This is a genomic window from Anaerosporomusa subterranea, assembly GCF_001611555.1.
Lineage (GTDB): Bacteria > Bacillota > Negativicutes > Sporomusales > Acetonemataceae > Anaerosporomusa > Anaerosporomusa subterranea.
The window spans coordinates 403,700-460,906 of record NZ_LSGP01000013.1; the positions used below are offsets into that span (position 1 = coordinate 403,700).

The window sequence follows — 57,207 nt, forward strand, 5'->3', positions numbered from 1 at the left end:
GCCTATCTCCATTAGGGCAGATTCATCCAGGGAATTTAGCGCCTGAGTATGCCCTTTTTCACGCCCCATAAGCATGTCCACTAGAGAAAAAGCACTTTCGCGAGGGAGCAGAAACAAGATGCTGCCTGGTGCAGGACCAAAAACGCGAAAATATACACCAGCTACCATCGCATCCGGTCCACCGACAACGTCCGGGACATCTCCTAGTGGCATAATAGTTACTCTTGGAACAGTCATATCAATTTGACGGTTGATAATTTGTGAAAGAGCTGTTGCCGCATTACCAGCCCCCACATTTCCAACTTCCCGTAAGGCATCAATTTGCATTTCTGAAAGTTTAAGTATTTCCTCTGACATATAGTCCACCTCTTTTTATAACTAATCAGAGTGATGCCACTTTTTCTTCCTGGCCGCCGATAATAATGGTGTCAAGGTTAAGCAGAATAAGTAATCTGTTGTCCAATTTTCCGACTCCACTGATAAAGCTCGAGCCATTGACTCCGGCGACAGATTGCGAAGACTCAATTTGCTCAGTCCCCATTGCTGTTACTTCAGAGACTCCATCGACAATTAATCCTACTGCCATATCATGTAAATTCACGATAATAATTCGGGTATTGTCAGTATATTCGCCATTAGGAAGCCCAAGTCGTTTTTTTAGATCCAACACAGGTAAAACACTGCCTCGTAGATTTATTACTCCCTTAATATAATCTGGTGTATGAGGCACCCGAGTAATATCTGTCATACGCTTGATTTCTTGGACTTGAAGGATACTTATCCCATATTCCTCTTTATCTAACTTAAATACAACTAATTGTGATTCTTCTCCAGCATATGCTGCTTGTTCCATCGTCTTCACCTCCTATTGCATTAAAGCGCCAACATCGAGAATTAAAGCCACTTGGCCATCGCCAAGAATCGTGGCACCGGCAATCGATTTGATGCCAGCAAGCAATTTCCCCAAAGATTTAATGACAATTTCCTGTTGCCCAATAAGCGTGTCCACAATAATACCGGCACGATGATCACCCATATGTACAACGACCACAAATAGTTCTTGTTGCTCACTTTGAATACCAGGAACTGAAAGGATATTTGCCAGACGCACAATAGGAATAATCTGGCCTCTTAATAAAATTACTTCTTGATTTTGAACTGTTTTAATATCGCTCGGTTGGATATTAATCGTGCTGTCAATAGATCCTAGTGGAATTGCATACTTCTCTTCACCAACTGCCACCAGTAAGGCCTGTATAATCGCTAAGGTCAGAGGCAAACGAATTTTAAAACGGCTTCCTTGGTTTTGTTTAGTCTCAACCTCTACCGTACCGCCAAGAGACTCGATCTTTGTTTTAACTGCATCCATTCCAACGCCGCGCCCAGAGATGTCGGTTACGATGTCAGCAGTAGAAAATCCAGGCAAGAACACCATGCGGACAGCTTCTGCATTGTCCATTTTTTCGGCATCGGCCTGACTGATGAGTCCTTTCTCAACTGCTTTGCGCCGAATGACCTCTGGATTAATTCCACTTCCATCATCTTCAACTGCAATAACGACATGATTGCCCTCATGACGGGCAATCAATCGCACTTCGCCAATTGGATTTTTTCCACTTTGGCGGCGAAGCAATGGTTCCTCAATGCCGTGGTCAATGGCATTACGCAATAGATGAACAAGTGGATCACCTATTTCATCGATGACAGTCCTATCCAATTCAGTCTCTTCACCTTGAATCACCAAATTTATTTCTTTTGATAACTCATGCGATAAGTCACGAACCATTCGGGGAAAACGATTGAATACCTGTCCAACAGGAACCATTCGGACTTTCATGACAACTGCTTGCAGATCGGTTGTCACTCTATCCATCTGCTCAATGGTTTCAACTAAATCAGAGAGTTTATGCGTGATTCCAATCTGTTCCAACCGAGTTTTGTTTATAACCAATTCACCGACTAGATTGAGCAGGCTGTCGAGCTTATCAATATCAACGCGAACTGATTGGCCACCTTTGATTTTTTTATCTTGCTGTGTAGTGGTATTTGCCTGAGGCTTTTCTGAAGCAGTTACTGGCAAACTGTTTATTTGTTGAACATTGCCAGTCTCCGGATGTGCAATCATATCCAGACATGGTAGTAGTACGACTGTTTCAATTTCTGATATAGACTGAACTGTCTGGGAAATCTTCTCAGGGTCAGCGTCACTCAAAAGGATGACTTGAAATTCATATTCAAACTGTTCTTTTTCTAGATCCTCAGTGGATGGTACGCTTTTTATAACCTCACCCAACTCTTCCAAGGCTCGCATAACCATATAGGCGCGCGCCGATTTCAATAGGCAGGTCTTTTTTAATATGACCTGTACTTCAAAAGCCTGGTATCCTTTATGCTCTGCCGCTTTTATGACATAGAGTTCAGACTCGCTCAGGTGAGTACAAGCTACTGGTTCGGTTGGAGAGTCGGTTGTACTAGGTTCCGAGGACTTGACTGGTATGACATGCGAAGGTTTTTCACCTTTAGCCAAACTGCTTAGTTGACTAACTAATGCGTGAATATCTGGAGCTTGGCCTGTATTATTTGCTACGCTCTCTACTTGTTGTTCCAGCATGTCAATACAGTTAAACAGAGTGTCAATAATATCATGATCTGCCGTAAGTTGAGATTTCCGCAGCATGTCGAGAATATTCTCCATCTCGTGCGTGAGCTCAGCGATTGGAGCAAAGCCCATCGTTGCAGACATGCCTTTGATGGTGTGAGCACTGCGGAAGATTTCATCAAGTAGGCCTAAGTTCTGAGGATCATTTTCTAAATCCAACAAACAGCGATTCAAGGCCTGTAGATGCTCTTTGGATTCTTCAAGAAACATGCCCATATATTGATCCATATCGATACTCATATTAAACACCTCCCGTTTTGCTTTGCGTTTTTTTAACAATTTCTGCTGCTATATCGTGAAGGGGCATTACCACATCAACAACACCTAGTTCAATTGCTGATTTTGGCATACCGTTGACCACGGTCGTAGATGCATGTTCCGCTATGGTGATGCCATTTTGCCGTTTTATCTGCTGCATACCCTTGGCCCCGTCGTGTCCCATGCCAGTTAGCAGCACACCAATCGCCCCTGCGCCATAAATCTTGGCAACTGATTCCATCATTGGATCAACAGCAGGACGATGTCCGCCAATAGGGGGTTCTTTGCCAAGAACAATAATAGTTTGGGCACCACTACGAGCTAATGTCATATGAGAGTCTCCTGGTGCGATTAACACCAAACCTGGACGGATTATGTCATTTGTCTCAGCCTCTTTCACTTCCAATGCGGACAAACTATTCAATCTGTCAGCTAAGGACTTCGTGAAACCAGGTGGCATATGCTGAACAATCACAATGCCACAGCCGAGATTACCAGGAAGACGAGTTAGAATTTCTTGTAATGCCCTTGGCCCTCCGGTTGAAGTACCAATAGCTATGATGCGTTCTGGCAATGCTGGAGAAATAACTGGAGAAGGATAAACAGGATTAGGCGCACGAACCGATCCCTTGTGGCAAAGTCTGCTAACATCTACACGGGCCGCAGCTCTACACTTATCAACAATTTCTTGACGTATTCCAGCAATATTTGATATTGGCCCAGCTATCTTTGCGATAAAGTCTACAGCCCCTGCATCTAAAGCTTGCAGGGTCGCTTCTGCCCCTGCGTGTGTTAGACTGCTAATCATGACGACCGGCAGAGGACACTCACGCATAATGGTTTCCAGCGCTTTGATACCATCAAGTATTGGCATTTCCACATCTAATGTGACTATATCTGGCTTTAGCTTTTTAACCTTATCGATCGCATCCTTGCCATTACGCGCAGTATCCAGAACACGAAAATCTGATTCGGCAGCAAAAACATCGCTTAAGAGTTTACGCATAAACGCTGAATCATCGACGATAAGAATTTTAATCATTTTTCTCACCTCGCTTTAGCTGCTAAAAACCTCGACGGTGACGTTCCAGTTGCTTTTGAAACACATATTTGATGATCTTGTTTCGTTGCCGCTCTTGCAATCCAACGTACTTCACACCTATCCAATAGACAGTTCGATCGGTCTGTGGTTGTTCGGAGCGTACTACCTGGCCGATTGTTTCAATTATCTCCTGGCCTGGAATTTCAAAAGTTATCAAAAGGTTAACACCGACAGGATAGGGCTGCAGCGAAATTAAACGAACTCCGCCACCGCTAATATCATTTATAGTCAGCTTAGCAGGCGGCAACTCCTCTTCTTGGTCAATAAGCGTAACTGTTGCTTGAAGTTTTGCATCAATGCGGACATACTCACGTTGTTGGATCTTAGTAATTTCAGTAGGCGGCGAAATAATCCAAACAGGCAATGGTGTCATTTGCTTTTCTATATAGTGACTGACGAATAGATACGGCGCTGAGTCTGTAATAACTTTGCCATAGACTGGTGATCCAACTGAAGCGTATACGGGGAAGCCTTTATCAAAAGGCATTGCTAGCACTAGATGATGGGAGTGAACTTCTTCAATTCGGCTACGATAATGTTTGCCACGAAGATTATGCGTTAAATAAATGTCGACTAACTGGTTAATTTTTATAACATTAGACGATTCGATTGTCATTCAGCCTCCTTCCTCAAGTTACCACAGCCGTAAGATTTTATCGAAGAATCCCTTAATACCGCGAGGGTGGGAAATGTTGTTTTCACCATAGAGCAAACGATTAGCGATTTTTTTAACACATCGGGCTGAGATAGAGTCAGGATAAGCCAGCAAGAACGGAGTCTGATTTTTAACCGATTTAACCACGTTTTGATCTTCATATACAAAGCCTAACTCATTTATCGTTTGACCAAGAAAACGCGTAGCAACCTTATTTAACTTGTCTACGACGCTTTGACCTTCATCGCGAGTAAGGACACGGTTCACTACTAGGTTTAGCGGTGACGAGCCCTTGTTGCTGACGTAGGCTTTCATCATCGCATAGGCGTCGGTGATTGCTGTCGGCTCTGGAGTTGTTATGATAATCACTTCATCCGCAGCCATTACAAAGTTCAAGACATTTTGATTTATGCCTGCACCAGTGTCAATAAGAATAATATCGGCCCAATTATCAAATTGTGTTATTTGGGAGGTAATTCGCTGCAATTGCATAGTGTTTAAGTTAGCCAGATGATATATGCCAGATCCACCTGTCATAAACTTGATTCCACAAGGCCCTTCGGCAACCACATCACGCAGCGTGTATTGATCCTCTAGCAAATTTAGAATACTATATTTGGCTGAACATCCAAGTACGACATCCACGTTAGCCATGCCTAGATCGGCATCAATTAGCAGCACTCGTTGATCTAATTCCGCCAGAGCTAAGGCTAAATTAACGGTAAAATTAGTTTTGCCAACGCCACCTTTGCCGCTAGTAACGGTGATAACACGCGCATTTGAGCCACTGCTGTTCTTAATAATTCGACTTCTGGGTATTTCACGAGTGGTTTGCACAATTTGACGAAGTTTTTCTGCTTGATCGTGCATGGCTAATTCCTCGAAAGCAGATTTGCAAGTTTTTGTGGATCAGCAATTTCGATATCATCTGGTACGTTTTGTCCTGTCGTGATATAAGACAGGGACATTGGAAAACGATACAGCAGGTTAATGATAGTTCCGATATTTGCTGCCTCATCAACCTTAGTAAACAGAAATTTGGTCGGTGAACACTCGGAGAAACGGTTAACCACTTCGAGCGCTTCCCTATACTTGGTGGTCGTACTCATAACCAGATGAACCTGCATAGACGGTTCCACAGCGAGCAAAGTCTGCAGTTCCTGAAGTTGCTGCTGGTTTTTCGGACTACGGCCTGCCGTATCAACCAAGATGAGATCTTTATCACGATGACGGGCGATTGCTTCTCTTAACTCTTGGGGCGTATACACGATATCCAGTGGAACGCCAATTATGTCACCATATGTTTTCAATTGTTCCAGAGCGGCAATGCGATAAGTGTCAGCAGTAATTAATGCAACGCGTCGTCCCTCCTTAAGAGAGAAATTCGCTGCTAATTTCGCGATTGTAGTTGTTTTGCCGACACCAGTAGGACCAATAAACGCAGCGATTTGGCAAGAAGCATTGTGTGGACTGATAATTTCGACCCGTTTAAGGCGACCACTGATCCGGTCTCTAAGTAACTCTTTCATAATTACTAATCGCGATTCGTCCATGATTTCAGGCAATCCTTGGGTTAGTACTCGGGCCACATCAGGCTCAACGTCATTGCTAATCAATAGGTCGACTAAGGGAGAAGCTGTAGGTGCAGTTCCTGGCAGAGCAGTAACCACATGTTCCATCAATTTTTGCAGATTTGAGACATCTTGGCGTAAAGCAAGGATTCCATGATCTTCATGAGGCGAAAAAGATTTAGCAGGTGGTGGAGTATTTGGATAGTATGATGGATTTGGCTGTTGAACAGCTACTTTCGCTATATTGTCAATGGCAGCCATCACTTCAAACTGTTCTTTTGCAAAAAAGCCAAAGAGTCCTCCTTTTTTCAACCTGCGAGTTTGCAGTATAACGGCGTCCCGTCCTAAATCGGTTTTGACTTGATTAATCGCATCTTGCATGGTATTAGCACAAAACACTTTGACTTTCATTTATATTTTCACCATCCCTAATGCCTGCACCTCTATTTTGGGTTCAATTTCTCCATATGACAAAACGGTTAAGTTAGGTGCGACTCTCTCCGTTAGCTTCCGGAAATAAAGTCTTACGGCAGGACTCGTCAATACTAATGGTTGGTAGCCTAGATTAGTTAGTTTGGAAAGTTCACCTGAAAGACTGTTAATAAAGGCCTGCATCATTTTCGGCTCAAGTGCCACGTATGATCCCTGTTCACTACGCTGAACAGCGGCGGTGATGGTGCTTTCTAATTGTGGATCAACGGTAATGCAGGTAAGTACATTGTTAAGAATGTACTGCTTTGAAATTTGTCTGGCTAAAGCATGGCGTACATATTCTGTTAGTATCTCGTGATCTTTGGTCAAAGGTGCATAGTCGGCAAGTGTTTCTAAAATGGTCACCATGTCACGAATGGAAACCCGCTCACGCAAGAGATTTGCCAGCACTTTTTGAATATCTCCGATGCTAGCCGTGTTAGGGATCAATTCCTCCACAACAGCCGGGTAATTCTGTTTAACCGTATCAACGAGAGTTTGTACTTCCTGACGACCAAGTATCTCATGCGCGTATGATTTCACGACCTCTGTCAAGTGAGTAGTTAGGACAGATACAGGGTCGACAACTGTATAACCAGCCAACTCTGCACTTTCTCGGGCTGAGTCAGGCACCCATTTAGCAGGAAGACCAAATGCAGGTTCAACTGTTTCAATACCACTAATTTCTTCGTAAGCGCCTCCAGAGTTCATTGCCAAGTAATGATCAGGCATAAGTTCGCCTCTGGAAATTTCCACACCTTTAATTTTGATGACATAGACATTGGGTTTCAATTGAATATTGTCTCGAATGCGGATAGTTGGAACAATCAATCCAAGCTCAAGCGCACACTGCCGTCGGATCATGACGACGCGATCTAGCAAGTCGCCGCCCTGTCCAGCATCAACTAGTGGGATTAAGCTATAACCAATCTCAAGCTCCATTGGATCAACCTGCAACAAGTTTAAGACATTTTCCGGTTTGCGAACATCTTCGATCTCTCGCTCTTCCTGGCGGCTAATCTCTGTTTCCGCACTATCTTTCTGTGCGGTAAAGAGGATATAGGCAATCCCAAGCACAACAAACGCCAAAATTAAGAAGGGAATTGCAGGAAGTCCTGGAACCATAGCCAGAAAGACCAGCACGCTGCCTGTGATGGCAAAGACTCGATGATTTGTTAGTAGCTGGGTTGTAATATCATGCCCTAGGTTTGCGTCAGACGCCGCCCTGGTTACGACAATACCAGTGGCAGTCGAAATCAAAAGTGCTGGAATTTGGTTCACCAATCCCTCACCAACAGTGAGCAGTGTATAGTTCTGCAATGCCTGAGTAATAGACATGTTGCGGTCGATCATACCAATAGCAAAGCCGCCGACGATGTTGATAATAATAATAATAATGGCGGCGATGGCATCCCCTTTGACGAATTTACTAGCACCATCCATAGCACCATAAAAGTCGGCTTCTCGTTGTATCTTTCTGCGTCGTTCTCTTGCATCAGTATCTCCGATAAGGCCTGCATTAAGATCCGCATCAATGCTCATCTGTTTACCGGGCATTGCATCCAGAGTGAAACGGGCTGCAACTTCGGCGACCCTTTCCGCGCCTTTGGTGATAACGATAAATTGAATAATAATTAAAATGACAAAGACGATGAAACCGACAATTGCATTACCGCCGACAACAAAGTTTCCAAATGCGGTAATGACTTCACCCGCATATCCTTCAAGCAATATCAATCTTGTCGAAGATACATTAAGCGCTAGCCGGAATAAGGTAGTCATCAGCAATAAAGACGGAAAAACGGAAAATTGCAGTGGTTCAACATTATAGATGGCAACCATAACGATAACTAAGGATAGAGTGATATTCAACGCTAAAAAAATGTCTAGAATTACTGGTGGCAGAGGAATAATCATCATCACCACAATGGTAATGACAGCGAGGGCAACCAGTATGTCGCTGTGACGCATTACAACGGAAAACGGAGATCTTTGTGCAGCCACTGATTTTCGCTCCTTTTATGACTAAGACAACTTTTTATTGAGACGGTAAACATATGCCAACACTTCAGCGACCGCTTGATATAGATGTGGTGGAATGACATCCCCTATTTCTGCGTTGCTGTAGAGAGAACGCGCCAAGAACTTGTTTTCGACTATAGCAACTTTATGGGCTCGGGCAACTTCTTTGATCTTAGCTGCGATAAAATCTTGTCCTTTAGCAACAATAATCGGTGCAGCCATATCTTTCTGATATTTAAGGGCAACGGCAAAATGTGTTGGATTGGTGACAACAACAGAAGCAGTTGGGACCTCTTGCATCATCCTGCGCATTGCCATAGCCCGCTGGCGTTCTTTGATCTTGCCTTTTATCTGAGGATTACCTTCAGTCTGTTTGAATTCTTCTTTTACTTCTTGCTTACTCATTTTTAAGCTTTGATTATGTTCCCACCATTGATAAAAGTAGTCGAGAGCGGCAAGAACCAAAATTACACCACCGATCTGAAGTGCTAGATCAGTAGTTAGTCCAGCGATATACTGAAGTGAATCCACCAGTTCAACTCCAAGTAATTTGGGAATGAATAAAATTTCTCTGTTAATGAACCGATAGACGAAATAGCCAATAATGGCTATTTTAAATAGTGATTTAACTAATTCAACTAATGCACGTTTGGAAACCAGCCGTTGCAATCCGGTAAGCGGGTTGAGACGATCAAAATTTAGCAATAATGGTTCAAACGTTAACGTAAACCCTACCTGCATGAAATTGATGGCGATAGAAATTATTGTGATACTTAGCATGATTGGCATGGTCACTTGAAAAAAGATAAGTGAAATGTCAAGAAAGAGTGTAATGATTATCTGTATTGTCAAATCTTGTGTTGAAAACGTCGATAAACTGGAAAAAATATATTTCATAAAAGCTGTCAATGATGAGTAAATGTGAGGACCAAGCATTTTAAGAGCAAAGAACGCACTCAGAATGATAAACGCAGAATTAAGTTCAGCGCTCTTGGCTACCTGACCCTTTTGACGAGCTTCGGATTTTCGCTTAGCAGTCGCATCTTCCGTTTTCTCACCATTAAATCGCTGCAGATCAAAAACTAATCTGCCCGTTTTACCTGATGAACAAGGTAAAGATGCGGTAAATGTCGCGATACATTCCATGTAACCCAGCCTCCAAGAACAGCATAAAAAAGGGCAGAGTGACTGATAGGACAAAAATGCCGACAATTATCTTAGCCGGCACTCCAACGACAAATACATTCATTTGCGGCATAGTTCGTGCCAGAATACCCAAAGCAATATCTGTGATAATTACTGCAGCAAGGACGGGAATGGTAATTTGTACGGCAAATATGAATATCCCGCTGATCATGTCAACCATCACTTCTGCGATCAAACCGTTAAATACAATTCCAGTGATTGGAACGAGTTTAAAGCTATCGACAATAGCGGTTAAAAGAACATGATGGCCGTTGACTGTTAAAAACAGTATCAGTGCTAAAATATACTTAAAGTTGCCGATTAACGGTACCTGTTGACCCACTTGTGGATCAAATATATTGACAACTCCAAAACCAACTTGCATGTCAAGTAAACTTCCTGTCATCTGCACTGCGGAAAATACCAGTGAGCTGGCAAAGCCAATTATTAAGCCAAATAATAGCTCGCTACCAAGCAAAAATATGTAAGGGATCAAGGTTTGGGGAATTGTCGGTCCAGGCCCTGCTGCAAGAAGTGGTAGAACTGTTAGCGTTAAAAACAAAGATAAACCAGCTTTCATCGGTCCTGGAATATTTCGGCTGCCAAAGATTGGAGCAATAAGAAGCATGCCGCTAATACGTACAAAAATTAATAAGAATAAAGCGAGTTGGTATTGTAACAAAATTATTGCGTCCACATTTTCACCTTATCAGCGAACCATTTGCGGTAGAATTAGGAAAATATTACGAGTATAATCTACCAGCATACTGAGAATCCAAGGACCAAATAAAAGAATGGCAACAAAGATAGCGATAATCTTAGGAATAAAAACCAGTGTCTGCTCCTGTATTGATGTTGTTGCCTGAAATATACTAACAAGAATACCTACTAATAATCCCAGCCCTAACATAGGAGCGGATACTAGCATTACCATTAGTAAAGCATCGCGCCCTACTTGTACAGCAAAATCTCCTGACATAGTACCCTCCTTAGTTAAAACTCAATATGGCAGACCGTACTATTAAATGCCAGCCATCTACCAGAATGAACAGGAGAATCTTAAATGGCAGGGAGATCATAACAGGCGGCACCATCATCATGCCCATTGACATCAATGTACTTGCGACAACCATATCAATTACGATGAACGGTATATATATAAGGAAGCCTATTTGAAAAGCGGTCTTTAATTCACTAATAATAAATGCAGGAATGAGAGTTGTTGTTGGAACATCATCTCTGGATGCAGGACGATCCTTCTCTGAAAGATTAACAAAGAGCGCTATGTCATTCTCGCGAGTCTGTTTAAACATAAATTCGCGCATAGGCTTAAGAGCTTCTGTTAATGCAGCCTCTTGCGCAAGTGAACCAGCTAAATACGGTTGCAGCGCGTTTTGATTGACCTGTCCTAAATATGGCGACATAGTGAAAAACGTAAGAAATAAGGCCAAGCCGATTAGAACCTGATTGGGCGGCATTTGTTGAGTTGCGAGTGCACTTCGAACAAATGATAAAATGATAACAATACGAGTAAACGATGTCATCATAATTAACAAGGATGGTGCTAATGATAAAACCGTTAACGTAAGCAGTATTTGCAAGCTAAGAGCTACATCTTTCGGTTCGGTGGCAGACTCTACGCCGATGTTGATCATTGGCGCCGGAACGAGCGGCGCTGCATTGACAGCCGGAGTAGAAAGAATCAATATAGCTGCCATAAGTGGCAACAGCCAAGTCGATCGGATGGACACGTTTTACCTCTTCTCTTTCTCGCATTCAGACGTTGAACCTTCGTCATATTTCCCAAAGACATGAGGAAACCGTTGTGACATTTGTCGCAATGAGGTTAATTGGGAATCAAAGACGTCCGCGAATTGCGGCGCAACAGGGGTATTAATATTTGTTTGATACGTTTCCCTCAAATCAGCCGCATCAGGTGCGTCAGTCATATCAGCCAGCAATTCGACCCTTTGCTCTGAGATACCAAGTACCAGCAAGCGTCCGGCAAATTGCACTAAGTATACTCCCTTATTGTGACCTAGAGTTAGCGAGCTCAAGACAGCATCGCCATTTGAGCCAATTTGTTGCGATTTCATCCTGGTCCCAATAAAGCGTGATGTGACATAAGCCAATCCTAGGATGAGAGCAAACATAGTAATCATATAAAGAACGGTATCGATGCTCGATAACAACGATACTTGCGCTTTAGGCTCTTGATACTTTAAAAATTCATTGCCTTCAGCAAACACGGCGCCTGTGCGCATAAACCCGACACAAGCAATGATGGTTGAGCGCCGCAATGCTGTAAACAAGCTAATCATGCTATCCGACCACTTTTCGTACAGCTTCTAACACTCTGTCTGGCTGAAACGGTTTAACGATGAAATCTCGAGCGCCTGCCTGTATGGCTTCAATTACCATGGCTTGTTGTCCCATGGCGCTGCACATGATTATCTTAGCGCTGGCGTCCATTGAACGAATTTGTTTTAACGCAGAAATACCATCCATCTCCGGCATCGTGATGTCCATCGTAGTCAGATCAGGCTTGACCTCTTGAAATTTTTCCACTGCTTTGGCACCGTTTTCTGCCTCTGCAACAATCTCATATCCATTTTTGCTAAGAATGTCTTTTATCATCATTCGCATGAATGCTGCGTCATCTACAACCATTATCCGAACTCCCATATTGTCATCTCCTCTTATTTGCACAATTATTTATTGTAGGTTACCTAGTCTTTCCATGTGTCCGACGATTTCTGTTACGCGAACACCAAAATTCTCATCAATAACGACAACCTCACCCTTGGCAATTAGTTTTCCGTTAACCAATACATCAACTGGCTCGCCAGCGAGCTTATCCAGTTCAACGACTGAGCCCTGAGTCAATTCAAGAATATCACGTATCAGCTTTCGGGTCCTGCCTAGTTCTACAGTGACCTGCATGGGTACGTCCATGATAATTCCGAGATTGGCATCGCCAGTTGCCGACAGTACAGGCGTAAGCGGCATAAATTGCGCAGGTTGAACGTGTTGAACAGTTTGAGGCTGTGGCTTAGCTACTGAAGGCTGTGGCGCTCGCGGCGTGAGTTGTTCAACATTGCTTGGTTTATCCGCAGGTTTCGGTTGAAGAGTCGCAGCAACAGGGGGAGCTTTTATTGGACTTAATAATGAGTCAACCATTTCCTTTGCAGCACTCATGGAGACAATTTGCATGATTTCACTATCGATGAGGTCTTCTACTTCCATACGAAAATTGACGCTTACAATCGGGGCGTCGGCCGGGAAACTCTCCGTGATTGTCGAATCAACCGAGAGGTCAATTAAGTTAACGCGTGGTGGTGAAATATCGACCTTTTTCTTAAAAACAGTAGACAATGAAGTAGCTGTTGAGCCCATCATTTGATTCATCGCTTCTGTTACAGCGCTCATGTACAACTCATTGAGTTCGGTGGGCGGGTTCAATCCATCGCGCCCCATCATCAGGTCTGCAATAATGAGCGCGTCGGTCTCCCGTATCGCAAGCATGTTTTTTCCTGTTACGCCCTGGATGTATCCAACCTCAATAATCAGATATGGTAGCGGGTATTGGTTACGTATTTCATCTAAAGAAGTAATAGAAACCTTGGGTGTTGTGATAGAAACTCGTCTTGACAACAGTACCGAAAGCGTAGTCGCCGCACTTCCCATGCAAATATTGCCAACCTCGCCAAGCGCATCTTTTTCGACATCTGAGAGGCTGGCGGTAGCAGGCGCTTGGGAGGCAGCCGGCTCGCCTCGCAACAAGGCATCTATTTCCTCTTGGGACAGGAACCCTTCACTCATTTTCATCATCTCCTTTAGCAATACTTCCTGTTATCTGCACGGCAAGCCGTTTGCCGGACAGCCCCGGCTTGCAGGAGAATTTTTCTCTTTGCCCAATCATTACATTGAGTTCGCTGTCTACACTAGTTTCCAGTTGCAGGACATCACCAACCGCTATATCCAACAACTCTCGGACAGTAATTGACACTCTTCCCAACTCAACTACTACCGGAATTAAAGTTTTCTCCAGCTTGCGTTGAACAGAAGTAATGCTTTCCAATGATGACTGCTTTGCTACTGAAGAAGCAACCCAGTAGGTGGTTGTTAATTTCGACATAATTGGTTCAATAACTAAATAGGGGATACAAATATTGATAAGACCTTCAGCCTGACCGATTTTTGTTTGTAGTAACCATATCATTAGGAGGTACAATTTGCGTGAATTGCGGGTTAGTCTCAATGACCTCCAGTTTGGGCTCAATACTAATTACTTGTTTCCACGCCTCTTGAAAGCTTTCCATTGTCTTACCAATAACGCGTCTAATAATTGCCTCTTCAATGTCAGTAAGCGCTCGAGCTTTGGGCGGTGGCAAGCCTGGACCTCCGAATAGGCGATCAATTATGGAAAAAACGATATTAGGATTCAGCTCTAAGATCGCTGTGCCTTTTAGAGGACGCATCTGAAAAATACTGATTACGCTAGGGTTAGGCAATGACCGGATAAATTCTTCATAGGTCAACTGATCAACAGATACAACATCTATGTGTACAATTGTTCGCAAGTGTGCAGCCAGATAGGTATTTAACAGACGGGCGAAATTTTCATGCAGCATGTACAGAGTCCGAATCTGGTCCTTAGAAAACTTATCCGGCCGTTTAAAGTCGTATACTTTAACTCGGTGCTGCTTCTGCTCATTCTTCATTTCCTCAGCGGAGACGACCCCAGTTGAAATTGCTGATAGTAACGCGTCAATTTCCGCTTGAGTTAATACTTCGGAACCAGCCAAATTTCCCCCTCCTTTCCGTTGCTTATCGGCGAGTAGCGATTACTGCACAACCAAGTTAGTGACGTATACATCGTATACCCGTTCTTCCCCTAAATTCTTATTAATCTCTTGTTTGAGCAAATCTTTGAGACGCTCTTGTTTTGACGGCTCAAATTCATCTGTTTTTAGAGACCGTAAAGTATGTATTACAGTGTCAAGCATTTTAATTTCTTCAGGAGACTGCGATTTCCCTGCTGTTTCTTGTTGCTTTTTGTCAGATTTGACTTCAAGGATTATGCTAATTTTTAAATACCGCCCACTGTTTACTCCGCCGATATTGACGATTAAGCCTTCCTTGGGGTCGCCCAACTTCATCAATGTGCTAGGACCACGAACTGATTGTCTTCCTCCCTGATCATTTACAATTCTAGTGGCGATAAAGTACGATATGCCGCCAGCCAGTGCCAATCCAATAACAACCAGAGCAACAATCATAGCCACTGAAAATTTCTTTCCGCCTTCAGCCACCGCTATCCCTCTCCTTTACGATTGATCAACCTAGCGCATGCCCCGAAATAGGGCTCGACGGTATTCCATCACTTTGCGAACAATCTCATCCATTGACTCTTCAACGATTAATTTTTTGCCATTGGTTAAAGTTACTACTGTATCTGGCGTTTCTTCAATAGTTTCAATCAGCTCGGCGTTTAGAACAAAATCATCTTGGCTTTTAAGCTTAACTAATTTTATCATTTATAACACCTTTCATTGTAATAGGGGAGGACTAATTTGCCGCAAGCAGCTAATCCTCCCCATTTCTTTTATCGTTTCAAATTCGCTAGTTCTTGAAGCATTTCGTCAGTAGTGGTTATAATTTTCGAGTTGGCTTGGAAACCGCGCTGGGTAATGATCATGTTGCTGAACTCCTGCGCCAAATCGACGTTTGACATTTCGAGACTGCCAGGGTTCAAACTGCCACGACCGCCAGTCCCTGACGCGCCAATTTGCGCTTCACCAGAGTTAGCTGATTGAATGAACAAGCTTTCGCCAGACTTCGTTAGTCCCCCAGGATTATTAAAGTTTGCAATTGCTACTTGACCTAAAACACGACTCTGATTGTTTGAGTAGCGGCCAGTAATGATACCATTAACGTCAATGACTTGTGCCTCAAGCTGTCCAGCGGCATAGCCGTCTTGATCGAGAATTTTCATGGTAGTAGCACTGCCAAATTGGGTAAGAGTCGCCATGTCAAGTTTAAGAGTGACAGGAGCAGCGCCAGCGCTGGCAGTAAAGGTAATGTCGGCTTGCGCTGCGGTTGTATAAGGTATAGCCGAGGTAAAAGTACCACCTGTAGTCACCGTTGCAGTCGGAGGTGCAGGTAGCGTCACGCTAATAGCCGTAGAAGCAGGACCAGTAAAACCTAGGCCCGTTGCATCTACTGTCACACCGTCAGAGGCAAAAAATGAGTAAGGATTTGCGGCTATGCCATCCCATTTAACAACACCGCTTTTTACCGCTGTCGCATTTTTCACGCCAGATTCTGTTATCGAATAAGTCCAATCATTGCTAGGAGAAGTAGTGCCTGTATTCGTGAATTTAATGTCATATACATGCGGATTGCCACTAGCATCAAACACAGTAACCGGTTGAGTAAATACAGAACCAGCAGTGGAATTCAATTGGAATGCAGATGCGGTAATGCCAGCAGTCGGGATTGCAGCAGGCGTTACCGTCGATATCGTATCAACAATACCATTGTCTTTAAACGTGATTTCTCCCAGACGATTCGCTATAGCACCCGTAGCGTCGGGAACATCCATCGAGTACAACCAACGTTTGTCACCAACACGAGTGAAAGTTGCCTGAACTTGATGGGCAATTCCTAATGAGTCGTATACTTTTAAAGATTCTGTGACAGATTCGCCGAGTGGGGTTGTCGCCATCAGGTTGTTACCAAAAGTCATATTTTGGGACGCTTTTGGTTTCATGCTATCGCCAACAGGTATCTTGATTGGGCCTGTATCGCCAGAGATAGTAATATTACCGTCCGCATCGGCAGTCCACCCCTGTACCAAGTAACCGGTTCCAGGAACGATGAAATTACCTTGGGCGTCAAAATCAAAATTGCCTGCGCGAGTATACACCTTATTTAGACCTGCGGCATCATCAGACAGGACGAAGAACCCCTGTCCCTGAACGGAAAGGTCTGTCGCTTTTCCCGTTGGCTGAAAACTGCCGTCTGTAAAGACAGTACTGATGCTGGCTAGTCCCATGCCGAGGCCAACTTGCATTGGGTTAGTGCCGCCACGGCCATTGCCCCCAGCGGAAGATCCTTGCAAAGTCTGGCTTAAGACATCTTGAAATTGTACCTGCCCGGATTTGAAACCAACAGTGTTCACGTTGGCGATGTTATTACCGATAACATCCATGCGAGTCTGGTGATTTTTCAATCCGGAAACTCCGGAAAAAAGTGAACGCATCATAATGGTTTGACCTCCCTACTATTTGATTGAATATATGTCTAGATGGTAGCTGCCTCAGTCAATCAGCAGCCTGCAGGCTTCCTCAAGAGGTCCGGCCTGCTAAATAATAACTGCACTGTCGATATTGGTAAACACATTGTCTTTTAGACTAGCTCCATCAACAGCAGTAATTACGGTGCGATTCTTTACACTAACCACGAGCGCTACGTTGTCCATAAGAACAAGTGATTCTCGAGCGCCTTTTGCAGCCGCTTTATCTACTGCGGCGGTGAGCTTAGCTAACTCAGCCTGGCCCAACTTGATATTCCGTACTTGCAATCGTTCTTTTGCATGCTGTGAGAACTTAACATCTGTTAGTTCCTTCTCAAGCACCTGTCCGAAGGTCGATTTAATTGCTATCTCTGCTGATTTTGTTCTGGATTGTCCAGATAAGGGTGGAATCGGCAGAGGGGGGAAAATAATTCGATTGTCTGCCATCATATCAACCTACTGTTTCTGGATCTTCTGGATCCAAAATTGTCGGATCCCATACTGACATTACTGTACTCAATTTCACCGTTTTTTCGCCGACTACTAAGCTGGGTTCTCCGTTAGAAATTCGGACTGCTGAGACTAATCCGCCCAACTCTTCACCATCTTCAGCCCAAGTAATTAGCTTGCCAATCATCGATGCGGCCTGAACCGATGTCATGCTGGAGTTTAGATTGGTCATTTGTTCTAATGCCGAAAACTGAGCCATCTGTGAAATGAATTCAGTGTCATTCGTCGGGCTAAGCGGATCTTGATTACTAAGCTGGGTAATCAGCAATTTGAGAAAAGCATCTTTCCCCAACTCGTCATTTGCGCTTTTGTTGGTAGTATCTGTCGATGTTTGCGTTTGCTTGGTCGTGATGCCAGCTATTGTCGCCATCATTACGCCTCCTTTGCTCATATTCTGTAATCTACACCATCAGTTGTACTGACCGCTACTTCTTCAGCAGATTCAATTGCCTGCAAAAGTTCCCGCCGATTCTTGCGGAGGGGCACAGACTGTTGCTGTTGACCAGAACGTTGCCCATTGTCAAAAAACTGTTCTGATCCACTGAAAACGCTCACACTGTCCAACTTGATTCCCTGTTGCGACAAGTCTTGCTTTAATTGTGGCAAAGAAGCTTCGATAACCTGACGAACTTCAGGGTTGTCAGAGTGAAATGTAGCGCTAACTAATCCACTTTCCACACTGACTTTTAAGGTCAGTTCGCCGAGATGCTCAGGTCGCAATTGCAAAACCATTTCTGATTGATTTGCAGGCCGCAAATATAAACGTGCGCGATCTACAATCTGTCTAATGATGTCCTGCTGATTTGGTGTAGCAACTTGTTGTGTGGTATCAAAGACCGGTTCGTCGAGCTTGCCTGCACGCAATTCGGTCAGTCCGTTATTGGCAGGAAATGAATCACTCTGTGAAAGAAAATCCTTGTCACCTTGGCTCAGATTATTAAGAACAGACTGCGCTTGGACAGGCACTATGGTAGAATGTTCAGTTTCGACAGGTTGCTTGAATGAAATTTGTTCTTTCTTGCCAGGTGGCGTTACAGGCGGATTTACTAAAGGCAACTCATTTGAGTCAAGAGTTGGCGACTGTGACTGAATTTGCGCTGTAGTTGATGCCACGTCAGGTTTTAGCTGTTTAACAGGAACTGACTCGTCGCCAGGCAGTAACTTTGGTAACTCGGTCTGCTCTGCAGAGAGTTGCGGTGTTACAGTAGTCGAAGAATGATGAGTTTCTGAAGGTATTGAAGAAACTGGGCTAAATGGACTGACAGTAGTTGAAATAACGCCATCAAGCTTAGACTGCAATTCCGTTTGCGACAACGTGGCAGGATTTGTATCCGGCTGTTTCGTGTCTATATCTTTGGTTAATAACAGGGCTTGTCCGTCTGCACCAAAGACTGTCTTACCGGAAGCTGGAATCGAAAGATTTGCGTCAGTCGACGTTTGCGTAGGTGCATTCACCATAACACTTAGCTGTTCGTCGGAAGAAGCTTGTTGTGGAAGTTCACGCGAAAGCGTCCTGCCAATATCCTGACTTTTATTGTTTAGAAGTGTGTCTACAAACTGCGTTTTGGTGGTTTTAGTGCCTGTTTGATTTAGAGTCGGTTGAGCATTAACAGGTATTACATTTGGTGGTACGGTGACTAACGCAAGAAGCAGATTATTAGCAATTCCTTGACTAATAAGGCTGTCTTGATCATCTGACTCGAGATTGGTATCGATTTGTTCCTCGTCTGACACGCTAGCGCTCTGCTGCGACGACATTGTCTTATCAAACAAGCGGTTAAACGGCGAAGTAGCTTTTTCAGTTGCAGATTCCTTTTTGCGAACCGTCGGCGGATCCGGCTTGACTCGAACGGCAGGCAGTTGAAAAGTTATGTTGTCCATTTTATTTTCACCTCCTTTCCTTTGGCTTGTATATACTAGAAGGGCTAGCTATTGACACGCCCTTTCAGCATAGCGTCACTTAGGCGGGCAGAACGGCTCGGTTCCAGCAGAGTCATGATTTTAGCGACTCGCTCTTCCTCCATTTTGCTAAAAATCAAGATCACGGTTTGGTCATCAAGTTCGTTTAAAATAGGTGCAGCCTCTTCTGGTTTCATTCCATCATAGAGACGGGATACTTTGGCAAGCCGCTTTTGTTCTGCTTCCAGCTTCAGTGCTGCTTGCTTTTTCAGCTCTGTATCATCAATTTGAATAGTTGGGATACGGGCAGAAGGCTTTGGCAAGACATCTACAGCTAGAGGTGGTGGCAGCGGTGCCAATGGGAGTGCGGGTTCTGCATCAACGGCAGAATCGCTTTGATTTGACGCTTGTTCGGGTTGCGTCTGTTTAAACAATTGGCCGACTATCGGGTATTTGCTAAAACCCCATCGTGAATCCAATTGGCCAAGATCAAGAAATTTATAGTGAACCGCTCCGAATAAGGCTGCGCCAAGAACAGCAATGAGAACAAGTAAAAGCATGAACATTCTCAGCATTTTTTTTAACAATCCTGTCTTCTTATTTACACCGACAGGCGAGTACTCACTGCTAGGTTTCCTATCAACCTGCTTATTCGTCCCGGCTCGGTTCACAGCAGTTGGCGCCATATGCTAAACCTGCCTTTACTTGCCATCAGCGATTTCATTAAAAACCTTTTTAACATAGCCTTGCGTTTCTGCGTATGGGGGAATGCCTCGGTACTGCTTAACCGCCTCAGGACCAGCATTGTATGCGGCAACAGCTAAACGCTCATCTTGAAAGGTTCCGAGCATTTGTTTTAAGTAGCGAACCCCGCCGTCAATGTTTTCACGAATGTCATGCGTGTCTCGTACCCCCAACGATTGTGCTGTATCAGGCATTAATTGCATAACTCCAACTGCGCCAACTGGTGAGATCGCGTCCTGTGACAAATTTGATTCCGTGCGGGCAACCGCTAGAGCCAATTCGGGCTTAACTCCATGACGGAGAGCTGCAGCATGAACCATTTGTTCAACCTCAGGCCGATTATGGCTTATGCTGGTCGCAGATCTAGAGGAACTAGCGTTAATGGCCTCAGTTAATTGGCGAGAAAAATCACTAGTGACTGGTTTTATGGAAAACTTGGCTTCTATGGAGTTAATTCGATTTAGAACTTGATTAACACTGTTTAACATCTTTCTACTCTCCCCGAACATGGAGTTGAAGTCCAATCTCATCCAGTTCTTTCTGCTCTTGCCGCAACAGTTCTTCGTTAAATTGAGTCCAACGCTTTTCTCTGATCTTTTCTACTAGCTTTTGACGCTTCAGTGAGTCAGACAAGCGTTGACGACACTCATCACAATACTGTTCGGCTATATGTACAGTTTCTTTCTGCTGATTTATTTTGTTTCTAAGAATTTGTCCATACTCATGGCAAGAAACGAGATCGTCTACAAGAATTGGTGTTTGTTGAATGTCTCGAAGGTGCTCAGATAATTGTTCCTTCTTTTCAAAAAGTGTATTGAGTGCAGATAGCTGATTTTGCCACTCAACGGTTGCTTGTCCAAGTTCCGCCTGGGCTTGATCAGTCTGGAGTTTTCGATACTTGAGCAATGCTTCAAGGCGGAACTGGAAACGCTGCATTACAGATCCTCCTATCAGCCAGTAAGAGCATCCAGGCGTTGGATCGTCTGTTCCATCGAAGATTGCTCATAAACTTGCTGCTGCAAGAACTCTCGCACTTGCATAATCATACTAATCGCCTCATCAATAGCAGGATTGCTGCCTGAAGCATAAGCGCCAATATTGATTAAGTCCTCTGCTTCTTTATATGTAGCCATGAGCGAGCGCAATTTCTGTGCAGCTTGCCATTGCTGGGGAGATACAATTTCTAACATTAAACGGCTAACACTAGACAATACATCAATAGCAGGAAAATGATTCATAGCTGCTATCGAACGTGATAAGACGATATGACCGTCAAGAATACTGCGTACAGAATCTGCAATTGGCTCATTCATATCATCGCCATCAACAAGAACAGTATAAATACCGGTAATCGAGCCTTTTTCTCCTGTTCCAGCCCTTTCGAGTAAACGCGGTAACATGGCAAAAACGGACGGAGTATAGCCGCGTGTCGCAGGAGGTTCCCCTACTGTCAGTCCAACCTCCCTTTGCGCCATAGCAAAGCGAGTTACTGAATCCATCATCAGCATGACGTTCCTACCGTTATCACGAAAATATTCGGCGACAGCCGTAGCTGCCATCGCACATTTTATTCGTAACAATGCAGGTTGATCAGAGGTTGCGACAACGATTACTGAACGTTTTAGTCCTTCTTCACCCAAATCACGCTCAATGAACTCTCGTACCTCTCGTCCGCGTTCTCCGACCAGGGCGATGACACTGATATCGGCTTCTGTATTTCGCGCAATCATGCCAAGCAAAGTACTCTTGCCCACTCCACTGCCTGCCATTATGCCGACACGTTGTCCTCGTCCAAGGGTTAGCATGCCATCGATAGCTCTGACACCGACTGATAGTTTATCGTTAATACGGGGACGACTTAACGGAGAAGGAGGAGGCGCTTGCAGTGGATACTCGATATCACTAAGAATTGGTCCTTTACCATCAAGCGGATTACCCAAACCGTCAATTATTCGACCTAATAGTTGTGTTCCGACTTTAATGCTACATATTTTATGTGCAGCGCGTACCTCACAGCCGGGTCCAATTCCTTGCATTTCACCTAGCGGCATCAACAATACACGATCATGGCGAAAGCCGACCACTTCAGCAGGAACAGGTTCAGTCACGGAACGAGGATGAATAGTGCAAAGTTCTCCTAATTGAACCAGAGGACCTTGCGATTCAATCAGCAGTCCGATAATTTGTGTGATTTTACCATTCATTTGAATCGTTTCGGCGGTTCTGATTGATTCCAAGTATTTTGTAAAATCAAAAGCGATCATGGTAGTAAGCTCCTAATAATCGCTCGGACTGCATGTAATTGTGTTTCCAGTCGTGCATCAGCCGACCCGAATGTAGAATCGATTACACAACCACCCCTGCTTACTGTTTGATCTGCGGCAAAATCTACAGATTGTTCGCGTTGTAAAATGGCTTCCAATTCACTTTTGGCGGCAATAACAAACTCGAAATCAGCAGGATTGACTCGCACGGTGATTTGCGATTGATCTCGTACTTTATCCATGGCACTTTTGACGATAGTAACCACTGCTTGTGAGTTAGCATCTATCTCACAAGCTAAGATCTTTTCGGTAATTGCTAAGGCGATATCGAGTATTTGCTTTTCTGATGCAAGCACAGTGAGTTGGGCTTGCCGGTTGGCTTCAGCGATAATTCTTGTGGCTTCTTCAGCGGCTTGGTGAACTGCTGATTCCATTTTCACCTTCGCCGCTTCTTCCCCTTGGGTAAAGCCATCCGCATAGCCAGCCTCTTTTCCATCTACATAGCCAGCATCTTTACCTTCCGAATAGCCCTGCTCCTTACCTTCTGCAAAGCCCGCTTTTTTACTATGTTCATATAACGCACTAGATTGCTTCTCCATGTCAAGCTTGGCTTTTTCGATAATAGCGACCGCTCTTGCCTCGACTTGTAGGGTAATGTCTGGAGTAAAGCCTTGTTGCTGGTCATCAGGATGTATTATTTTATCATCAGACACTACCAGGCAAAGATTATTAATCACAACAGGGAGATTATTAAGCCTTACTTGTTTAATAATCTTAGACAATAATCTCGTCTCCTTTTCCTCTGGAAACAACAATTTCTCCAGACTCTTCTAGGCTACGGATTACATTGACAATTTTCTGCTGCGATTCTTCAACATCACGAATACGAACAGGTCCCATATACTGTATTTCTTCCTTCAGCATCTCTGCTGCGCGCTTTGACATATTGCGGAATACTTTTTCTGTTACTTCACCTGACGAGGCTTTAAGGCTAAGAGCCAAATCTTTCGATTCCACTTGTCGTAAGACCAACTGTAGCGATCTGTCGTCAAGCAACACAATATCTTCGAAGACAAACATCCGTTTTTTAATTTCTTCGGCTAATTCAGGATGTTGTACTTCAAGATTCTCGATAATCGTGCGTTCTGTAGCTCTGTCGACACGATTCAAGACATCGACGATTGAGTCAACTCCACCCGCTGTCGTAAAGTCTTGACTGGTCATAGTCGAAAGCTTACGTTCAAGGATACGTTCAACATCTTTGATAACATCAGGAGAGGTCCTATCCATGGTTGCAATTCGTCTGGCTACTTCAACTTGACGTTCCGGCGGCAGGGAGGAAATGATCGTTGCCGCTTGGTCAGGCTGCAGATATGCCATAATTAGCGCTAATGTCTGAGGATGCTCATTTTGAATAAAGTTAAGTAATTGTCCAGGATCTGTTTTTCGGGCAAAGTCGAACGGCCGGATTTGCAAGCTTGAAGTCAGCCTATTGATAATAGAGACTGCCTTTTCAGCGCCTAGCGCTTTCTCGAGAATTTCGCGTGCGTAATCCAAACCACCAGTAGTAATAAAGTCTTTTGCAACACACATCTGATGAAACTCAGCTAAGACCTTATCTTTCTGCTCCTGTGTCACTTTACGCTGATTGGCTATTTCCAGAGTCAGCTTTTCCAATTCATCCTCTTTCAGATGCTTAAATACTTGAGCGGAAATGTCCGGCCCCAAGGCAATCAGAAGGAGGGCTGCTTTTTGTTTTCCTGAAAACTCAGCTTGATACATAGCCTCACCCCTCTGCCTGTCTATTCGTCACCTAACCAAGCCCGAACTAATTGTGCAACTTCTTCCGGTTTTGCTTTTGCAAACCGTTCAACCGTTTCGCGTTGTTGAATTCGTTCTTGCTCTTCGGGACTCATGGGTTGAACAACCGGTTCTTGCAGCTCTACGGCAGAAGCAGTCTCTTCAAGACTAGTTACAATTTGAACTTCATTTTCTTTTCTTCTGCGAATAACCAAACGGGCAATGAAATACGCAAGTAATAAAACAACTGCTGCGATGCCAAGTATAATATACATATTTTGTTTACTTTGTTGTTCTGAGGAAAGTTCTTGTTTCAACCGATCAGTAGCCTCTGTATTGAAAGGAATAATTTCAACAGCGATGGCATCACCACGAGCAGGATTTAGCCCCACGGCAGATGATACCACTTTTGCGATGCTTTCTTGCTGTGATCCGCCTACATTGGCGTCCACCAAAACGGAAACGGTCAAACGCTTTATTGAACCTGGAGCGGCGACTACTTTTTCCTTGGTCTCATTTACTTCGTAGTTGCGAGTCACTTCTTTTTTATCATAGTTGGATTGAGTATTATTATTATTGGTTACATAGCCCGGGATGTTGGTGGCGACTCCAGGCGTTCCACCTAGCGCGCCAGTGGTTCCCTTGTATGCTTCTGTCGACTCCTGCATACTGCGAACAATGCCTTTATCGTCGACAACTGGCTGAAAGGTTTGTTTATCAACTATTCTTTGGTCAAAGTTAAGCTCGACATTGACTCTAACCGCAGCCTTGCCTGGTCCAAGCACCTGCTCTAACATTGATTGAGCACTCTTCTGCAGACCATCTTGCACTTTTTTCGTCAACTCGATAAACGTTAAGTTGGCTTTGGTATCGAATTGTTGCTGTGAATTCGGCTCTTCTTCGTTAAGAACGCGTGCGAAATTATCAACAACAGTGATATTTTCCGCCTTTAAACCTTGAATGCTGTGGGCAACGAGGTTAACGATTCCGCGAACTTGCTCTTTTGAAAGCTGAGAATTAGGGCGAAGTTTCAACATAATAGAAGCCGTTGCCGGCTTTTCATTTTTTCTATACAGACTGTCTTCCGGCATAACGATATGAACTCTAGCCTTTTCGACTTCGGCAAGTTGTTCAATTGTACGAGACAATTCACCCTGCAAAGCCTGTAGTAAATAGACCTTATTTTGGAATTCAGTTACACCAAACTTGTTTTGATCGAAAATTTCAAACCCCTTGTTGCCTCGGGGCAATCCTATGCTAGCCAACTCCAGTCTGATACGGTACACATCGTTGGAGTGTGCCATGATGGCAGTCCCATTATTGCCAATCTCGTACGGGACCTTCATTTCTTTCAACTTTGCGGCTACTTCGCCAGCGTCTTTGGCTTCCATATTCGTAAACAACGGAACATATTCCGGTCGACCGCCCCACCAGTAGCTCCATCCAAGTATGGATAGGAACAATAATAAAGCTACGCCGCCTAGTATGTACCGCTGACGTTTATCGATGGTTTGCCAAAGACGTAGAGACTGTTCTTTCCAGTCGACCATCGTCTCCACCCTTCCAAGCAATAACTACCCAGCAGTTTCTGGCGTCACACTTGCATTCTCATAATTTCTTGGTATGCATCGATAACTTTATTGCGAACTTGCATGGTGAGTTGCAAAGCGACTGCTGCTTTTTCGGAGGCGATTGTCACTTGGGAAATATCCTGTATCTTACCTGCCGCGAGATCAATAGATGCTTTTTCCGCGTCCTTCTGCAAATGGTTTACACTATCCAACGCTTCAGACAGCATTTTTCCGAAGTCTGCTTCATTAGCACCTACAGGTTTTACAGCAGAGTTAGCATTACGGATGATCTCAGTTGGCTTAATTGCATCAATTCTCATCTTCTACCTCCTAACGCCCAATTTCTAGCGCCTTCATGGCCATCCCTTTAGCTGCATTAACAGCAGCTACATTGGCCTCGTACGCTCGGGTTGCAGTAATCATGTCGACCATTTCAGTGACAATATGTATATTCGGCATTTCTACATAGCCTTCAGGGCTGGCGTCAGGGTGTTGCGGGTCAAACACTTTTCGCAGCGGAGATTCATCTTGTTTAATTCCAACAACCCGAACTCCTTCGCCAACGGCAAGTTGACTGTTAAGGGTTTGTAAAAACGATGGTTGATCGGTACGCGGTTGAAATACGACCATTTGACGCCGATATGCACCGCCAGCGGCTGTCCTCGTCGTATTGGCATTGGCAATATTATTCGATATGACATCCAATCGCAACCTCTCTGCGGTTAAGCCCGAAGCCGCAGCGTCGATGGCGCTAAACATCCCCATTATTAACGCCTCCCTTCATTAATCGCTGATTTTATCGACGAATAGTGGCGACTAAGTTGCTGTACTGTTGCATCATAATAAATAGTGTTTTTAGCCATATTTGCCATTTCAATTTCAATATCGACGTTATTTCCATCAGTACGATATGAATTTTCAGTCACTGTACGAATTTGAGGGCTGAGCGCATTAGAACGAACTATCTGCCCAATATGGCGTTCATGGGTTATGGACATAGGTAACTTTTTCTTTTTAGAATCCATTTCTTCACGCAAAGCATCTTCAAAGCGTACCTCGCTACGCTTAAAGCCCGGAGTATTTACATTAGCGATATTATCTGCGATGACCTTATGTCGAACGGAAGCTGCGGCGATTGCTTGTTCAAGCAAAGCTGCATGAGGTGCTGAAGATAAAATATTCACGAGAGCCCTCCTCTGGCAAAAAAAACAAATAAAATGACAAATTTATTTAATTACATGCCATACCATACCATAATTCTACAGGAATTGCGCATTTCCTTCAATGTTGAATTTGTTAAATAACGATTAACACCGATAATCTTCATAAAATAGGACATTAGTCTGATTATTTGCCAAGACACACAAAAAGCCGTCCGCAGACGGCTTTTTTGTGTGGTTCTATTATTTCTTCATTTTCTTCAATTCATCCAACAGGCGTTCGTTAAGAACTCGGATATAGGTACCTTTCATACCAAGAGACTTGGACTCAATAACACCCGCGCTCTCAAATTTCCGTAGCGCATTCACGATGACAGACCGGGTGATACCGACCCTATCGGCAATTTTACTGGCAACCAACAAACCTTCATTGCCATCCAACTCGCTGAGAATATGGATAACTGCTTCTAGTTCAGAGTAGGAAAGCGTACCTAAAGCAACTTGGACTGTCGCCTTTTTGCGCGCTTCTTCTTCAATTTTTTCGCTACGATCTCGTAAAATCTCCATTCCAACAACGGTGGCACCATATTCGGCCAGAATCAGATCGCCATCAGTTAAGTGGTCATGAAATTTAGCGACCAGTAAAGTCCCTAGGCGATCACCACCACCATAGATTGGAATTACTGTCGTAAATTTATCATTAAAGATACAATTGGTTGGTTCTGGGCTGAACGCGCACATGCCATGTTGGAGCTGTAAGTTAGGAGAAGTCTCAGAAATCTTTAGTAGCCATTCGGTATAACGCTCAGGAAAAATTCCCTGCTTGAGAACAAGCTCCTTCATCATGTCGCATTCAAAATCATCAAGTAGAGCGTATCCTAAGACTGCGCCACCTTTGTCGACGACATAAATATTAGCATTAATTACATGACACAAAACTGAGGATATTTCGTTATACTCCACTTTTTCTGACTTTTGGAGCAACTTGTTGATCTTACGGGTGCGTTCTAGCAATGATTGCATTTAAAATTCGCCTACCTTTCAATAATAAAAATATGTTTTTTTACTCTATAGAATATAGTGACTTAGATTCTGATCAACTACTATATGGTTTAGCATTGTCCTGACGTATTGTCTGTCGATATGAATCTCTTTTTGCTCAAGGTCAGGCGCTTCATAGGATAGTTGTTCGAGAAGCTTTTCCATCACTGTGTATAGTCGGCGAGCGCCGATATTCTCTGTCTCAGTGTTGATGGTGCAGGCAATATTAGCAATTTCATCAACCGCATCATCTGAGAATGTGATTGCAACTCCTTCTGCCGCGAGTAAGCATATATATTGCTTGATTAGTGCCTGCGACGGCTCGGTGAGGATTTGTCTGAAGTCCTCCTTGGACAAGCTCGTCAGTTCGACACGGATGGGAAACCTGCCTTGCAATTCCGGAATGAGATCCGAGGGCTTTGAGATGTGGAATGCACCAGCAGCGATAAAAAGAATATGATCAGTTTTTACCGGACCATACTTTGTGACAACAGTCGATCCTTCAACGATTGGAAGAATATCACGCTGAACTCCTTCGCGTGATACATCAGGTCCGCTCGTTCGGCCTCGGCCAGCGACTTTATCGATTTCATCTAGAAAGATGATGCCCGCATTTTCTGCTAATTGAATGGCGGAAGCGATAACTTGGTCCATGTCAATCAACTTTTGGGCTTCTTCCTGTATGAGAATTTTCCTTGCGTTTGCCACTGTAAGTTTCCGTTTTTTTGTTTTCTTGGGCAGTAAATTCCCTAGCATATCTCCTAGGTTAATTCCCATTTCTTCCATACCCGATCCAGCGAACATTCCCATAGGTGGGTGAGTAATGTCTTCTACCGCAATTTCGATTAGCTCGTCTTCTAATTCACCTTGCTTCAAGAGTTCTCGCCAGTGTGTACGTTCAGCCTGGTCATCAAATTTAGAATCATTTTTATTCGGTTCGGTACTGCCTGCAGTCCCTGAGAAAAGGAGTTCAAATGGGTTGCGGGGAGTTTCTTTCACTGTCGGGCAGAAAAAGTTAACAATCTGTTCGTCAGCCAATTCCCGCGCTTTATCATTTACCTCCAGTATTCGTTCCTGCTTGACCATACGAATAGCTGTTTCTACTAAATCTCTAACCATGGATTCTACATCTCGCCCCACATAGCCGATCTCAGTAAACTTGGTCGCCTCCACTTTGATAAATGGGGCATTTACCAGCTTAGCTAGACGCCTGGCAATCTCGGTTTTTCCTACCCCCGTGGGGCCAATCATGAGAATGTTTTTAGGTATGACCTCTTCCTGCATAGCTGAAGGCAGCATTCTGCTTCTCCAGCGGTTCCGTAAAGCGATTGCAACTGACCTTTTTGCTTGATGTTGCCCAACGATGTATTTATTCAACTCATCTACAATCTGCTTGGGCGTCAACTCGGTCAAGTTCACCCCTCCCCGGTTTTACAATTCTTCCACTGTGATTCGATTGTTTGTGAATACGCATATTCCGGCCGCGATCTCCAACGCTTGCCTCGCAATTTCTCCTGCTGACAACTCAGAGTGGTTTACAAGCGCCCTAGCTGCGGCTAAAGCATAGGGACCACCTGAACCGATAGCTGTCACTCCGTCATCAGGTTCGATCACTTCTCCATTACCAGATATAATCAGTAAGCGTTCAGCGTCAGATACAATGAGAAGCGCTTCCAGTCGACGCAAGACTCGGTCGAGTCGCCATTCTTTAGCCAATTCAACGGCAGCTCGCATCATATTACCATGGAACTCTTCCAGTTTACCCTCAAACTTCTCGAATAAGGTGAAAGCATCAGCGACAGACCCAGCAAAGCCGGCTAATACCTTGCCATGGTATAATGTGCGAACCTTTTTCGCATTGTGCTTCATTATCGTATTTCCGCCAAAAGTTACCTGACCATCGCCTGCGAGCGCAGTTTTACCTTTGTGACGCACGGCGACAATTGTGGTCGCGTGAAACATGCTATCCCTCCTATGCTCGAGGATGCGCGTGCCGATAGATAGCCTTTAGTTTCTCTTTGGTAATGTGAGTGTAAAGTTGTGTTGTGGAAAGACTGACATGCCCTAGAAGTTCTTGAACAAAGCGGAGATCAGCCCCATGATCGAGTAAGTGCGTAGCAAAACTATGACGAATTGTGTGAGGAGTAACATGCTTGGCAAGAGCCAGTCTGTCTACATAGTTCTCGAGGATACGCCGGACACTGCGGTCTGTTAGCGGTCCGCCTTTACTATTAACGAACACTTTTTTGTGCTCATGTCCTTGGTGCTTACTATACAGTTTGGGGCGCGAGTGTTCAAGATAGATAGTCAGGGCATTAACTGCCTTACGTCCAACGGGTACGATACGCTCTTTTGATCCCTTGCCATACACTAACACAAAACGACTGTCAAAATCAATATCGTAAAGATTAAGACCAACCAGTTCACTAACCCTTACACCGGTTGCATACAATAATTCCAAAATTGCCAAATCGCGCAATCCTAGCAAATTGTGTCCAGGTAGAGCAAATAAGTCGTTTAGTTCGGCTTCATCAAGAAATTCAGGTAGCCGCTTTTCCAGCTTAGGTGTGTGGATAGAGTTAAAAGGGTTGTTTTCAAGAACATTTTCACGGCAGAGGAAGCGGAATAATGAACGCAGCGCTGCAATACGACGAGCGATAGTGCGGCGAGCATACTCATTCGTCTTCATGTAGGCAAGGTAGGAGCGAATGATCATTTGATTGACTGATCCGAAGTCACCATTAAATCCTTGGTGCCTTGCGTACTCCAAAAAGGTGGAAATGTCTGCGCTATAGCTGGCAATTGTATGCGCTGAGGCGTTCTTCTCCAGTTGAAGATACAGAATAAAATCTTGCACAGCTTTGTCACAATTAGTCATGGATATTGCCTTTTCTTGAATATGCTAGCCGAAATTCACACTTTATAGTAGCACATATATGCAAATTACGCAAGGATATTGTCATACTTTTCTATAAATTGACGCAGTTCTTCTAAGGATCGTTCCGCTATTAGCCGATTTTTTTCTTTCTTATCTCTGATTTTTCTTCCTAGTGGCGGCAGTAAACCAAAGTTAATATTCATCGGCTGAAAAGACTTGGCTTCAGCATGAGTAATGTAGTGAGCAAGCGATGCGTGTGCTGTGTTTCTCGGGAATTCGAGGACCGGAGAGTCTTTAGCCAAACGGGCGGCATTAATGCCGGCTAGCAGGCCCGACGCGGCAGATTCAACATAGCCCTCAACGCCAGTCATTTGGCCGGCAAAAAGGATGCGCGTATCACTACGTAGCTGCAAGGTGGGCAGCAATACAGATGGTGAGTTTATGTAGGTATTGCGATGCATTACTCCGAGTCGGACAAACTCCGCCTTGCCCAGACCAGGGATCATACGGAATACTCTTTGCTGTTCAGGCCATTTTAGATGGGTCTGGAAGCCTACTATATTATAAAGGGTTGCAGCCGTATTGTCTTGGCGAAGCTGTACTACCGCCCATGGAATCTCACCGGTATTGGGATCAGGCAGGCCTACAGGTTTAAGCGGGCCAAAACGGAGAGTATCAATCCCTCTGGCAGCCATAACTTCAACCGGCATACAGCCCTCAAAATATATTTCTTTCTCAAAATCCTTCACTGGTACTGTTTCTGCATGAACTAACTCGTGCCAGAACGCTTCATATGTCTCACGATTCATTGGACAATTTAGATAGTCATCATCCCCTTTGCCATAGCGTGAGGCACGATAAATCACATTCATATCAAGCGAATCCCAAGCGATAATCGGGGCAGCCGCATCATAAAAATAGAGCCTGTCGCTACCGGTGAGTTCTTGAATTGTGGTCGAAAGCGCGGATGATGTTAAAGGACCGCTAGCAAAGATCACGATTCCTTCAGGAACGGTTGTTACCTCCTCCCGAATAATATTTACTAAAGGATGTTGTGACAAACGGTTGGTTATATATGCGCTAAAGTCCTCTCGATCCACGGCCAATGCGCCGCCAGCAGGAAGTCTGTTCGCGTCAGCTGCCTGCATAATCAGCGAACCCAATTGCCGCATCTCTTCTTTCAATAAACCTACCGCATTCTCTATATTAGCGGCTCGCAGTGAATTGCTACAGACCAACTCGGCGAATTGGTCTGATTTATGCGCTGGAGTCATTCGTCCTGGCCGCATTTCATAAAGAGTAACGCTGACGCCGGACTGTGCAATTTGCCAGGCGGCTTCACTACCCGCCAGACCAGCGCCGATTACTGTAACTTGTGTCATAAATACCCTCGCTTTACTTGCTTTGTTTCTTTGTTGACGATTTTATAGTTTTCTTACCACCCTTGGCAGTTTGCTTAGATTTGCCGGTTGTCGACTTAGCCTTCTCTTTCGGCAAAGAGTGCTTCTGATTGGTGGGGCACGCAGCGTTGCTACAACGCATTGTAACCGGTCCCCGGCTATATTTATGTGCAACCATAAAGGCACGGCATTCTGCACAGGAAGAAGGCAAAGGCGCATCCCAAGTGACAAAATTGCAGTCTGGGTAGTTTTGACAGCCATAAAAGACTTTGCCTCGTTTTGTCTTGCGCTCTACTACTCCACCGCCGCATAGCGGACATGCTGCTCCGGTTTCTTTGACAATCGGTTTCGTATTACGGCATTCTGGAAATCCCGGGCAGGCTAAGAAAGCACCATAACGACCTTTTTTGACAATCATCATGCGACCACAATGTTCGCATGCAACATCACTAACTTCAACTGGTAAATCGACATGCCCTATTTCTTCTTCCGCTTGATTTAGAGTTTGAATGAACGGTTGATAAAAATCACGCAGCAGTTGTACCGGCGAGAGTTCATTATCAGCCACTTCATCGAGTTTTCCTTCCATCCCTGCGGTAAAAGCAACATCAACAATATCAGGGAAATACTGCTTAAGCAGATCAACTACTACAAACCCAAGCTCTGTGGGATGCAGGCGTTTCTCCTGCTTTACCACATAATCCCTCGCCAAAATAGTTTCAATAATTGGGGAGTAAGTACTGGGACGGCCGATACCTTTTTCCTCAAGTGTCTTAATCAGCGTTGCCTCAGAATACCGGGGAGGCGGTTCCGTAAAATGCTGTTTAGGAAGAACTTTGTATAGTTTCAATTCCTGCCCGATATTAAGTTCTGGTAAAAATACATCCTTTTCTTTATCTGTATCGTCCTCTTCCTTACCCTCAGTGTAGATAGATAAGAATCCGGAGAACTTCAGTTGCGAGCCTAGAGCCCTATACGACAGACGGCCTGCAGTAATTTCAACGGTTAAAGTGTCATAAACAGCAGGACTCATCTGACTGGCGATGAAGCGTTGCCAAATCAAAGTATATAAATTCATTTGGTCACGAGTCAAATAAGCGGCAACCGCATCTGGAGGCAGATTAAGACTAGTCGGCCGAATCGCCTCGTGAGCATCTTGCGCCTTTTTGCCTGCCGCGTATACTGGTGGTTTCTCTGGCAGATATGAAGCTCCAAATTTGTCTTGGATAACTTCGCGCGCTTCCTCTTGAGCACTGACTGCAACGCGGGTGGAATCCGTTCGCATATATGTGATCAGGCCAACTGAACCAGCTGACCCGATTTCCAGACCTTCATACAATTGTTGGGCTAACATCATGATTTTTCGAGAGGTAAACCCTAACTTGCGAAAAGCATCTTGTTGAAGACTGCTAGTTGTAAATGGCGGTGCAGGATTACGGCGGCGCTCGCGGCGCTTAATATCCTTGACAATCCATGTTTGCGCCGATGCTTCGTCGACCAGCGCACCTGCTTGCTGCTCATTCGAAATTTCAGGTTTCTTACCATCAACATGCGTTAATTCAGCATCAAATAGCGGGGACTTAATCTTCTCACGCAATCGCGCAGTAATTGTCCAATACTCTTTGGAAACAAATGCGGCAATTTCACGTTCTCTGTCACAAATCAAGCGGACTGCGACTGACTGTACCCGACCGGCGCTCAATCCTTTTCGAACCTTTCGCCATAAAAGTGGGCTCAACTTATAACCCACAATCCTATCCAAAATCCGTCTGGCCTGTTGGGCGTCAACTTGGTTCAAATTAATAGAACGAGCTTTTTTTACGGCACCCTGGATTACAGGCTTGGTGATCTCATTAAAGGTAACCCGACAGGAGCTGTCAACAGGAATATTCAACAAATAAGCAAGGTGCCAGGCGATCGCTTCCCCCTCGCGATCCGGGTCAGTTGCCAGATAAACTTTGGAGGCCTTTTTGGCTTCTTCCTTCAATTGCTTAATTAAGTCGCCTTTACCACGAATGTTAATATATTTGGGAGAAAAGTCTGCGTCAACGTCAACCCCGAACTGACTTTTGGGCAAATCGCGCAAATGGCCCATCGAAGCTTTTACTGAATATGATTTGCCAAGAAATTTTTCTATAGTTTTTGCCTTAGCCGGAGACTCGACTACTACAAGTACCTTGTTCAACGATTTCCCTCCCAAGCGCTTCGCACATAACGTTGCCCGTCTGAATGGGCAATTCCCTGCAGTTCAAACTGCAGTAATATATATGATACATTAGCTGCCGCTAGATTGGTCCGCATGACAATTTCTTCTAAAGCCAACGGCAAATCTGATGTTAGTACACTGTACACAACAGTTTGATCCGGGGTCAGCTGAGGAAGTTCTTTTTTTGTAATGTACTCTATTTGATATTCTTCCAAAATATCCGCGGCACAATCAATTAATTTTGCCCCTTGCTTAATTAAGTTATGAGAGCCGCGGTTCTGCTGAGTGAAAATACTGCCGGGAACTGCGAACACATCGCGATTTTGTTCGAGTGCGGCGTCAGCGGTAATTAACGCACCGCTCTTTTCTCCAGCCTCAATAATGACTACTCCACGCGAAAGACCACTAATAATTCTATTTCGGGCGGGAAATAGTCCGGGCGTAGGCGGAGTTCCCGGCGGATACTCAGATATGACCGCTCCCGAAGCAGCAATCTGGCATAAAAGCTTTGCATTTTCTTGTGGATAACAGATGTCAACGCCACAACCAAGAACGGCGATGGTTTTGCCCTGCTCGATAGCGCCAAGATGCGCAGCTGTGTCAATTCCTCTGGCTGCCCCGCTAACCACCCAAAACCCGGCAGCAGCTAACGTTGATGCTAAGCTTTTAGCTGCATTCTTTCCATATGCCGAGGCCCGTCTAGTCCCAACGATGGCAATTAGTTGGTCATTGGGTGGTAAAACTCCACGATAAAACAGCAACTCAGGCGGATTATAGATTGTTTGCAATAAAGCCGGATAACAAGAATCTGTTCGCGAGACAACGGAAATACCGCGATTGTGCCAAGTGTCTAGCAAGGAAACGGGGTTTATATGTTTTCGTTTTTCGATAATTTCCTCTGCAGCAGTCTCAGGCAAGCAACCGCTCAAAATCAAATCGCGCATGTCAGCCAACCAAGCCTGTCGGGCGCTGTCAAAATAGCGAATCAGAGTTTTAACTCGTTCCTGACCTATCCCTGTAACGGTGAGCAGTGCAGCGATATACGCGTTCTCCATGGTCCCTCCTATAGGGCCGGACACTGCCGGACTGTGTACGGGATTTAGATAATGGAATAATTATAACTATCTGTAAAAAATAGGTCAAGGTGGTACTGTAAAAAAATGTCCTATTTGCAATTTATTTCACAACAAGACTGCGAATCACGTGGGCTGCCACCTCGGCAGCATCCGGCCTTGCCATTGCGAGTGATCTTTGGTGCATCTGCGTCAATCTTCCTCTCTCAGTCAGCAACATACCAACAGTCGCAGTCAGAGCATCAGGTGTATTAGCCTGCAAAGCACTGCCTTGTTGGATCAGGCGTTTGGCATTCTCTTCTTCCTGTCCCGGAATGGGACGGTAAATAATGAGTGGAAGGCCGCAACACATGGCCTCTGCTGAGGTCATGCCGCCGGGCTTAGTTACTAACAGATCAGAGACAGCCATCAATTCTGCGATATTTTCGACAAAGCCATACACGATTAATTGATGTTTGATCGAACTCGCCAGTTTTGACAAGCATCTAGACATTTTTCGATTGCTGCCGCAAATGGCTACTATCTGGATTCTTCGTTCCAGACTGTTAAGAGCCCTAATGATATCTTCCATAGGCAAAAGTCCAGCCCCGCCGCCCATTATCATAATGGTAGGTAAATCGCAATCAAGACTCAAATCTTTGACCGTGGCAATTGTATTGGAGTCAGCAAAGCCAGCAGCTACTGGAATGCCACTAGCTGTACTGCGTTGCAAAGGTATACCGTTAGCAGTCAATTCTTGACGCAATTCTTGGTTAGCGACGCAATAATGAGTAATTTCAGGATATATCCATAGTCGGTGCACGACAAAATCTGTCACGATAGCGACACCGGGCGATGTAAGTTCACCTCGGCGCAAGAGATCAGCCACTAACCCCGCAGGAGTAGCATGGGTGCAAACAACAACGTCGGGCTCTAGTGATTTGATATAGGTAAGCATCTGCTTGGCAAGAAAACGACTGATTATATTGCGGCCGACAAGTGCCAGCCGACTAGTATTCCCCCATCCATATGCCATTCCATATGCTTGAGGAAAGATGGCAAGTATTTTCAGATAAGTATTAAGGACTGAATTTCCAATAAAGGAAGGAAAAAAATCAAAGACGTTGGCATAAACAACGTTTGTTGCAGGGTCGATTGACTGCAGCGCAGCCCCCACCGCCTGGCCAGCCCTGACATGACCAGAGCCTATCGGGGCGCTGATAATTAAGATTTTCAATTCACCGCACTCCCATCAATCGAAACTTTGATAAAACGTAACAGAAGATGGTTCGCATGTAGCTAATAATTCACCAGTTGTAAGTCCGTGTAGGACGATGTCGTCACCGGTCAAATCACGTAAAGGGATCAACACGAACGGTCGAAGATGCATATATGGATGTGGCACTTTCAAAGTATCCGTATCAATTAACTGATCATGAAATAACAATATATCGATATCGATTGTCCTAGGACCCCAGCGAGCATTTCTCACTCTGCCTAAGCAGCTTTCTGTTTCAAGACAGACCCTCAACAGTTCGGCAGGAGATAAATTTGATTCAATGGCAATCACCGCGTTGAGAAATGCAGCTTGATCAATATAACCGAACGGTTCAGTTTCATAAATGGCTGATTTTTTGATAACCTGGATGTCAGGATGAGCAGCAAGAATACTCACTGCCTGTCTTAAATAACATTCGCGTTCTCCCATGTTTGAGCCTAATCCTAGGTAAATCATTTGCTCCTCGACAAGGCAACCTGAACGAAATCAAGAGCGCCGGGGACAGGCGCCGCCGGTTTGCGGATTCGGACTACGACTCGTTTGACATGAGGAAACTCTAATACGACGCCAGTAATACGGCCACACAAGGCTTCAAGCAATTGATAGTGCTCAGTTTCAACAATTCTTTTGACTGCATCATATACTGCCGTATAGTCAACAGTTGCTTCTAAATGGTCTGTCTGAGCCGCCTGCTCAAGGTCAGCGCTCATCTCGATATCTACCAGAAACCGTTGGCCGTGTTCCTGCTCATATGGATAAACACCGTGACGGCCAAAAAATGTCATATTTGATAGAGTAATCGTGTCATGCATGAAAATCTCTCCTTACTAGTGTATCAATCATCCGAGTTACTCGGACTATTTCTTTAACATCGTGTACCCGCACCATTTGTACTCCCTGCATAATCCCCCAAGCGACCGTTGCCCCAGTTCCCTCTACTCGCTCTTGCGGCGGCAGACCGCCTAATGCCTCGCCGATGAAGCGTTTTCGCGATGTAGCGAGCAATATGGGACATCCCAACGACTTAAGTTCACCTAGCCGAGCCATTACTTCCAGGTTTTGGACCGTTGTTTTACCAAAACCAATACCAGGATCAACAATGAAATTTTCAAAAGGAATGCCTGCTTTTATACCGATCTCGATGCTTTCTTCGAGAAAAGTAATCATATCAGACATGATGTCATGCTGATAAATCGAATCGACTTGATTATGCATGATGATAACCGGCGCACGTTGCGCGGCGGCAACTTCAGCCATGCCTGGAGTATGTAATCCCCAGATATCGTTCACGATATGCGCACCGGCCGCCAAAGCAGCTTTTGCGACCGAAGCCTTATATGTGTCTACCGAAACAGGGACTGATACTTTTGCTAACACTTGATCAAGAATAGGCAGTAATCTGGCCATTTCTTCTTGCTCGCTGACCAACTGTGAACCATACGGACGAGTAGATTCGGCGCCGATATCGATAATATCTGCACCTAGTTCTACCATTTCACAGGCATGCTGAACCGCCTTCTCAACCTGATTGTACTTACCGCCGTCTGAAAATGAATCAGGTGTCAAGTTAAGTATGCCCATAACTAAGGTCCGACCGGGCTGTATGGAGAGCGATCGATCATGCCATTCATAGTGTCGCATAGGAAATATTGCGTCTCCGCGTAAGGAATTTTCGATACGTTCAGCCAGCTGAGGTAGTCCCCACGGTTGCTGTTTCAATTGATTCAGCGCCAATCGATATTGCTTCAATGTTGCAAAAATAAGTACATCTGTATGTTCGATGCTGAGATCTGCTGTTCCGCGTGCGACCGCTACCTCACCGCCTTTGGCAAGAAACGTCTGTTTTAGTAAGTTCGCCGCCTTAGTTGATACACCTTCGATCTTGACCGTTTTGAATATTGCCTTTGCCGCCATGATCGCGATTCCTTGTGGATCACAGCCCAACTGTTGCAATTCGCGAGTTGCAGCTTCGTTATTATTAATTAATACGACTCTTGGATTAAGCATTGCTCACACCCACTTTTATCAATTTAATATATCATCACCGCATTGCGGCAGGAACTTTCCTCTTTAATGGGGTATTCTGGTTTTAGATGTATATATCGAAGGAGTGATTTGCTCATGATAAAAGCAGCAGTCCTGGAAGCACCGCATACCCCTCTGGTTGTTCGCGAGCTTTCTGCTCCGGTATTGGAGCCTGGCGCAGCCTGGCTAGAGACCTTGTACAGCGAAGTATGCGGGACTGATGTCCATTTGTACCATGGCAAACTTTCTGGAGTGCCCTATCCTATCATACCCGGACACATTAATGTCGGACGTGTCGTAGAAATGAACGGGATTGTGCGAGACTTCGATGGCAATGTTTTGAAAGCTGGCGACATTGTGACTTTTCTTGATGTACACGAGACATGCCACAATTGCTGGTTTTGCCTGGTGGCTAAAGCCTCTACCCGTTGCCCGCAGCGTAAAGTGTACGGGATTACTTATGGTCTGAAAGACGGTATACTCGGCGGTTGGAGCGAGAAAATCTATCTAAAACCAGGAGTAAAGACGATGAAGTTACCCAAAGGAGTTAAGCCAGAAGCATTTATCGGCGGCGGTTGTGGTCTGGCGACTGCGTATCATGCGATTGAACAAGCGCAAATCAAATTGGGCGATACTGTTGTCATTCAAGGCAGTGGCCCCGTCGGCTTAAACGCTGCCATTTTGGCGCAGTTAGTCGGTGCACTTAAGGTCATTGTTGTCGGAGGTCCAGCTATGCGACTGGAGTTAGCCAGCGAGTTTGGCGCAGATCATGTCGTTAATATTGATATTACAAACGAAAATGACAGATTGGCACAGGTGCGGGAGTTAACCAACGGACGTGGCGCTGATGTCGTGATTGAAGCCTCGGGAGCACCTGCGGCGATTAAAGAGGGAATGTTGATGGTGCGTGACGCCGGGGCCTATGTTGTGGCTGGTCAGTATACCGACAATGGGGATGTAACACTCAATCCGCACCTGGAATTGAACAAAAAGCATTTAACAGTCAAAGGAACTTGGGGTATTGATCTTAGCCACTTCTACCGTTCTCTCAAAGTCATGGAAAAATATCACTCACGCTTTGCCTGGGAAAAATTTATAACCCGTCACTATTCGTTATACGAAACTAATCAGGCTCTGGCTGATGTAGAAGATCGCCGCGTTATGAAAGCAGTCATTACTCCCAATCGCTAACAGAGCATTGATACACGCTTGAGTTAAGTCCGGCCTAATGGCCGGACTTAACTTTTTCAGTGTTCATGCTTTAGTTCTAGAATTTTTGCAGGCTGTCTATCCTGATCATATGATTCTATTAGAAAGATTTTACCATTGAAAGTTAGTTATGGCAACTATCCTAGTTCAACAGATAGAAAACCCGACACTAGCCTGAGTGTCGGGTTTTTCACAAATTCGCTTCCATCGGTCCAGATCCTTCACACGGCGCAGGTCCACTACTTTTAATCCATAGGTCCTTCTTCACGAAGATGGTCGATTTCCACCTCGACAGTATTTTTCTTCTCGAGATATGTCACATATGCTTTATTGTGATGTTTATTCACACTCTCAATCCATACATGATTATTTCGATACCTAACGCCAATTTTCTCCGGTGATTTAAGTATCTCTTCAGCCCGTCTCGCATCCATGGCACATTCCCCCTTTTGACATAGTATGTTCAATGCTAAAGGGTTGGCATACATGCTGCGGTCACAATAAACCTTGTAGTTGATTGCGAAACTGTACAGCTTCAGCTACATGCTGAGCTGTGATTACAGGTTCAGCAGACAGATCAGCAATCGTACGAGCTACTTTAATAATCCGGTCATAGCCGCGTGCACTCAAGTTTAATTTTGCAAAGGCCTGTTGTAACAGAGTTTGCGCTTCATGCGTCATTGGACAGGTGAGCTTAATATGCTTATGCTTCATCTGCGAATTAGCAAACAGACCAAATGCACGTAACCGTTCTCGCTGCATCATTCGAGCGGCTTCAACTCGCTCTCGGATTTTCGCCGAACTTTCCTGCGGGCTGGAATTGACGATGTCCTGGTATTCTAGTCTAGGTACGTGGACGTGTAAATCGATTCGGTCTAACAATGGACCCGAAATCTTTTTTACATAGCGTCTGACATCAGATGGCGTACAGACGCAATCATGCAGTCCGTCTCCCAACCACCCGCACGGACAAGGATTCATAGAGGCCACAAGCATGAAGCGGGCAGGATAAGTGAGAGATGCATTAACCCGGGCGATATTAACTTGTCCATCTTCCAGCGGTTGGCGAAGCACCTCTAATACTTGCCGAGGGAATTCTGGCAGCTCATCGAGAAACAGTACTCCATGATGACTCATTGTCACTTCTCCAGGACGGGGTATCCGACCGCCGCCAATCATACCTGCGTCTGAAATAGTATGGTGAGGATTACGGAACGGTCGGGTATAGACCAGTCCAGAACTACCATGATTCAAGTACCCAATTACACTATATATTTTGGTCACTTCAAGTGCTTCCTCATCTGTCATTCTTGGCAGAATAGATGGCAAGCGGCGAGCTAACATTGTTTTGCCAGAACCGGGAGGGCCAACCAGTAGAGCATTGTGTCCACCAGCGGCTGCGATCTCAACAGCGCGTTTGGCGACAATCTGACCTTGGACATCGGCAAAGTCTTCTTCGGAAAACAACGGCCCATTATCGAAAGGTGGCATCTGTGCGCACAGTAGTTTCCGGCGGCCAGATACATGCAATACAACTTCTTCCAAGGTTTCGGCAGTATAAACAGCAATTTTTCCGACCAATAACGCCTCAGCCGCATTTTCTGGCGCTAGCATAATAGATTCAAAGCCTTGTTCTGCGACTTTTGCGGCGATCGGCAATATGCCGGGGACACCGCGCAAGCGCCCCTCCAGTGATAACTCGCTCACAAATACAAAAGATTCACATGCGGCTCGATCCACATAACCGCTAGCCGCAAGTATGCCCATCGCAATGGGTAGATCAAGTCCTGAGCCGTCTTTGCGTAAATCTGCTGGCGCTAGATTGATGGTAATGCGTTTGGCCGGAAATTCATAACCGGCATTTTTAATCGCCGCTCTTACACGTTCGCGCGATTCTTTAACTGCCGTCTCAGGCAATCCGACAATATCAAAAGCGGGCAACCCGTTGGCGATATCCACCTCGACTGTAATGAGAATACCATTAAGTCCTAACGTAGTTGATCCATAGATTTTGGCGAACATGCCGAAAACCCTCCTCTGACACATACCCTGCCAGCGAGGATATGGTCGTCATGATTAAAATGTTACCTGCCAAATGCATTGATAATATGATTAGTGACAGCCAGGCCTTGCGGAGTTGGCAAGACTTCCAATACGTCAAAACGGGCGGGAGCGTTATCGGCCCCACACGTATGCAAATAATACACTGCGGCTTTTAACAGCTTTTGCTGTTTGCTCCGGGTTACGAACTCGGCTGGATAACCAAAAATAACACTGGTACGCGTTTTGACTTCCACGAAAACAATAGTTTTCTTATCTTTGGCGATTATGTCAATTTCCCCTGATCGAGTGCGGAAGTTTCGAGTCAATATTTCAAGCCCATTAGCCGCTAAATATTGTGCGGCAACATCTTCACCCTCTTGCCCTAGCGTCATATAATCCCTCCCGCTAGTTAGTTATAGCTTCTTATGCCCCATAGTTTGATTCAGGCGATAAATATGAGCTAGTACCTCGGCAATAGCTTGATACAGTTCAGGCGGTATCTCACGGTCTAGCTCGATAGCCATCAACATACCTGTCAGTGTTTTATTCTTATAAATAGGAACTGCGTTCTCCTTGGCCAAAGTGATAATATGATCGGCCATCAGACCAGAACCTTTGGCAACCACTTTCGGGGCCGTGTCAGTTCCGCTAGTATAGGTTATCGCAACTGCTTGAGGGCGTTCTGGTCTCGCTTCATCCATGCTTTTCACCCCCTGCTAATCTGTTTCAGACTATGCTGACATCTCCGAGCATAAAGGGAAATTCGCTGCAAGCCTCGCGAATTAATGGCAAAGTTTCGCTGAACAACAGCGAAGCCTGCTTGTTAGCAAATGCAACCTTAATATCTAAAATAGCCTCCCCGTGGAGGTGAAAGATCGTATCTACTTGTCCTGTATTCTCAGGCTCTAATGTTAATCTGACCCAAGTATCAGGTTTGCTTTCCGATCCATCTTTTTTCGTCTGGCCCTTTTCATGAAATACATGGATATGAACAGGCTGCGGTTGGGCCGGTTCACCATTAAACGGCATTTGTAAGGTAAACAAGACAGCCTGTCCCTGGTCGTCACTTATCGTCTGGAAAGCCCTGTTAACCGATTCTGCCAAAGTTCGAACAGTAGCGGCGCTTTGCTCAAGTATACTTGGCGGAGTGTTATCAAGTAGGGCACCCAGTTCCATATCTGTCAGCAGCCAAAGCTGCAGTAATTCTGGTAGATTTAGTTTGTCGGCAGCCTGATGTATCGCCGATGGTGTTGAGACGCCGGCAGATGACGATTGTTGTGCAGCAAACTTTGCGGTGGCTTGCCGCAATATGTCTGGAATAGCGGATCGTATCTGGTCTCGCGCCTGTTGCAATACCGCTGGATCAAGTTCATTCGAATCAAGATCAAGCTTTGCCAAGATACTAGTCATTTGCTGAGTAAAACGCTTAATCTCATTAAACAGTTCGGCGGGTTTATCTTGGCTTGATTCGAGGACTGACGCCGCTAATTGCAGTTTTTGTGAAGTAAATAAGTCAGCCTGTCCCCGATCATCGTTCATCGTCTGAAAAAACCGGTTAACCGATTCTGCCAAAGCCCGGCTGGTAGTGGCTTTTTGCTCAACTATAGCTGGCGGGGGGTTATCTTGTAATGCCCCCAAATCCGTATCAGTCAGTAGCCAGTTCTGTGGTACTTCTGGCAGGCTAAGATTATCATAAAGTATGCTTGGCTGTAATGAGATGCCGGCTAAAGACGGTTTTTGTCCGAACCTCGTTGCGGCTTGCCGTAACATGTCCGAAACGGCGGACTGTATCTGGTCTCGCGCCTGTTGCAACACCGCTGGATCAATTTCATTCGCGTCTAGATCAAGCTTTGCCAGGATACCAGTCACCTGCTGATTAACGCGCTTGATTGCGATCAACAATTCGGCGGGTTTATCTTGGCTTGATGTGAGAGATGAGGCCGCCAATTGCAGTTTCTCCGCTAACTGAACGAGAGAATCGGTTGCATTGCGCCGAGAATTTAATAGAGAGACTAAACCGTCGCTTAGGGTGCTGAGGTCTGGTAATGAATTCTGCAAAATTTGCTCAGCAGTAGTTCTAATTTGTGACGGCAACGACTGTATCAGAGCCTCTTGCTCCCCCAATAAAGTAGAGGTTTTGTCAAACAAACCCTTAAGCATTCCGGCAGCACCTATTGCCAGTGTATCACCTGTTGGCGCTGCATCTTGAAGCAAATTTGTTGTACGGGACAGGGTTGTCCCCCTGCGGTTAGGTTGTGACAGGCCTGGCATAACCGGCTTCAAATCCAAACAAGCCCCCTCCTGACTTCACCGGCTCAAAACTACGTCGATGTACTGGCGAAGGTCCTAGCCGACGCAATGCATCCAAATGCTCTTTGGTGCCATAGCCTTTATGTTTATCAAATCCATACCCTGGATATTGTTGATTGAGCCCGAGCATGATTCGGTCTCGCTCCACTTTAGCAATAACTGACGCAGCTGCGATAGAAGCGCTAAGTGCGTCTCCGCCAATAATTGCCTGCCAGGGGATGGTAAGTTCTGGAAGCTTGACGGCGTCAATCAGAACCGCTTGAGCAGCAGGCTGCAGGGCTGCTGCTGCTTGATACATGCCGCGGACTGTCGCCTGGTATATATTGATTTCGTCGATTAAGTCGACCGAAATTGATTGCCAATTAATAGCCAATGCAGTTTCTTTAATAGTATAATACAGTTTTTCCCGTTGTGCGGCTGATACTTGCTTTGAGTCGTTCAGACCAGGCAGAAAAACAAACTTTGGCAAAATAACCGCAGCAACTACTACTGGCCCTGCTAATGGGCCTCTTCCGGCTTCATCAATGCCAGCAACCAGTGGCTGGCATTGATTATAGTAGACAGACTCGTAGAGATACAATTCGCGCACTCTACGGATTTCCTGTTCATGACGTTGCCCCCGCGTTATCCACTTTTCAAACAAGCGTTTTACCGTTGGACGAGGATCAGTCCGTAAACTTTCGACAACTTGTAATGGCAACTCCTGCTGGTGTTGCAGCAATGAAGCAATTTGCGATACTTTCATAGGCTCAGTTTTCATATTCTTCTCCCTGACATTCATTGATTGGCGGGTCATTATCTATGACAACTTACGTAATAACTGAAGCTATTCTGGCAGTAATATCAAAAAACCTGCATAAAAACAAAAATAGGTCAGCTTGCGCTGACCTATTCAGAATCTGTAGATTCTTCCGGCTGATCCAAAGTTACTCGCCCTAGCTTGCCGGAACGAAATTCATTGAGTAGGATCATTCTCGCCTTCTCTAAGTCAATTAGTCCACCGCTACGCAAACAGCCTCGACTTCTACCAACGGCAGATAAGAGTTCTGTGTTATCTGCCGCAATTACCGACAGTCCATAGCGTTCGGTTAGCATAGAACCGTAGTGCTCACGCATGAGGGTCAACAACCCGTCAACTACATGCTCCCGATCATAAACTTCTTCTGGTACCGCTCCGGTTATCGCCAATTTAAAAGCAACTGTTTGATCTTCCATTTTGGGCCATAATACGCCTGGTGTATCAAGAAGTTCCAGATTGCGACCAATTTTTATCCACTGTTGGCCACGAGTCACCCCAGGGCGGTCTCCAGTACGGACAGTGGCTGTTCCAAGGAGTCGGTTAATCAGTGACGATTTGCCTACATTAGGAATGCCTAAAATCATGGCTCGTACTGGACGTGGCCTAATTCCCTTAGCCACAAGACGCTCAATAACAGGAGCAGCAGCTTGCTCTACCAGGCTAACCAGGTTTTTCGTTCCCTTACCTGATACTGCTTCTAACGCAACAACTGAAAAGCCTTGAGTGGCAAAATATGTTGTCCAGCGTTTTGTCCACTCAGCCTCTGCTAAATCTGCTTTATTGAGCGCGATAATACGCGGCTTATTGCGCGTAATTTCCTCAATCATTGGGTTGGAGCTGCTGACAGGAATCCGTGCGTCCAGGAGTTCAATTACTACATCCACAAGTTTCAGATGTTCGCCGATGACGCGCCGCGCCTTAGCCATATGCCCTGGAAACCAGTGTATATGCTGTTGCATATTCTCACTCCCTCATAGTAGAGGCTGTTCAATAGTCTGGGTTTAGGGCAAAGATTTTATGTGATCAAATGGCCAGAAAATGACCATCGCTTTTCCCTTAATTAATTCATATGGTACAAAGCCAACATCCTTAAACCGGCTGTCTTCTGAATTATTACGATTGTCGCCCATGGCAAAAATGTGGCCTTCCGGCACTTTCGCCGCCGCATAGCTACCGCGGGTACGTTCAAGAATATAAGGTTCATCGAGAATCTGCCCGTTGCGGATGACGTGACCATCCTTCACTTCGATGGTATCACCGGGAACACCAATGACCCGTTTAATAAAATCACGACTGGGGTCGCGGGGATAACGGAATACAACTACTTCTCCGCGTTGGGGAGCTTTGAAGCGATACAAAAATTTATTAACAACCAGTCGTTCACCGCTAACTAAGGTTGGACGCATCGATGGACCTTCCACCATGTATAGTTCAACAATAAAATAGCGGATGAAAAACGCCAGAACTACGGCAATGAGAATGGAAATAACCCAGTCTTTTAGTTCTTCGTTAAAGGTAGATTTACTCACAGCCATGCCTCCCAAATAAGTTAAGGGACTGCAAGCAGTCCCTATTACTTACCGTTTTTCTTTAATGCGGGCCGCTTTACCTGTGAGATTGCGCAGGTAGTACAGCTTAGCGCGCCGCACAATACCGCGACGCAGTACTTCAATTTTGTCAATGCGCGGAGAGTGTACCGGGAAGGTCCGCTCAACGCCGACATTATAGGAAATGCGACGAACAGTAAAGTTCTCACGCAAACCGCCGCCTTTGCGGGTAATGACAACGCCTTCGTAAGCCTGAATCCGCTCGCGGGATCCCTCGACGACTTTTACATACACCCGCACCGTGTCTCCAGGACGAAATGTGGGGATGTCATTGCGGAGCTGTTCGCGCTCCAATACAGAAATAATGTCCATTACTTTCTTCCTCCTTATCAGATGTTCGTGCTTTGTTTTCAAAGTAGAGGACCACCTGTGTTGCACGATAAAAATTGTAACACACTAGCGACCATAAAAGCAAGTTATTCTTGCCGTAACCACCAGGGTTCGCCAAGGAGGCGATCCAGGATGATTGAAACAGCAGCTCTGACAGACAAATGGTTGTACTCGCCGCTGCCGAGAACCGGTTCTAAGATATGATCAAATTGCGCCATGACAGAACGTTCGATTCCCCAGCCGGTGCCAAACAGTAACAAGCACGGCCGCTTCTCTGTTGCTATTTTGGTTCGCAACGAAACATATGAAATACTATTGGCAAACTTTCTTGCATCAGTTGTCACAATATAGGGTGATTGCCCCTGTTCTTGCGTGATATACTGCACACACTCTGCAATGTTTCGGACCGTTTCCACCACCGATAAGGCGTCATGCCGATCCGGGTTGTACTGTGCTCCATAGCCTTGCCGCCAATAGCCCAAAACTTCATGAACTAGTTCTATTTGGCTCTCAAGCGGGTGGATGATAAAATAACGAGAAATATCATAAGTGCGCGCCGCCCGTGCGATATCGTGAATGTCGAAATTAGTAACCGCAGTAGCGACGATTTCATCATTTTTATTATAGATGGGGTGATGTAACAATCCGAGATAGACAGAACTCATATTAGCTCCCGTTACTCTCTGATAGTATTTCGGCAATCAGCTTAGCGTCTTCTTTAGACAATTCTTTGTACTGCAATAAATCCGGCCGACACTCCAGAGTAATCCTCAGTGATTGTTTCCGCCGCCAGCGGTCAATTTTGGCGTGATCGCCTGAAAGCAATACCTCAGGAACTTCCCAGCCTTTAAACTCGCGTGGACGGGTGTATTGCGGATATTCTAGCAAACCATTGTAAAACGAATCATGTTGTGCGGCGTCATCTGCCCCTAGCACGCCAGGAAGCATCCGCGCAACAGAATCAACGATAACCATTGCAGGCAGTTCGCCGCCTGTCAACACATAATCGCCGATCGAAATACTCTCGTCAATCACATGCTCACGGATACGATCATCAATGCCTTCATAGTGACCGCAGAGGATGATGAGTTGGTCAAACTGAGCGAGTTCTTTGGCTTTATGCTGTGTGAAAGTAGCTCCGCCAGGAGAAGTCAAAATAATTCTCCGGTTTGCCGTTAGAGCATGTTGTTTACAATGTTCCACCGCGTAAAATAGCGGATCGGGCTTCATGACCATGCCAGAACCGCCGCCAAAAGGCGAATCATCTACTATTTTATGCTTATCCAACGCAAAATCACGTGGATTGGTAACATGAATATTGAGGATATCCGAATCACAAGCACGCTTTATAATGCTATGTCCGAACGGGCCGTCGAACATTTCTGGAAATAGAGAAATGACGTCAATCTTCATCAGAATCCCATTCTTCGGGCCGCTGGATGACCATACGCCGGTTGGCTACATCCATAGTAGCGACAATTTTCTTCAATGCAGGTACCAACAATGGACGGTTGTCTGGGCGCTCGACGACATAAACGTCATTGCTGCCTGTCTCGATAACATCGTCGATTTTGCCAAGTAGATTTCCATCAACTGAATAGACATCCATTCCAATGATATCAAAAACATAGAACTCGCCTTCTTGAAGCGGTACGAGATCTTGGCGGTGTACATGTAGCAATTGACCGCGAAGCTCTTCCACCGCATTACGGTCATCGAATCCGCGAAACTTCAACAGCAGAAACTGTTTGTGAAATTTGGCTGTCTCGATTGGAAGTGAGCGTTTCTCGCCTACTAACACACTTTTCATAGTGAGAAACCGGTCTGGGAAATCGGTCAGGGGAGTAACACGAACGTCACCCCGCACGCCGTGCGGGGCAACAATTTTACCAATTACAATTAATTCTTGAGACATGGCTAGCTACGAAAAGCGATGACTTTGCCGTCTTCGACAAGTATCTCAGAGGCCATCATCTGATGCAAGTTGTCGCCCACAGAGACGGTCAAAACTCGTTCAACATTGCCTTGAACGATCTCTGAGCCAATTTCAAGCTGAGCGGTTTCTTTCAGCTTTTCAAGCATGTGACCCTTGAAATCCAGCCGTTTCTGTTTTTCGGCATCAACTTGTTGGCGAATAGCAGTCAGCCCCTGAACATCCTGCTTCACCTGCTCGGTCATAATGCGTTTGGCATGAAAATCAATTTGCTGCAGTTCCATATCAGCCTTATGAATAGCTTCTTGAATCTCTGTAGCTAATTGTTTCTTCAAGCCCTCAGTCACTTTGGCTTTGACGGTAATCGGGCAGATTAATGTTACGTTGTCCATTCCACTTCCCCCTTAAACAATTTCAACTGTAGCTTTTTTGTTTTCACGGGTAGCGGCGGCTTTTACGACAGTACGGATTGCTTTGGCAATTCTGCCTTGCTTTCCGATAACCTTTCCCATATCCTCAGACGCCACACGCAATTCATATACAGTGGTGTCTCCTTCGTCATTAGCCAAAACTGTCACATCAGCCGGGTTCTTTACCAATGCCTTTGCGATGACTTCAACCAGCTCTTTCACTCAGAATCACGCTTCCTTCTTCGTGCGCTTGACTTCATCCCATTTTTTCATTACGCCGATTTTGCTGAAAAGGGATTTCACAGTGTCGGTTGGTTGCGCACCCTTTTGCAGCCATTCAATAGCTTTTTCCTCATCAATATTGATGACTGCGGGTTCTTTAGTCGAATCGTAGTTGCCCAAGTTTTCAATAAAGCGACCATCACGCGGGGAGCGGGAATCGGCAACAACCACGCGATAGAACGGATTTTTCTTGGCGCCCATACGCATCAAACGGATTTTAACTGCCATGCTGTTCACCTCCTTTATAGAATATCCTAGCTGGTAATAACTTATTTCATAAACGGCAGGCGAAAACCACTAAGTTTCTTGCCGCTCTTTTGCATTTCCTGAAATCGTTTCATCATTTTTCTGGCTTCCGCATATTGTTTAAGCAGTCTGTTGACATCCTGGACTTTTGAGCCACTGCCAAGAGCAATACGCTTACGTCGGCTGCCATTGATAATCGTATGATCACGCCGTTCTTTACGGGTCATAGATCGGATAATCGCTTCAGTACGCTTCAGCTCTTTTTCATCCAGTTCGGCGCCTTCAAGTTTTTTGCTCAGTCCGCCCATACCGGGGATCATGCTGAGAATTTGCTCCATCGAACCAAGCTTTTTGACCTGTTGAAGCTGTTCGAGAAAATCATCAAGAGTAAACGCATCTTTGCGAAGCTTCTCTTCCATTTCACGAGCTTTGTCAATGTCAACAGCCGCTTGCGCCTTTTCAATTAAGCTAAGTACATCACCCATACCCAAGATGCGTGAAGCCATGCGATCAGGGTGAAAGGGTTCCAGTGCTTCAGCTTTCTCGCCCATGCCGACAAATTTAATCGGACATCCGGTTACTGCCTTGATGGAAAGGGCGGCACCGCCGCGGGCATCTCCATCAAGTTTTGTTAAGATAACTCCGTCAAGACCTAGACGGCCATTAAAGGTTTCAGCAACTGAAACCGCATCCTGACCTGTCATCGCGTCAACGACTAGCAGTATTTCGTGAGGCTTAGCCTGTTGTTTGATGTTAGCCAGCTCATCCATTAACTCATCATTAATATGTAGCCGACCTGCTGTATCAATAATTACGACGTCTCGCCCAAGCGAGATCGCGTGTTCGACACCTTTTTTCGCAATAGTAACAGGGCTTTCTTTATCGCCAAGTGAAAAAACCGGCGTTCCCAGCCTCTCGCCTACTACCTGCAATTGCTTGATGGCTGCAGGACGATAAATATCAGCCGCAATGAGCAATGGACGTTTGTTCTGCTTGATGAGCATGTGAGCTAATTTCCCTGCAGTAGTGGTTTTCCCTGCCCCCTGCAAGCCAACTAGCATAATTACTGTTGGCGGTCGGGACGAAATGGTGATGCGGCTTTGTGTTCCGCCCATTAAAGCGGTCAGTTCTTCATTGACAATTTTTATCACATGTTGAGCCGGAGTCAGGCTGGACATGACTTCTAGCCCGACTGAGCGTTCTTTTACCTTGGCAACAAAATCTTTGACGACTTTAAAGTTAACGTCTGCTTCTAATAAAGCCAAGCGGACTTCACGCATTGCATCGGCTACATCAGCTTCAGATAATTTGCCGCGTCCACGCAACTTTTTAAATGTCGCTTGCAGTTTATCTGCAAGTCCTTCAAAAACCATTATTCTGCCACCCTTTCTTCAGTCAGCAGAGAACGTATCGCGTCTTTCGCAGCGAGTAGCTGCGGTTCTCGCTTGTATGTGTTTGGAAATTCGTCAAGCAATAAGAGAATTTGGCGTAGCATGTCTTGGTCGCGATTACGACGTTCGACCAAGTGAAGTTTTGACTCATAACTTGCCAGGGTCTGCTCAGCCCTGTTCAATATATCATGTACAGCCTGGCGTGAAACACTAAATTCATCAGCGATTTCAGCCAGAGACAAGTCTTCTAAATAATGCATCCGAATGCAATCCTGCTGTCGATTCGTAAGTAAAGCCCCATAATAATCAAATAACAGACCTATCCAGAGCATTCTTTCAAGCATAGAAACACATCCAAGAATAATATCACTATTGAATTATACGACAGAGACAAGAGTATGTCAAGGAATATTACTTGTCACCAAACAGCGCATTTGCAAAGTCGACCGGATCGAACGGGCGCAGATCATCTATGCCTTCACCAACGCCAATCCAGCGAACAGGTAGGCCTAATTCATGCTTAATCGCGATGACAACTCCGCCTTTGGCAGTTCCATCAAGCTTAGTAAGAACAACGCCAGAGACGCGCACAACCTGACTGAATAATTTAGCCTGATTGATGGCATTCTGTCCGGTGGTTGCATCAAGAACCAATAAGATTTCTTGTGGCGCCGAAGGAATCTCCCGGGCGACGACCCGTTCCACTTTCTTTAGTTCTTCCATCAAATTTGATTTGGTATGAAGCCTGCCGGCTGTATCAATAATCAAGAAGTCAGCATGTCGGGCTTTGGCTGCTTGACATGCATCAAAGGCCACAGCCGCTGGATCCGAGTTTTCAGCCTGTTTAATCACTTCAAGTCCGGAACGTTTTCCCCATATTTCTAACTGATCAATTGCCGCTGCCCGAAAGGTATCTGCTGCGGCAAAGAGGACCTTTTGGCCGTGTTGAGCGAAAAAGCTTCCCAGTTTACCAATAGTAGTTGTTTTCCCTACTCCGTTGACACCTACCACCATGATTACATAAGGCATACCCGGGGATCGAACTGGCGCTTCGACAGAACCAGCGCATAACATTTCGGTTATACGCCCAGAAAGAAATGGCCTCATCTCTTGTGGTGTAGTAATCGCCTTGGTTTTTATGCCTTCTTTGATGTCGGCGATTAACTTGGCAGTTGTTTTTACACCAATGTCGGCAGCCAATAATATTGCCTCGAGATCATCGAGAAGTTCCTCATCAATTTTGGCATAGCCGCCTACTAGACGATCAATATTTTCGGTCAGTCCTTTGCGCGTTTTCTCCAGACCGCTTTTAAGCTTATCAAAAAAACCCATCTTACATCCTCCTCTGCGGTCAGCCCGCCTTCTCCATAAAGCGCACAGATACAATCCGTGATACGCCTGAGTCTTCCATGGTCACACCATGCATAACATCGGCTACCTCCATTGTACCTTTGCGGTGAGTTACCACAATAAACTGGGTATTACGAGAAAACTCCCGTAGAAATTCGCTAAATCGCTGAACATTTGCCTCGTCCAATGCGGCGTCGATTTCATCAACCACCGAAAATGGCGCCGGACGAAAGGCCAACAAGGAAAATAGCAGTGCGATAACAGTTAGTGCCCGTTCGCCACCTGATAGCAGGGCCAGATTTTGCTGTTTTTTCCCAGGAGGCTGAACAAAAATTTCGATTCCCGAACCTAGTGTATCGCTCGGATCACTCAATTCTATCTGTGCTTTGCCACCGCCAAACAAGCGGGGGAATATCTCGCTAAACTGAGAATTTATCGCTTCAAAGGCAGCTAAAAAGCGTTTAGACATAGTCGAATCAATGTCACCGATAATTGATGAAAGTTGTTCTTTCGCAGTAACAAGGTCTTGATACTGCTGTTCAAGAAACCCATAGCGGTCTTTTGCTCGTGCATATTCATCAATAGCAGCCGGATTTACCTGCCCTAACAAGGCGATATCTTGTTCAATTTGTTTGACCAGCGCTATCAGGGTCTGAGGATCATCTGGACGGCAGAGAGTTCGGGCAATAGCCAAGTTGATGCCGTGATGTTCCTGTAACTGGGTTAATGAGTTTGTTGATTCCAATTCATAACGGGTCAACATTAGCTGTAGTTCATGTAGTCTTGACTCAAGAGTCGAAGTACGGCGGCGCAACTCTTTACCATCGCGTTCAAATTTCTGCAGTTCAGCTAATTGGCCTGCCTTCTGGCCCAGCAATTTGAAACGGTTTTCGTCAAACTCCTGTTTTTGTTTATTCAGACTCTGTCTTAAGAGTATTAGCGCATCGAACTCCTGCTCAGCTTGGCTAATTGCACGAAGAACTTCATCACGTTCACACGATAGTGCATTTACCCGGGTCTCGATATCCAGCCTGTCTTCCTGTCTGCTTTTAAGTAGTTGTTCAAGCGAAAGAGTCTCTTGGCGAATAGCGCTAAGAGCAATTTTCCTGTCTGTAGCTTGAGTTAGCAACAGTTCCCTTTGTTGCTGCAAAGCCCTTAATTCAGCTTGATCAGTCCCGATCGCTTGTTTGCGATTGAGGTCTTTTTGCTCAAGCACCGTGATGTTTTCTTGGGTTGATTTAAGTTTTAGTTCCAATTGAGCTTCTTCACTTAAACATTGGGTAATCTCTTCACTAACTATCTTCAGTGCAGCAGTGAGTCTTGTAATTTCTGTTCTCGCCTGCTCACGGTAAGCAGTAAGTTGGGCTTGACGCAATCCAATCTCCTGTCGTTGCGAGGTTAACTGGTCTACTTTTTTATTGATAGAACTTTCGTCTTCCAGCAGTTCAGCCATGGCGCTTTCCAACTTGTCCTGTTGCCGTTTCAATGAGCTGATAACCTGCTCCAAATTATGAATTTCGCTATTGCGTCCAAGATATGAACTTTCACGCCGCGCCATACTGCCGCCAGTAATCGCCCCTCCGGGATTAATCAATTCGCCTTCAAGTGTGACAATTTTCAATGAAAAGTTGGACTGTTTGGCGATGACCAAAGCATGCTCAAGACTTTCAGCTATAACCACCCGTCCTAGAAGGTAATCAACTATGTCACGAAAGCGGTTTTCACATTGAACTAATCCTGCGGCCAACCCGACGGCCCCCGGCGTTTTGGCTGCCCTTGTTTCAGCATCTCTTAACGGCCTGGGTTTAATGTTAGTAATAGGCAGGAATGTCACTCGTCCAGCATTTTTTTGTTTTAAGCTTTGAATAGCAGCACGAATCGTCGTTTCATCTTCAGCAATAATGTCTTGCATAGCTGCGCCCAAAGCAACTTCAATGGCTGTCAAGTATTGAGTCGGGACATCAATAATTTGAGCGACAGCACCGCAGATTCCTTTTCGCCATGGTTCCTGACTAGTCAATACACTTTTACTGCCCCGGTTAAACCCCTCAAGATCGCGTTGCATATTCAATAAAACAGTCAGGCGGGATTGGCGCTGTGTAATCTGACCGGCCGTTTGGCGGATTTCAGCCTGCATGTCGGCGATCTTTTGCTCTGCTGACGCTCGCAAGCTAGCAAGTGACTCTGCTTCATTTGCCAAGGTGGTTAGGCTAATTTCTTGATTTGCGTGGTCTGCGTCAAGCTGTTGGCTCTGCTCCTTGACAGTCGTTAGTTTGGTGGCAAATTCAGTCTCCTCATCAAGTAAATGATGGCGTCGCGATTGGTACCGGAACAAATCCCGTTCCAGATTAACGTTTAGATTACGCTGTGCACTGATTTCTTGCAAGCTAGCAAATATTCCATCACTAGCTGTGGTGATCTTTTGTTCTTTATCAGCAATATCAGAAAGTATTGCAGCTATCTGTTCCTCAACGCTTAACACCTGGATTTCTGCGGAAGAAGTCTGTTGGCGCTTTTCAAGCAACTCGCCTTCTAAAGCAGCTTGGTCTTGGCTTGCTTTGTTTAGCCTGTCCATCAACTGAACGACATCTTGCTCCACTCTTTCGGCAGCCAAACGCTTCTGTGCAGAGCGCTCTCGAAGTACAGCAATTCGGTTGTCTGCTTTCTCTAGATCGGCCGCAGTAGCTGCGATATCGGATTCTTGCTCTTGGAGTTCTTGCTCAAGTGAAGATAAGTTGTGCGTCAATCCCTCTGCCGCCGCTTCGCAGGCTGACAGGCGTGCTGACTCGGCAATGTGTTGATCGGTAAGAATCTCATTTTCTTTTCCGATGTCGTTCAGCATTGTCTGTGCACGGTCTATTTTATGTAGCAATAGTGATACTTGGCATGCTGTTAACTCTGACTGATATTGATTATATTGTTCGGTACGGGCAGCGCTCTCAGAAAGCGGCTCCAGTTGAGAACCAATTTCAGCCATGATATCAGCCACTCGTGTAAGGTTTGACTCTGTATCATCCAATTTTCGCAACGCATCACGTTTACGTTGCTTGTATTTAGTAATTCCAGCAGCATCTTCAAATAGGAGACGGCGGTCTTCGGGCCGAGAATTGAGAACTTCATCAACCTTGCTTTGGCTGATGACAGCCATAGATTCCCGTCCCAAGCCAATATCACCTAACATGTCATGTATATCCTTCAATCTACAGGCAGTTTTGTTAATCATATATTCACTATCGCCTGAACGATATACCCGCCTAGTGACGATCACTTCACTGTAATCAAGCGGAATTCTATTGTCACTGTTATCAAATATTAGCGACACTTCTGCCACATTAAGCGGACGTCGTTCAGAACTGCCAGCGAAGATAATATCCTCTGTTTTTGCACCGCGTAGATTGCGGATATTCTGTTCTCCCAGAACCCAGCGGATTGCATCCGATATATTGCTCTTACCTGAGCCATTCGGACCAACGATGGCGGTCACCCCAGCACCGAATTCAAGTTCAACCTTGTCGGCAAAGGATTTAAAGCCGTATGCTTCAAACCTGCGTAATAGCAAGCCTTTCCACCTCACTTAGCATGTCCTAAACAACAAAATTTTACCACGTGACGCGCTTGGATACAATCACGAAGATGTTACTTAGCAAAAACAGTGAAAAAATAGCTGAAGCCGTCCATCATGCGTCTGGTTATGCCAGTCGCAAGCGAACGGCCCATGAAATACTTAAGAGTTAAGACGATTTATCTAGGCTCAACAATGAACCGAATCGAAGTCCGCTCTTCTCCGTCGATGGAGATTTCACTAAAGGCCGGTATTGTTACAAGATCAATGCCATTTGGAGCAACAAATCCACGTGCAATGGCGATCGCTTTGATGGACTGATTTACCGCACCCGCTCCTACCGCTTGAAGTTCAGCGGAACCCTTTTCACGCAATACGGCGGCCAACGCCCCTGCTACGGATTTCGGATTAGATTGTGCAGACACTTTGAGCATTTCCATCACCTTAACCTCCTTTGATGTGAGAGCTTATATTGCTATACATATTCTTCATATTTCCTGATAATTCCTGCTGTAAGTTTTAAACGTCAGATAAAATGGAATATTTTATTATATAGCGTGTATCTGCATATTCAATCATCAAATCACCTTCACTAATTCCACTATCTGATTGACAAATAACCGAAATCCCAAAAGAGTTTCGCCAGCGACCAAGATTAGCATTAGCGATACCTCTCAATTTGG

64 protein-coding genes and 1 pseudogene (2 of these 65 only partly in view) are annotated in these 57,207 nt (G+C 45.2%); 1 reads left to right on the plus strand and 64 read right to left on the minus strand.

All coding sequences use genetic code 11. The annotated features are described in order from the left end of the window. The 43 genes and pseudogenes from AXX12_RS05565 to folP form a co-directional block, all read right to left on the minus strand. Positions 1 to 357: the 5' portion of a chemotaxis protein CheC gene (locus tag AXX12_RS05565; RefSeq protein ID WP_066239305.1), read on the minus strand. 264 nt of this gene lie to the left of the window's left edge; 357 of the gene's 621 nt are visible here — the first part of the coding sequence; its start codon is at positions 355 to 357; the stop codon falls past the left edge of the window. Positions 358 to 382: 25 nt separating this feature from the next. Next, the gene (locus tag AXX12_RS19200; protein ID WP_066239308.1) at positions 383 to 853 is read right to left on the minus strand and encodes a chemotaxis protein CheW; all 471 of its coding nucleotides are present in this window, start codon (positions 851 to 853) and stop codon (positions 383 to 385) included. A 12-nt stretch (positions 854 to 865) separates the two neighbouring features. Then, positions 866 to 2,899 carry a chemotaxis protein CheA gene (locus AXX12_RS05575; RefSeq protein WP_066239311.1) on the minus strand — a complete coding sequence of 678 codons (2,034 nt, stop codon included), beginning with the start codon at positions 2,897 to 2,899 and terminating at the stop codon, positions 866 to 868. A 1-nt stretch (position 2,900) separates the two neighbouring features. After that, positions 2,901 to 3,959: a protein-glutamate methylesterase/protein-glutamine glutaminase gene (locus AXX12_RS05580; RefSeq protein ID WP_066239314.1), complete on the minus strand. Its 1,059-nt coding sequence runs from the start codon at positions 3,957 to 3,959 to the stop codon at positions 2,901 to 2,903. 22 nt (positions 3,960 to 3,981) lie between these two features. Next, positions 3,982 to 4,635, minus strand: a complete 654-nt coding sequence (locus AXX12_RS05585; RefSeq protein WP_066239317.1) for a flagellar brake protein — start codon at positions 4,633 to 4,635, stop codon at positions 3,982 to 3,984. Between the two features lie 18 nt (positions 4,636 to 4,653). Next, complete coding sequence (locus AXX12_RS05590) at positions 4,654 to 5,544, minus strand: MinD/ParA family protein (protein ID WP_066239320.1); 891 nt, start codon at positions 5,542 to 5,544, stop codon at positions 4,654 to 4,656. Positions 5,545 to 5,546: 2 nt separating this feature from the next. Continuing rightward, positions 5,547 to 6,656 carry a flagellar biosynthesis protein FlhF gene (flhF, locus tag AXX12_RS05595; RefSeq protein ID WP_066239323.1) on the minus strand — a complete coding sequence of 370 codons (1,110 nt, stop codon included), beginning with the start codon at positions 6,654 to 6,656 and terminating at the stop codon, positions 5,547 to 5,549. Beyond that, positions 6,657 to 8,720, minus strand: coding sequence for a flagellar biosynthesis protein FlhA (gene flhA / locus AXX12_RS05600; RefSeq protein WP_066239326.1), 2,064 nt, complete (start codon positions 8,718 to 8,720; stop codon positions 6,657 to 6,659). It abuts the gene before it with no gap. 21 nt (positions 8,721 to 8,741) lie between these two features. Next, entirely contained in the window at positions 8,742 to 9,884 is a 1,143-nt protein-coding gene (flhB, locus tag AXX12_RS05605; protein WP_066239330.1) for a flagellar biosynthesis protein FlhB, read from the minus strand. After that, positions 9,835 to 10,620, minus strand: a complete 786-nt coding sequence (gene fliR, locus AXX12_RS05610; protein ID WP_066239333.1) for a flagellar biosynthetic protein FliR — start codon at positions 10,618 to 10,620, stop codon at positions 9,835 to 9,837. The genes flhB and fliR overlap by 50 nt, the downstream gene beginning before the upstream one ends. A 12-nt stretch (positions 10,621 to 10,632) precedes the next feature. Beyond that, positions 10,633 to 10,902, minus strand: a complete 270-nt coding sequence (gene fliQ / locus AXX12_RS05615) for a flagellar biosynthesis protein FliQ (RefSeq protein WP_066239336.1) — start codon at positions 10,900 to 10,902, stop codon at positions 10,633 to 10,635. 10 nt (positions 10,903 to 10,912) lie between these two features. Beyond that, positions 10,913 to 11,641 carry a flagellar type III secretion system pore protein FliP gene (fliP, locus tag AXX12_RS05620; protein WP_066240314.1) on the minus strand — a complete coding sequence of 243 codons (729 nt, stop codon included), beginning with the start codon at positions 11,639 to 11,641 and terminating at the stop codon, positions 10,913 to 10,915. 36 nt (positions 11,642 to 11,677) lie between these two features. Further along, entirely contained in the window at positions 11,678 to 12,244 is a 567-nt protein-coding gene (locus tag AXX12_RS05625; RefSeq protein WP_066239339.1) for a FliO/MopB family protein, read from the minus strand. Between the two features lies 1 nt (position 12,245). Beyond that, positions 12,246 to 12,608: a response regulator gene (locus AXX12_RS05630; RefSeq protein ID WP_066239342.1), complete on the minus strand. Its 363-nt coding sequence runs from the start codon at positions 12,606 to 12,608 to the stop codon at positions 12,246 to 12,248. Between the two features lie 30 nt (positions 12,609 to 12,638). After that, positions 12,639 to 13,745 (minus strand): flagellar motor switch phosphatase FliY, encoded by a 1,107-nt coding sequence (gene fliY / locus AXX12_RS05635; protein ID WP_066239345.1) that lies wholly within the window; start codon positions 13,743 to 13,745, stop codon positions 12,639 to 12,641. Next, a pseudogene (fliM, locus tag AXX12_RS05640) lies at positions 13,738 to 14,731 on the minus strand (flagellar motor switch protein FliM). Before fliM ends, fliY begins: the two are co-directional and overlap by 8 nt. 39 nt (positions 14,732 to 14,770) lie before the next feature. After that, positions 14,771 to 15,238: a flagellar basal body-associated FliL family protein gene (locus AXX12_RS05645; protein ID WP_066239348.1), complete on the minus strand. Its 468-nt coding sequence runs from the start codon at positions 15,236 to 15,238 to the stop codon at positions 14,771 to 14,773. A gap of 30 nt (positions 15,239 to 15,268) precedes the next feature. After that, positions 15,269 to 15,463, minus strand: a complete 195-nt coding sequence (locus AXX12_RS05650; RefSeq protein ID WP_066239351.1) for a flagellar FlbD family protein — start codon at positions 15,461 to 15,463, stop codon at positions 15,269 to 15,271. A gap of 68 nt (positions 15,464 to 15,531) precedes the next feature. Beyond that, entirely contained in the window at positions 15,532 to 17,193 is a 1,662-nt protein-coding gene (locus AXX12_RS19205) for a flagellar hook protein FlgE (protein ID WP_066239354.1), read from the minus strand. Positions 17,194 to 17,292: 99 nt separating this feature from the next. Next, entirely contained in the window at positions 17,293 to 17,670 is a 378-nt protein-coding gene (locus AXX12_RS05660; RefSeq protein WP_066239358.1) for a TIGR02530 family flagellar biosynthesis protein, read from the minus strand. A 4-nt stretch (positions 17,671 to 17,674) separates the two neighbouring features. Further along, a complete protein-coding gene (locus AXX12_RS05665; RefSeq protein WP_156478592.1) occupies positions 17,675 to 18,106 on the minus strand; it encodes a flagellar hook capping FlgD N-terminal domain-containing protein in 432 nt (143 codons plus the stop codon). Positions 18,107 to 18,120: 14 nt separating this feature from the next. Beyond that, a complete protein-coding gene (locus AXX12_RS05670; RefSeq protein ID WP_066239364.1) occupies positions 18,121 to 19,614 on the minus strand; it encodes a flagellar hook-length control protein FliK in 1,494 nt (497 codons plus the stop codon). Between the two features lie 44 nt (positions 19,615 to 19,658). Then, positions 19,659 to 20,318 (minus strand): MotE family protein, encoded by a 660-nt coding sequence (locus AXX12_RS05675; protein WP_066239367.1) that lies wholly within the window; start codon positions 20,316 to 20,318, stop codon positions 19,659 to 19,661. A 15-nt stretch (positions 20,319 to 20,333) separates the two neighbouring features. Next, positions 20,334 to 20,864, minus strand: a complete 531-nt coding sequence (locus tag AXX12_RS05680; RefSeq protein ID WP_066239370.1) for a lytic transglycosylase domain-containing protein — start codon at positions 20,862 to 20,864, stop codon at positions 20,334 to 20,336. Between the two features lie 4 nt (positions 20,865 to 20,868). Next, positions 20,869 to 21,312 (minus strand): flagellar export protein FliJ, encoded by a 444-nt coding sequence (gene fliJ / locus AXX12_RS05685; RefSeq protein ID WP_066239372.1) that lies wholly within the window; start codon positions 21,310 to 21,312, stop codon positions 20,869 to 20,871. A gap of 14 nt (positions 21,313 to 21,326) precedes the next feature. Beyond that, positions 21,327 to 22,640 carry a flagellar protein export ATPase FliI gene (gene fliI, locus AXX12_RS05690; protein WP_066239374.1) on the minus strand — a complete coding sequence of 438 codons (1,314 nt, stop codon included), beginning with the start codon at positions 22,638 to 22,640 and terminating at the stop codon, positions 21,327 to 21,329. Then, positions 22,637 to 23,422 carry a FliH/SctL family protein gene (locus tag AXX12_RS05695; protein ID WP_066239376.1) on the minus strand — a complete coding sequence of 262 codons (786 nt, stop codon included), beginning with the start codon at positions 23,420 to 23,422 and terminating at the stop codon, positions 22,637 to 22,639. The genes fliI and AXX12_RS05695 overlap by 4 nt, the downstream gene beginning before the upstream one ends. Next, entirely contained in the window at positions 23,415 to 24,422 is a 1,008-nt protein-coding gene (fliG, locus tag AXX12_RS05700; protein ID WP_066239379.1) for a flagellar motor switch protein FliG, read from the minus strand. Before fliG ends, AXX12_RS05695 begins: the two co-directional genes overlap by 8 nt. Before the next feature lie 20 nt (positions 24,423 to 24,442). Then, positions 24,443 to 25,990, minus strand: a complete 1,548-nt coding sequence (gene fliF, locus AXX12_RS05705; RefSeq protein ID WP_066239382.1) for a flagellar basal-body MS-ring/collar protein FliF — start codon at positions 25,988 to 25,990, stop codon at positions 24,443 to 24,445. A 44-nt stretch (positions 25,991 to 26,034) separates the two neighbouring features. Continuing rightward, the gene (gene fliE / locus AXX12_RS05710) at positions 26,035 to 26,331 is read right to left on the minus strand and encodes a flagellar hook-basal body complex protein FliE (RefSeq protein ID WP_066239385.1); all 297 of its coding nucleotides are present in this window, start codon (positions 26,329 to 26,331) and stop codon (positions 26,035 to 26,037) included. A gap of 10 nt (positions 26,332 to 26,341) precedes the next feature. Then, on the minus strand, positions 26,342 to 26,776 hold the full coding sequence (flgC, locus tag AXX12_RS05715) for a flagellar basal body rod protein FlgC (protein ID WP_066239388.1): 435 nt from the start codon (positions 26,774 to 26,776) through the stop codon (positions 26,342 to 26,344). Between the two features lie 2 nt (positions 26,777 to 26,778). After that, on the minus strand, positions 26,779 to 27,195 hold the full coding sequence (flgB, locus tag AXX12_RS05720) for a flagellar basal body rod protein FlgB (RefSeq protein WP_231881809.1): 417 nt from the start codon (positions 27,193 to 27,195) through the stop codon (positions 26,779 to 26,781). 219 nt (positions 27,196 to 27,414) lie between these two features. Then, the gene (gene codY / locus AXX12_RS05725) at positions 27,415 to 28,194 is read right to left on the minus strand and encodes a GTP-sensing pleiotropic transcriptional regulator CodY (RefSeq protein ID WP_066239391.1); all 780 of its coding nucleotides are present in this window, start codon (positions 28,192 to 28,194) and stop codon (positions 27,415 to 27,417) included. Between the two features lie 45 nt (positions 28,195 to 28,239). Then, positions 28,240 to 29,625, minus strand: a complete 1,386-nt coding sequence (gene hslU / locus AXX12_RS05730) for an ATP-dependent protease ATPase subunit HslU (RefSeq protein WP_066239395.1) — start codon at positions 29,623 to 29,625, stop codon at positions 28,240 to 28,242. An 18-nt stretch (positions 29,626 to 29,643) separates the two neighbouring features. Beyond that, positions 29,644 to 30,174: an ATP-dependent protease subunit HslV gene (gene hslV / locus AXX12_RS05735; protein WP_066239398.1), complete on the minus strand. Its 531-nt coding sequence runs from the start codon at positions 30,172 to 30,174 to the stop codon at positions 29,644 to 29,646. Between the two features lie 10 nt (positions 30,175 to 30,184). Then, the gene (gene xerC, locus AXX12_RS05740; RefSeq protein ID WP_066239401.1) at positions 30,185 to 31,090 is read right to left on the minus strand and encodes a tyrosine recombinase XerC; all 906 of its coding nucleotides are present in this window, start codon (positions 31,088 to 31,090) and stop codon (positions 30,185 to 30,187) included. Positions 31,091 to 31,155: 65 nt separating this feature from the next. Further along, the gene (gene trmFO / locus AXX12_RS05745) at positions 31,156 to 32,472 is read right to left on the minus strand and encodes a methylenetetrahydrofolate--tRNA-(uracil(54)-C(5))-methyltransferase (FADH(2)-oxidizing) TrmFO (RefSeq protein ID WP_066239404.1); all 1,317 of its coding nucleotides are present in this window, start codon (positions 32,470 to 32,472) and stop codon (positions 31,156 to 31,158) included. A gap of 13 nt (positions 32,473 to 32,485) precedes the next feature. Further along, on the minus strand, positions 32,486 to 34,675 hold the full coding sequence (topA, locus tag AXX12_RS05750) for a type I DNA topoisomerase (protein ID WP_066239406.1): 2,190 nt from the start codon (positions 34,673 to 34,675) through the stop codon (positions 32,486 to 32,488). After that, a complete protein-coding gene (gene dprA / locus AXX12_RS05755; protein ID WP_066239408.1) occupies positions 34,672 to 35,751 on the minus strand; it encodes a DNA-processing protein DprA in 1,080 nt (359 codons plus the stop codon). Before dprA ends, topA begins: the two co-directional genes overlap by 4 nt. Positions 35,752 to 35,872: 121 nt before the next feature. After that, a complete protein-coding gene (locus AXX12_RS05760) occupies positions 35,873 to 36,985 on the minus strand; it encodes an MGDG synthase family glycosyltransferase (RefSeq protein ID WP_066239412.1) in 1,113 nt (370 codons plus the stop codon). 15 nt (positions 36,986 to 37,000) lie between these two features. Beyond that, positions 37,001 to 37,483, minus strand: a complete 483-nt coding sequence (gene folK / locus AXX12_RS05765) for a 2-amino-4-hydroxy-6-hydroxymethyldihydropteridine diphosphokinase (protein WP_066239415.1) — start codon at positions 37,481 to 37,483, stop codon at positions 37,001 to 37,003. Beyond that, positions 37,480 to 37,839 carry a dihydroneopterin aldolase gene (gene folB, locus AXX12_RS05770; RefSeq protein WP_066239418.1) on the minus strand — a complete coding sequence of 120 codons (360 nt, stop codon included), beginning with the start codon at positions 37,837 to 37,839 and terminating at the stop codon, positions 37,480 to 37,482. Before folB ends, folK begins: the two co-directional genes overlap by 4 nt. Next, on the minus strand, positions 37,832 to 39,034 hold the full coding sequence (gene folP / locus AXX12_RS05775; RefSeq protein WP_066239420.1) for a dihydropteroate synthase: 1,203 nt from the start codon (positions 39,032 to 39,034) through the stop codon (positions 37,832 to 37,834). Before folP ends, folB begins: the two co-directional genes overlap by 8 nt. Positions 39,035 to 39,148: 114 nt before the next feature. Between folP and AXX12_RS05780 the strand changes: the two genes are divergently transcribed. Then, positions 39,149 to 40,243: a zinc-binding dehydrogenase gene (locus AXX12_RS05780; RefSeq protein ID WP_066239423.1), complete on the plus strand. Its 1,095-nt coding sequence runs from the start codon at positions 39,149 to 39,151 to the stop codon at positions 40,241 to 40,243. Positions 40,244 to 40,506: 263 nt separating this feature from the next. Here AXX12_RS05780 and AXX12_RS05785 read toward each other — a convergent pair whose 3' ends face one another. The 21 genes from AXX12_RS05785 to AXX12_RS05885 all read right to left on the minus strand — a co-directional run. Then, positions 40,507 to 40,695: an H-type small acid-soluble spore protein gene (locus tag AXX12_RS05785; protein WP_066239424.1), complete on the minus strand. Its 189-nt coding sequence runs from the start codon at positions 40,693 to 40,695 to the stop codon at positions 40,507 to 40,509. 61 nt (positions 40,696 to 40,756) lie between these two features. Further along, positions 40,757 to 42,283 carry a YifB family Mg chelatase-like AAA ATPase gene (locus tag AXX12_RS05790; protein WP_066239425.1) on the minus strand — a complete coding sequence of 509 codons (1,527 nt, stop codon included), beginning with the start codon at positions 42,281 to 42,283 and terminating at the stop codon, positions 40,757 to 40,759. A 62-nt stretch (positions 42,284 to 42,345) separates the two neighbouring features. Continuing rightward, positions 42,346 to 42,696: a YraN family protein gene (locus tag AXX12_RS05795; RefSeq protein WP_066239426.1), complete on the minus strand. Its 351-nt coding sequence runs from the start codon at positions 42,694 to 42,696 to the stop codon at positions 42,346 to 42,348. A 21-nt stretch (positions 42,697 to 42,717) separates the two neighbouring features. Next, complete coding sequence (locus AXX12_RS05800; protein ID WP_066239427.1) at positions 42,718 to 43,005, minus strand: EscU/YscU/HrcU family type III secretion system export apparatus switch protein; 288 nt, start codon at positions 43,003 to 43,005, stop codon at positions 42,718 to 42,720. Positions 43,006 to 43,030: 25 nt separating this feature from the next. After that, the gene (locus AXX12_RS05805; protein ID WP_066239430.1) at positions 43,031 to 44,593 is read right to left on the minus strand and encodes a hypothetical protein; all 1,563 of its coding nucleotides are present in this window, start codon (positions 44,591 to 44,593) and stop codon (positions 43,031 to 43,033) included. After that, positions 44,553 to 45,374 (minus strand): ribonuclease HII, encoded by an 822-nt coding sequence (locus AXX12_RS05810; protein ID WP_066239433.1) that lies wholly within the window; start codon positions 45,372 to 45,374, stop codon positions 44,553 to 44,555. The genes AXX12_RS05805 and AXX12_RS05810 overlap by 41 nt, the downstream gene beginning before the upstream one ends. A 128-nt stretch (positions 45,375 to 45,502) precedes the next feature. Next, entirely contained in the window at positions 45,503 to 46,372 is an 870-nt protein-coding gene (gene ylqF, locus AXX12_RS05815) for a ribosome biogenesis GTPase YlqF (RefSeq protein WP_066239435.1), read from the minus strand. Between the two features lie 42 nt (positions 46,373 to 46,414). Next, positions 46,415 to 46,948: a signal peptidase I gene (lepB, locus tag AXX12_RS05820; protein ID WP_066239437.1), complete on the minus strand. Its 534-nt coding sequence runs from the start codon at positions 46,946 to 46,948 to the stop codon at positions 46,415 to 46,417. Positions 46,949 to 46,990: 42 nt separating this feature from the next. Further along, positions 46,991 to 47,332, minus strand: coding sequence for a 50S ribosomal protein L19 (gene rplS, locus AXX12_RS05825; RefSeq protein ID WP_066239441.1), 342 nt, complete (start codon positions 47,330 to 47,332; stop codon positions 46,991 to 46,993). 104 nt (positions 47,333 to 47,436) lie between these two features. Beyond that, on the minus strand, positions 47,437 to 48,015 hold the full coding sequence (locus tag AXX12_RS05830) for an RNA methyltransferase (RefSeq protein ID WP_066239444.1): 579 nt from the start codon (positions 48,013 to 48,015) through the stop codon (positions 47,437 to 47,439). Between the two features lies 1 nt (position 48,016). Next, positions 48,017 to 48,763, minus strand: coding sequence for a tRNA (guanosine(37)-N1)-methyltransferase TrmD (trmD, locus tag AXX12_RS05835; protein WP_066239447.1), 747 nt, complete (start codon positions 48,761 to 48,763; stop codon positions 48,017 to 48,019). Continuing rightward, positions 48,753 to 49,265 carry a ribosome maturation factor RimM gene (gene rimM / locus AXX12_RS05840; protein ID WP_066239450.1) on the minus strand — a complete coding sequence of 171 codons (513 nt, stop codon included), beginning with the start codon at positions 49,263 to 49,265 and terminating at the stop codon, positions 48,753 to 48,755. The genes trmD and rimM overlap by 11 nt, the downstream gene beginning before the upstream one ends. Positions 49,266 to 49,267: 2 nt before the next feature. Next, entirely contained in the window at positions 49,268 to 49,675 is a 408-nt protein-coding gene (locus tag AXX12_RS05845) for a YlqD family protein (protein WP_066239451.1), read from the minus strand. A 12-nt stretch (positions 49,676 to 49,687) separates the two neighbouring features. After that, complete coding sequence (locus tag AXX12_RS05850) at positions 49,688 to 49,915, minus strand: KH domain-containing protein (RefSeq protein ID WP_066239456.1); 228 nt, start codon at positions 49,913 to 49,915, stop codon at positions 49,688 to 49,690. A gap of 6 nt (positions 49,916 to 49,921) precedes the next feature. Next, positions 49,922 to 50,203, minus strand: a complete 282-nt coding sequence (rpsP, locus tag AXX12_RS05855; protein ID WP_066239459.1) for a 30S ribosomal protein S16 — start codon at positions 50,201 to 50,203, stop codon at positions 49,922 to 49,924. A gap of 41 nt (positions 50,204 to 50,244) precedes the next feature. Next, a complete protein-coding gene (gene ffh, locus AXX12_RS05860) occupies positions 50,245 to 51,594 on the minus strand; it encodes a signal recognition particle protein (protein ID WP_066239463.1) in 1,350 nt (449 codons plus the stop codon). Beyond that, positions 51,594 to 51,956 carry a YlxM family DNA-binding protein gene (ylxM, locus tag AXX12_RS05865; RefSeq protein ID WP_066239465.1) on the minus strand — a complete coding sequence of 121 codons (363 nt, stop codon included), beginning with the start codon at positions 51,954 to 51,956 and terminating at the stop codon, positions 51,594 to 51,596. The genes ffh and ylxM overlap by 1 nt, the downstream gene beginning before the upstream one ends. Positions 51,957 to 52,023: 67 nt before the next feature. Continuing rightward, positions 52,024 to 52,944: a signal recognition particle-docking protein FtsY gene (gene ftsY, locus AXX12_RS05870; RefSeq protein ID WP_066239468.1), complete on the minus strand. Its 921-nt coding sequence runs from the start codon at positions 52,942 to 52,944 to the stop codon at positions 52,024 to 52,026. Between the two features lie 19 nt (positions 52,945 to 52,963). After that, on the minus strand, positions 52,964 to 56,521 hold the full coding sequence (gene smc / locus AXX12_RS05875; RefSeq protein ID WP_066239471.1) for a chromosome segregation protein SMC: 3,558 nt from the start codon (positions 56,519 to 56,521) through the stop codon (positions 52,964 to 52,966). A gap of 182 nt (positions 56,522 to 56,703) precedes the next feature. Then, a complete protein-coding gene (locus AXX12_RS05880; RefSeq protein WP_066239474.1) occupies positions 56,704 to 56,964 on the minus strand; it encodes a stage V sporulation protein S in 261 nt (86 codons plus the stop codon). Between the two features lie 79 nt (positions 56,965 to 57,043). Beyond that, positions 57,044 to 57,207 carry the 3' end of an elongator complex protein 3 gene (locus AXX12_RS05885; RefSeq protein ID WP_066239476.1) on the minus strand. Its footprint extends 889 nt past the window's final position, so only the last 164 of its 1,053 coding nucleotides appear in the window; its start codon lies beyond the right edge, outside the window; its stop codon occupies positions 57,044 to 57,046.

What these genes read in the sequence shown, in the direction of transcription:
- fliY (WP_066239345.1), bottom strand. Translation starts at nt 13,745, where the DNA reads ATGAGTGAAGGGTTCCTGTCCCAAGAGGAAATAGATGCCTTGTTGCGA.
- fliQ (WP_066239336.1), bottom strand. Translation starts at nt 10,902, where the DNA reads ATGTCAGGAGATTTTGCTGTACAAGTAGGGCGCGATGCTTTACTAATG.
- AXX12_RS05650 (WP_066239351.1), bottom strand. Translation starts at nt 15,463, where the DNA reads ATGATAAAATTAGTTAAGCTTAAAAGCCAAGATGATTTTGTTCTAAAC.
- AXX12_RS05680 (WP_066239370.1), bottom strand. Translation starts at nt 20,864, where the DNA reads ATGTTAAACAGTGTTAATCAAGTTCTAAATCGAATTAACTCCATAGAA.
- ylqF (WP_066239435.1), bottom strand. Translation starts at nt 46,372, where the DNA reads ATGCAACAGCATATACACTGGTTTCCAGGGCATATGGCTAAGGCGCGG.
- AXX12_RS05800 (WP_066239427.1), bottom strand. Translation starts at nt 43,005, where the DNA reads ATGGATGAAGCGAGACCAGAACGCCCTCAAGCAGTTGCGATAACCTAT.
- ftsY (WP_066239468.1), bottom strand. Translation starts at nt 52,944, where the DNA reads ATGGGTTTTTTTGATAAGCTTAAAAGCGGTCTGGAGAAAACGCGCAAA.
- ffh (WP_066239463.1), bottom strand. Translation starts at nt 51,594, where the DNA reads ATGGTTTTTGAAGGACTTGCAGATAAACTGCAAGCGACATTTAAAAAG.
- hslV (WP_066239398.1), bottom strand. Translation starts at nt 30,174, where the DNA reads ATGTTTCACGCGACCACAATTGTCGCCGTGCGTCACAAAGGTAAAACT.
- AXX12_RS05660 (WP_066239358.1), bottom strand. Translation starts at nt 17,670, where the DNA reads ATGGCAGACAATCGAATTATTTTCCCCCCTCTGCCGATTCCACCCTTA.
- trmFO (WP_066239404.1), bottom strand. Translation starts at nt 32,472, where the DNA reads ATGACACAAGTTACAGTAATCGGCGCTGGTCTGGCGGGTAGTGAAGCC.
- lepB (WP_066239437.1), bottom strand. Translation starts at nt 46,948, where the DNA reads ATGGCTGTGAGTAAATCTACCTTTAACGAAGAACTAAAAGACTGGGTT.
- AXX12_RS19200 (WP_066239308.1), bottom strand. Translation starts at nt 853, where the DNA reads ATGGAACAAGCAGCATATGCTGGAGAAGAATCACAATTAGTTGTATTT.
- AXX12_RS05810 (WP_066239433.1), bottom strand. Translation starts at nt 45,374, where the DNA reads ATGAAAACTGAGCCTATGAAAGTATCGCAAATTGCTTCATTGCTGCAA.
- AXX12_RS05795 (WP_066239426.1), bottom strand. Translation starts at nt 42,696, where the DNA reads ATGACGCTAGGGCAAGAGGGTGAAGATGTTGCCGCACAATATTTAGCG.
- trmD (WP_066239447.1), bottom strand. Translation starts at nt 48,763, where the DNA reads ATGAAGATTGACGTCATTTCTCTATTTCCAGAAATGTTCGACGGCCCG.
- fliG (WP_066239379.1), bottom strand. Translation starts at nt 24,422, where the DNA reads ATGTATCAAGCTGAGTTTTCAGGAAAACAAAAAGCAGCCCTCCTTCTG.
- AXX12_RS05665 (WP_156478592.1), bottom strand. Translation starts at nt 18,106, where the DNA reads ATGATGGCGACAATAGCTGGCATCACGACCAAGCAAACGCAAACATCG.
- flgC (WP_066239388.1), bottom strand. Translation starts at nt 26,776, where the DNA reads ATGGGGATGTTTAGCGCCATCGACGCTGCGGCTTCGGGCTTAACCGCA.
- folP (WP_066239420.1), bottom strand. Translation starts at nt 39,034, where the DNA reads ATGCTTAATCCAAGAGTCGTATTAATTAATAATAACGAAGCTGCAACT.
- AXX12_RS05830 (WP_066239444.1), bottom strand. Translation starts at nt 48,015, where the DNA reads ATGAGTTCTGTCTATCTCGGATTGTTACATCACCCCATCTATAATAAA.
- fliE (WP_066239385.1), bottom strand. Translation starts at nt 26,331, where the DNA reads ATGAGAATTGATGCAATTAAGCCAACTGAGATCATCCGTAATGCTAAC.
- ylxM (WP_066239465.1), bottom strand. Translation starts at nt 51,956, where the DNA reads ATGCTTGAAAGAATGCTCTGGATAGGTCTGTTATTTGATTATTATGGG.
- flhF (WP_066239323.1), bottom strand. Translation starts at nt 6,656, where the DNA reads ATGAAAGTCAAAGTGTTTTGTGCTAATACCATGCAAGATGCGATTAAT.
- dprA (WP_066239408.1), bottom strand. Translation starts at nt 35,751, where the DNA reads ATGGAGAACGCGTATATCGCTGCACTGCTCACCGTTACAGGGATAGGT.
- rplS (WP_066239441.1), bottom strand. Translation starts at nt 47,332, where the DNA reads ATGGACATTATTTCTGTATTGGAGCGCGAACAGCTCCGCAATGACATC.
- AXX12_RS05790 (WP_066239425.1), bottom strand. Translation starts at nt 42,283, where the DNA reads ATGTTCGCCAAAATCTATGGATCAACTACGTTAGGACTTAATGGTATT.
- AXX12_RS05880 (WP_066239474.1), bottom strand. Translation starts at nt 56,964, where the DNA reads ATGGAAATGCTCAAAGTGTCTGCACAATCTAATCCGAAATCCGTAGCA.
- fliP (WP_066240314.1), bottom strand. Translation starts at nt 11,641, where the DNA reads ATGGCAGCTATATTGATTCTTTCTACTCCGGCTGTCAATGCAGCGCCG.
- AXX12_RS05675 (WP_066239367.1), bottom strand. Translation starts at nt 20,318, where the DNA reads ATGGCGCCAACTGCTGTGAACCGAGCCGGGACGAATAAGCAGGTTGAT.
- fliJ (WP_066239372.1), bottom strand. Translation starts at nt 21,312, where the DNA reads ATGCAGCGTTTCCAGTTCCGCCTTGAAGCATTGCTCAAGTATCGAAAA.
- AXX12_RS05575 (WP_066239311.1), bottom strand. Translation starts at nt 2,899, where the DNA reads ATGAGTATCGATATGGATCAATATATGGGCATGTTTCTTGAAGAATCC.
- AXX12_RS05590 (WP_066239320.1), bottom strand. Translation starts at nt 5,544, where the DNA reads ATGCACGATCAAGCAGAAAAACTTCGTCAAATTGTGCAAACCACTCGT.
- xerC (WP_066239401.1), bottom strand. Translation starts at nt 31,090, where the DNA reads ATGACTAATTGTGACAAAGCTGTGCAAGATTTTATTCTGTATCTTCAA.
- codY (WP_066239391.1), bottom strand. Translation starts at nt 28,194, where the DNA reads ATGCAATCATTGCTAGAACGCACCCGTAAGATCAACAAGTTGCTCCAA.
- AXX12_RS05785 (WP_066239424.1), bottom strand. Translation starts at nt 40,695, where the DNA reads ATGGATGCGAGACGGGCTGAAGAGATACTTAAATCACCGGAGAAAATT.
- folB (WP_066239418.1), bottom strand. Translation starts at nt 37,839, where the DNA reads ATGCATGACACGATTACTCTATCAAATATGACATTTTTTGGCCGTCAC.
- AXX12_RS05780 (WP_066239423.1), top strand. Translation starts at nt 39,149, where the DNA reads ATGATAAAAGCAGCAGTCCTGGAAGCACCGCATACCCCTCTGGTTGTT.
- rimM (WP_066239450.1), bottom strand. Translation starts at nt 49,265, where the DNA reads ATGTCTCAAGAATTAATTGTAATTGGTAAAATTGTTGCCCCGCACGGC.
- AXX12_RS05580 (WP_066239314.1), bottom strand. Translation starts at nt 3,959, where the DNA reads ATGATTAAAATTCTTATCGTCGATGATTCAGCGTTTATGCGTAAACTC.
- fliI (WP_066239374.1), bottom strand. Translation starts at nt 22,640, where the DNA reads ATGATCGCTTTTGATTTTACAAAATACTTGGAATCAATCAGAACCGCC.
- AXX12_RS05585 (WP_066239317.1), bottom strand. Translation starts at nt 4,635, where the DNA reads ATGACAATCGAATCGTCTAATGTTATAAAAATTAACCAGTTAGTCGAC.
- folK (WP_066239415.1), bottom strand. Translation starts at nt 37,483, where the DNA reads ATGATTTACCTAGGATTAGGCTCAAACATGGGAGAACGCGAATGTTAT.
- rpsP (WP_066239459.1), bottom strand. Translation starts at nt 50,203, where the DNA reads ATGGCAGTTAAAATCCGTTTGATGCGTATGGGCGCCAAGAAAAATCCG.
- AXX12_RS05845 (WP_066239451.1), bottom strand. Translation starts at nt 49,675, where the DNA reads ATGGACAACGTAACATTAATCTGCCCGATTACCGTCAAAGCCAAAGTG.
- AXX12_RS05630 (WP_066239342.1), bottom strand. Translation starts at nt 12,608, where the DNA reads ATGGGAGTTCGGATAATGGTTGTAGATGACGCAGCATTCATGCGAATG.
- AXX12_RS05670 (WP_066239364.1), bottom strand. Translation starts at nt 19,614, where the DNA reads ATGGACAACATAACTTTTCAACTGCCTGCCGTTCGAGTCAAGCCGGAT.
- AXX12_RS05625 (WP_066239339.1), bottom strand. Translation starts at nt 12,244, where the DNA reads ATGATTAGCTTGTTTACAGCATTGCGGCGCTCAACCATCATTGCTTGT.
- AXX12_RS19205 (WP_066239354.1), bottom strand. Translation starts at nt 17,193, where the DNA reads ATGATGCGTTCACTTTTTTCCGGAGTTTCCGGATTGAAAAATCACCAG.
- fliF (WP_066239382.1), bottom strand. Translation starts at nt 25,990, where the DNA reads ATGGTCGACTGGAAAGAACAGTCTCTACGTCTTTGGCAAACCATCGAT.
- flhB (WP_066239330.1), bottom strand. Translation starts at nt 9,884, where the DNA reads ATGGAATGTATCGCGACATTTACCGCATCTTTACCTTGTTCATCAGGT.